This window comes from Micromonospora sp. NPDC049201 (assembly GCF_055586805.1).
On the sequence record NZ_JBVJHM010000012.1, the window covers coordinates 168,026 to 213,864 of the forward strand.

Here is a 45,839-nt window from a genome sequence, read left to right on the forward strand (position 1 = left end):
CGCGGTGCCCGAGTCTACCCCCGATAACATGGTTCGGTGACTCCCGCAGAACTCGCCGAGGTCGTCCTCGCCGCAGCCCACGCCGTCTTCGACGAGCGGGGCCTGGACCCTGCCGCGTTGCCCGCGCAGACCACCGTCGAGCGACCCCGTAACCCCGATCACGGTGACTACGCCTCGACGCTGGCGTTGCAGCTCAGCAAGAAGGTCGGCGTGCCGCCGCGGGAGCTGGCCACCGCGCTGGCCGAGCAGCTCGGGAACGCGCCGGGGGTCAAGTCGGTGGAGATCGCCGGCCCCGGCTTCCTGAACATCCGGCTCGACGCCGCCGCCGCCGGCCAGCTCGCCAAGGTCATTGTCGAGGCCGGCCCGGCGTACGGAAGCAGCGACACCCTGGCCGGGCAGCGGATCAACCTGGAGTTCGTCTCGGCGAACCCGACCGGCCCGGTGCACATCGGCGGGGTCCGCTGGGCGGCGGTCGGCGACGCGCTCAGCCGCCTGCTGCGCGCCACCGGCGCGGACGTGGGCACGGAATATTACTTCAACGACGCCGGCTCGCAGATCGACCGGTTCGCCGGGTCGCTGCTGGCCGCCGCCAAGGGCGAGCCGGCGCCGGAGGACGGCTACGGCGGCGCGTACATCGCCGAGATCGCGGCCGAGGTGATCCGGCGCCGGCCCGAGGTGCTGGACCTCGACGACGACGCCGCCCAGGAGGTGTTCCGGGTCGAGGGCGTCCAGCTCATGTTCGCCGAGATCAGGTCCTCGCTGCGCGACTTCGGGGTGGAGTTCGACACCTACTTCAACGAGAAGGACCTGCACGACCGGGGCGAGCTGGAGGCGGCGCTGACCCGGCTGCGCGAGCAGGGGCACGTCTTCGAGTCCGAGGGCGCGACCTGGCTGCGTACCACCGACTTCGGCGACGACAAGGACCGGGTGCTGCGCAAGTCCAACGGCGAGTGGACCTACTTCGCCGCCGACTGCGCCTACTACCTCGACAAGCGGGAGCGCGGCTTCGAGCGGGTCGTGATCATGCTGGGCGCCGACCACCACGGCTATATCGGCCGGATGAAGGCGATGGCCGCCTGCTTCGGCGACGACCCGGCGCGCAACCTGGAGATCCTCATCGGCCAGCTCGTCAACCTGGTCCGCGACGGCGCCCCGGTGCGGATGAGCAAGCGGGCCGGCACCGTGGTCACCCTGGAGGACCTGGTCGACGCGATCGGCGTGGACGCCTCCCGGTACGCGCTGGCCCGCTACTCGGCCGACTCACCGATCGACATCGACGTGGAGCTGTGGACCCGGGCCAAGAACGACAACCCGGTCTACTACGTCCAGTACGTGGCCGCCCGCACGGCCGGGGTGGCCCGCAACGCCGCCGAGATCGGGCTGACCCGGGGAGAGGCTTCCGCGTTCCGCCCCGAGCTGCTCGGCCACGAGAAGGAGAACGAGCTGCTCAAGGCGCTCGCCGAGTTCCCCGCCGTGGTGGCCACCGCCGCCGAGCTGCGCGAGCCGCACCGGATCGCCCGCTACCTGGAGGAGAGCGTCGCGCAGGCGTACCACCGGTTCTACGACAACTGCCGGATCGCGCCGCAGGGCGACGAGGAGATCACCGACACCCACCGGGCCCGGCTCTGGCTCAACGACGCCACCCGGGTGGTCATCGCCAACGGCCTGCGCCTGCTCGGCGTCTCCGCGCCGGAAAGGATGTGATCCCCGGTGCGCGCGCATGAGGCCGGCGCCCTGCACGGCGACATCGGCAACCGGGGGCCCGCCTGGCTGCGTACCCCGGTCGACGTCAACGCCCTGGTGCCGCAGCTCTGGCCGCGCCACGTGGCGCGCGGCCCGGCCGGCGCGCTGACCGTCGCCGGCCTGGACGTCCGCGACCTGGCCGCCGAGTTCGGCACCGCGGCATACGTGCTGGACGAGGACGACCTGCGCGGACGCTGCCGCGAGTTCCGGGCCGCCTTCCCGGACGCGGACGTCTACTACGCCGGCAAGGCGTTCCTCTGCCGCGCGGTGGTCCGCATGATCGCCGAGGAGGGCCTGTTCCTCGACGTCTGCACCGGCGGTGAGCTGGCCACCGCGCTCTCGGCCGGGATGCCGCCGGAACGGATCGGCTTCCACGGCAACAACAAGTCGGTGGCCGAGCTGACCCGGGCGGTGGACACCGGCGTCGGCCGGATCATCGTCGACTCGTTCACCGAGATCGACCGGCTCACCGCGCTGGCCCGTGAGCGCGGGATCCGCCCCCGGGTGCTGCTGCGGGTCACCGTCGGCGTGGAGGCGCACACCCACGAGTTCATCGCCACCGCGCACGAGGACCAGAAGTTCGGCTTCTCCCTCGCCGGCGGCGCCGCCGCGACGGCCGCGTTCCGGATCCTCGACGAGGACGTGCTGGAGCTGCGTGGGCTGCACTCGCACATCGGCTCGCAGATCTTCGACGCCAGCGGCTTCGAGGTCTCCGCCCGCCGGGTGCTCGCCCTCCAGGCACAGATCCGCGACGCCCGCGGCGTGGAGCTGCCCGAGCTGGACCTGGGCGGCGGCTTCGGCATCGCGTACACCACGCAGGACGACCCGGCGTCCCCGCACGAGCTGGCCAAGCGGCTCCGCAAGATCGTCGACGGGGAGTGCGCGGCGGAGAACCTCGCCGTGCCGCACCTCTCGGTCGAGCCGGGCCGCGCCATCGTCGGCCCGGCCGTGTTCACGCTCTACGAGGTGGGCACGGTGAAGGACGTGGACGGCCTGCGGACGTACGTCAGCGTGGACGGGGGGATGAGCGACAACATCCGCACCGCGCTCTACGACGCGTCGTACTCGGCGACACTGGCGAACCGCGCGTCTTCCACGGTGCCGATGCTCGCCCGCGTGGTGGGAAAGCACTGTGAGTCCGGGGACATCGTGGTGAAGGATGAATTCCTGCCCGCCGACGTGCAGCCCGGAGATCTTGTCGCGGTGCCCGGCACGGGGGCCTACTGCCGGAGCATGGCCAGCAACTACAACCATGTGCCGAGGCCCCCGGTCGTCGCCGTGCGTGACGGTCATGCCCGGGTGATCGTTCGGCGGGAGACCGAAGACGACCTGCTCGCATTGGATGTGGGATGACCTCACCGGTTCGCTTGGCGTTGCTCGGCTGCGGCACGGTCGGCAGTGACGTCGTACGCCTGCTGCACGCGCAGTCGGCCGACCTCGCCGCCCGGATCGGCGCCCCGCTGGAGATCGCCGGCATCGCCGTCCGCCGGCTTGGCCGCGACCGCGGCGACCTGCCGGTCGACCCGGCGTTGTTCACCACCGACGCGCTCGGGTTGATCAAGCGCGACGACGTGGACGTGGTGATCGAGGTCGTCGGCGGCATCGAGCCGGCCCGGGGCTGGCTGGTCGAGGCGCTGCGCGCCGGCAAGAGCGTGGTCACCGCCAACAAGGCGCTGCTCGCCGAGGACGGCGCCACGCTGCACGACGCGGCGGCCGAGGGCGGCGCCGACCTCTACTACGAGGCCAGCGTCGCCGGGGCCATCCCGCTGCTGCGCCCGCTGCGCGAGTCGCTGCACGGCGACCGGATCACCCGGGTCACCGGCATCGTGAACGGCACCACCAACTTCATCCTCTCCGCCATGGACGCCACCGGCGCCGGGTTCGCCGAGGCGCTGGAGGAGGCCACCGAGCTGGGGTACGCGGAGGCCGACCCGACGGCCGACGTGGAGGGCTTCGACGCCGCCGCCAAGGCCGCCATCCTCGCCTCGCTGGCGTTCCACACCCGGGTCACCGCCGCCGACGTGCACCGCGAGGGGATCACCGAGGTGACCGCCGCGGACGTGGCCAGCGCCAAGGTCATGGGCTGCACGATCAAGCTGCTCTGCATCGCGGCCCGGGGCGCCGACGCGGCCGGTCACGAGACCGTCAACGTCCGGGTGCACCCGGCGATGATCCCGCTGAGCCATCCGCTCGCCGGCGTCGGCGACGCGTTCAACGCGGTCTTCGTCGAGGCGGACGCCGCCGGGCAGCTCATGTTCTACGGTCGGGGTGCGGGCGGGGCGCCGACCGCCAGCGCGGTCCTCGGCGACGTGGTGGCGGTGGCCCGCAACCGCCTCGCCGGCGTGCACGCGGCCAGCGAGTCGGCGTACGCGGACCTGCCGGTGCGGCCGATGGGGGAGGCGCTCACCCGCTACCACATCAGCCTCGACGTGGCCGACCGGCCGGGTGTGCTGGCGTCGGTGGCCGGGGTGTTCGCCCGGCACGAGGTCTCCATCGCCACCGTCCGGCAGGGTCCCGCCGGCGGCGACGCCGAGCTGGTCATCGTCACCCACGTCGCACCGGACGCCGCGCTCGCGGCCACCGTGCGCGAGCTGCGCGGGCTGGACACCGTCCGGTCGGTCACCAGCGTGCTGCGGGTCGAGGGCGGCGCGTAACCCCGGCGTCCCGCCTGATGGTTAGGTCGGAGTGTGCCGGTGACCGGTCGGGCAGGCTGGTCCACGCTTGAGACGGGCCCCGGACCGGGGCGGGAGAGGCGAGGAGCGCGACATGTGGCGAGGGCTGATCGAGGCGTACCGGAACCGGCTGCCGATCACCGACGCCACTCCGGTCGTCACGCTGCACGAGGGGAACACGCCGCTGCTGCCGGCCCCGGTGCTCTCCGCCCGGGTCGGCGCGGACGTGTGGCTCAAGGTCGAGGGCGCGAACCCGACCGGCTCGTTCAAGGACCGGGGCATGACGCTCGCCGTCTCCAAGGCGGTCGAGGGCGGCGACAAGGCGATCATCTGCGCCTCCACCGGCAACACCAGCGCGTCGGCCGCCGCGTACGCGGCCCGCGCCGGGATCACCTGCGCGGTGCTGGTGCCGCAGGGCAAGATCGCGTTGGGCAAGCTGGCCCAGGCGCTGGTGCACGGCGCGAAACTGCTCCAGGTGCAGGGCAACTTCGACGACTGCCTGGCGCTGGCCGGCAAGCTCGCCCAGGACTACCCGGTCGCGCTTGTCAACTCCGTGAACGTGTACCGGCTGCACGGCCAGAAGACGGCCGCCTTCGAGATCGTCGAGGCGCTCGGTGACGCGCCGGACATCCACTGCCTGCCGGTCGGCAACGCCGGCAACATCACCGCCTACTGGATGGGCTACTCCGAGGACCTGCACGACGGCAACGCCACGAAGGCCCCCCGGATGTTCGGCTTCCAGGCGGCCGGCGCGGCCCCGATCGTCACCGGCCAGATGGTGCCCGAGCCGTCGACCATCGCCACCGCCATCCGGATCGGCAACCCGGCGAGCTGGACGAAGGCGGTCGACGCGCGGGACGCCTCCGGTGGGCTGATCTCCTCGGTCACCGACCGGGAGATCCTCTCCGCGTACCGCCTGTTGGCCCGCGAGGTGGGCGTCTTCGTCGAGCTGGGCAGCGCGGCCAGCGTGGCCGGCCTGCTCCAGCAGGCCGCCGCCGGTCAGGTGCCGGCCGGGTCGCGGGTGGTGTGCACGGTCACCGGCCACGGCCTGAAGGACCCGGAGTGGGCCATCTCGACCGCCCCGGCGCCGGTGACCATCGCCAACGACGCCCTCGCCGCCGCCCGTTCCCTCGACCTGGCCTGAACCCACCCGCCCCGCAGGCGGGGAGCGGGACCGGGTGCGGCAGACTCAGGGCACCCCGCAGACCCCTTCCCAGGAGTGACCAACGCCCATGTCGTTGCTCGCCAGATTCAGTCTTGCCAACCGGGGCCTGATCGCCCTGATCGCGTTGGTGACCGCCGCGTTCGGCGCGTTCGCCGTGCCGTCGCTGAAGCAGCAGCTGCTGCCCTCGCTGGAATTCCCGGCGGCGTTCATCGTGGCGCCGTACCCGGGCGCCGCCCCCGAGATCGTCGAGTCCCAGGTCGCCGAGCCGATCGAGAACAGCCTCCAGGGCATTCCGGGGCTGGAGAAGGTCACCTCCACCTCGCGCGAGGGCGCGGCCACCGTCCAGGTGCAGTACGAGTTCGGCACCGACCTGGACGACGTGGTCAACAAGATGGAGACCGCGATCAACCGGGCCCAGCTCCCGGAGGGCGTCGACCCGCAGGTGATCGCCGGCAGCACCGACGACCTGCCCGCGGTGGTGGTCGCCGCGACCGGCGACGGCGACGAGCGGGCGCTGGCCGAGAAGCTGCGCGCCACCGTGGTGCCGGAGCTGGAGGGGCTGGACGGCGTCCGTTCGGTGAACGTGACCGGCGCCCGCGACCAGGTGGTGGCGATCACGCCCGACCCGGCGAAGCTGGCCGCCGCCCGGGTGGCCCCGACCGCCATCGCGTCGGCGCTCAAGTCGAACGGCGTGGCGGTGCCGGCCGGCGCGCTGGCCGACGGCGACCGGTCGCTGCCGGTGCAGGTCGGCACGCCGATCCGCACGGTGGACGACCTGCGGGGCATCGTGCTCACCACCGCGCCGGCCGCGCCGGTGCGGCTCGGTGACGTGGCGAGGGTGGAGCAGCAGCTCGCCCCGGCGACGTCGTTCACCCGCACCAACGGCAAGCCGAGCCTGGGCATCGCGGTGACCGCCAGCCCGGACGGCAACGCGGTCGGCATCTCGCACGACATCCGCGACCGGCTGGCCGAGTTGCAGACCGCCTCCGGCGCGGAGCTGACCGTCGTCTTCGACCAGGCCCCGTTCGTCGAGCGGTCCATCGAGAGTCTCACCACCGAGGGCCTGCTCGGCCTGCTGATGGCCGTGGTGGTGATCCTGGTGTTCCTGCTCTCGGTGCGGTCCACCGTGGTCACCGCGGTGTCCATCCCGCTGTCGGTGCTGGTCGCGCTGATCGTGCTCTGGGCCGGCGACTACTCGCTGAACCTGCTCACGCTCGGCGCGTTGACCATCGCGGTCGGCCGGGTGGTGGACGACTCCATCGTGGTGCTGGAGAACATCAAACGGCACCTGGAGTACGGCGAGGAGAAACGCGACGCGATCCTGGCCGCGGTCCGCGAGGTGGCCGGCGCGGTCACCGCCTCCACGCTGACCACGGTCGCCGTCTTCGCGCCGATCGCCCTGGTCGGCGGCTTCGTCGGGCAGCTCTTCGCGCCGTTCGCGATCACCGTGACGGTGGCCCTGCTCGCCTCGCTGCTGGTGTCGCTGACCGTGATCCCGGTGCTGGCGTACTGGTTCCTCCGGCCGCGCCGCGGCGCGGACGACGAGGCCGCCCGTCGCGCGGCCGAGGAGAAGGAGCTGCGCAGCCCGCTCCAGCGGGCGTACCTGCCGGTGATCGGCTTCGCCACCCGGTCGCGGAAGAGCCGGTGGGCCACCGTGGCGCTCGGTCTGCTGGTGCTGCTGGGCACGTTCGGCCTGGCGCAGAAGCTGGAGACCAACTTCCTGGACGACTCCGGCCAGGACACCCTGGCCATCCGGCAGGAGATGCCGGCCGGCACCGGGCTCACCGGCACCGACCGGGCCGCCGCCCGCGTCGAGGAGGTGCTGAAGCGTACGCCGGGCGTGGAGACCTACCAGGTCAGCGCCGGTGGCGGGGACAACCCGTGGGCCGGGGGCGGCGGCAGTGACAGCGCCTCCTGGTCGCTGGCGCTCTCCGGCGACACCGACGCCAAGTCGGTGCGGGAGACGCTGCGCAAGGAGTTCGACGCGCTCGGCCCGGAGGTCGGCGAGCTGACCTTCGGCGGCGGGCAGGACGCCTCGGCCAACCAGGTCGAGGTGGTGGTGCAGGCCGCCGACCAGGAGACGCTGACCCGGGCGGCGGAGGAGGTCCGGGCCGCGATGGCCGGTACCTCCGGCGTCGAGGACGTCACCACCGGCCTGGCCACCCGGATGCCCCGGGTCGAGGTGACCGTGGACCGGGTCGCCGCGGCCCGCGCGGGTCTCACCGAGGCGGCCGTCGGGCAGCTCGTCGCGCAGACGTACCGGGGGGTGCCGCTGGGCCAGGTCACGCTGGACGGCACGGCGCAGGACGTGGTGCTGAGCAACGGGGCGAAGCCGCCGCTGAGCGTGGCGGAGCTGCGGGCGCTGCGGGTGGGGCCGGTGACGTTGGACGCGATCGCCGACGTCAACCAGGTCGACGGGCCGCAGCAGGTGACCCGGATCGACGGCGAGCGCAGCGTCTCGGTGACCGGCACGGCCACCGGCTCGAACCTCGGCGCCACCACGTCTGAGCTCCAGAAGAAGCTGGACGCGCTGGACGTGCCGGGTGCCACGTACGTCATCGGCGGGGTGAGCGCCGACCAGGCGGACGCGTTCGCGGACCTCGGCCTGGCGGTGCTGGCCGCCATCGCGATCGTCTTCCTGATCATGGTGGCCACGTTCCGCAGCCTGACCCAGGCGCTGATCCTGCTGATCTCGGTGCCGTTCGCGGCGACCGGCGCGATCGCGCTGCTGCTGGCCACCGGGACGCCGCTGGGCGTGCCGGCGCTGATCGGCGTGCTCATGCTGGTCGGCATCGTGGTGACCAACGCGATCGTGCTGCTCGACCTGATCAACCAGTACCGGGCACAGGGCATGGGCGTCACCGAGGCGGTGGTCGAGGGCGGCCGGCGCCGGCTGCGACCGATTCTGATGACCGCGGTCGCCACCGTGTTCGCGCTGCTGCCGATGGCGTTCGGGCTGACCGGTGAGGGCGGGTTCATCTCGAAGCCGCTGGCGATCGTGGTGATCGGTGGTCTGCTCAGCTCGACGCTGCTGACGCTGGTGCTGGTGCCGACGCTCTACACCATGGTCGAGCGCACCAAGGGCTCGTTCCGGGACCGTCGGGACCGCCGCCGGGGCGTGCCGGGGCCGACCGGTTCCGGCACGCCGGTCGAGCCGGTCGAGACGCCGGCCCCGGCGCCGGTGACCGTGGGCGGCGGGGACGGCCCGCCCGAGCCGCCGGCCCGTCCGTCCGGGGCGCTGGTCGACGGCACCGACCAGTTCGAGGTGCTCCGGCTGCCGAAGAGCCGCCGTTCCCCTCTTCCCCCCACCGAGTGAAAGGAGGGGGCCCCGCTTAACGCCTTCTGCATAGGCGGGGCCCCCTCTCACACTTCCCGCACGCGGGGGCACGCCGAGACCCACCGGAGCGGTACGCTCGGTGAGCTGGTGCCTACTTTGGGTGCGGGGGCGCGATGGCGGACGGCAGGGGCCGGTGGGGTCGCCGAGTGCTGCTGCGCCGGTCGGCGCTGCTGCTCGGCGGTGCCGCGCTGGGTTCCGCCGCGACCCTGGAGAGCACGTGGGTGGCCGACCGCCGGCTGCCGCTGGCCGGCGGCCCGGCCAGCGCGACGCTCGGCAACCGCCGCCAGGACGTCGGCGGGGGCGGCGTGCAGGTGGTGTGGGGTGTCCGCACCGGTGAGCCGCTGGTGGCGCTGACGTTCGACGACGGGCCACGGCCACAGTGGACGCCGATGGTGCTGGACACCCTGGCCGAGCACCGGGTGCCGGCCACGTTCTTCCTGGTCGGTGAGCGGGCCCGCCGGCACGCCGCGCTGGTGCGCGGCCGGATGGGCGGCCACGAGGTGGGCAACCACAGTTGGGCGCACCACGACCTGGCCCGGATGGACGCCGCGGCGGTCCACGACGACCTGCGCCGCAGCCACGACGCGATCACCGCGGCCACCGGCACGGCGCCCCGGCTGCTCCGCCCGCCCTGGGGGCACCTGGGCGGGGCGGTGTTGTACGCGGCGGCCCAACTGGACTACCGGCTGGTGCTCTGGACACTCCAGATGGTGGAGAGCGAGTTCCCGCACGACCCGGCCGGGCACGCCCGGCGCATGGTGGCCGACGTGCGGCCCGGCACCATCCTGCTCGGCCACGACGTCGGCGACGAGCGGCGGCTGGTCGCGCTCCGCGGCCTGCCCGACATGATCGCCGGGCTGCGGGCCCGGGGCTATGCGTTCGTCACCGTTTCCGACCTGCTGCGTCGCACCACCGCCCCGGGAGCCGCCCGATAGGGTGCCGGCGTGTCACCCACCCTCGCGGTCCTCGTCCGCAACCGCGACTTCCGCAACCTGTTCCTCGCCGAGCTGGTGGTCTTCGGCGCCGACTGGTTCGTCATGGTGCCGCTGCTCGTGCTGCTGCCGGAGCTGACCGGCAGCGGGATCTGGGGCGCGCTGGTGCTGGCCGTGGACACCGGCACCACCGCCCTGCTGCTCCCGTACGCGGGCACCGTCGCCGACCGGTTCGACCGCCGCAAGGTGATGATGGCGGCCAATGTGGCCGCGTTCGCCGGCATCCTGCTGCTGCTCGGTGTGCGCGGCGCCGGGACCGCCTGGCTGGCGCTGCTGGCCATCGCGGTCGTGGCCGTGGCGAAGGCGTTCTACTCGCCGGCCGCCCAGGCCGCGCTGCCCAACGTGGTCGATCCGGTGGACCTCGCGGCGGCCAACGCGGTCGCCGGCTCGGCCTGGGGCACGATGGCGGTGGTCGGCGCCTCGCTCGGCGGCATCCTGAGCGCCGCCGCCGGCCCGTACGCCTGCTTCTGGGTGGCCGCGGCGGGCCTGGCCGGGGCGGCGGCGCTGGCCGCACTGATCCGGCGGCCCCTCCAGGCGCCCCGGGACCCGGCGGCGGGCGTGCCGCGTCCCTCGGCGGCGATCCGCGAGGCGCTCGGCTACATCGCCCGCCGGCCGCGCGTGCTCGCGCTGGTGACGGTGAAGTCGGCGGTCGGCCTGGGCAACGGCGTGCTGACCGTCTTCCCGCTGCTGGCCGGCGTGTACGGGGTCGGGGCGGTCGGCGCCGGTCTGCTGTTCGCCGCCCGCGGCGCCGGCGCGCTGGTCGGCCCGATCCTGATGCGCCGGGTGCTCAGCAACCGGGCCTGGCTGCTCACCGGCCTGGCGCTGTCCATGTCGACGTACGGCCTGGCCTACCTGGGGGCCTCGGCGGTGTCCTGGTTCCCGCTGGTGCTGGTGTTGGTCTTCCTGGCCCACCTGGGGGGCGGCAGCAACTGGGTGTTGTCCAACTACGCGCTCCAGGGCGAGGTGCCGGACCGGCTGCGCGGCCGGGTCTTCGCCACCGACATGATGCTCGCCACGCTGGCCATCGCGCTCAGCCAGCTGGTGGTGGCGCTGGTGGTGGACCGGGTGGACGAGCGCACCGTGCTGGCCGGCTGCGGCCTGGTCACCGTGGTCTACGCGATCGGCTGGCGGTTCGCCACCCGGCGCCTGTCGCTCACCGATCCGGCGCAGCCGCCGGCCGGTTGACCCGGGAGCGGGTGCTGCCGGCCGGCGTGATCCTGTCGTTTACGGCGGCGAGCGGGTGCGGCGGGACGGGCGGCCCGTCCGGCGGTCCCACGCTGCGGGCGGTCCGCCGCGGTGTCGGTGCCAGGCCCTAGCATGAGCCGGTGCCGACGACTTTCGCCTCCGGTCCGGTCCGGGTCCGGGTGCCCGCGACCAGCGCCAATCTCGGCCCCGGGTTCGACGCGCTCGGGCTGGCCCTCGGCCGGCACGACGACGTGACGGCCGAGGTGACCGGCGGCGGCGTCCGGGTGGTGGTCACCGGCGAGGGCGCCGGTGAGCTGCCGGCGGACGACCGGCACCTGGTGGTGACCGCCATGCGGGCCGCGTTCGACGTGCTGGGCGCGCAGCCCGCCGGCCTGGCGCTTGAGTGCGTCAACCGGATCCCGCAGGCCCGTGGTCTCGGGTCGTCCTCGGCGGCCATCGTGGCCGGGGTGCTGGCGGCCCGCGCGCTGGTGGTCGACGGCGGGCAGCGGCTGGACGACGAGGCCGCGCTGCGCCTGGCGGCGGAGCTGGAGGGGCATCCGGACAACGTGGCCCCGTGCCTGCTCGGCGGCTTCACGATCGCCTGGACGGAGCCGTCCGGCGCCCGGGCGGTCTCGCTGCCGGTGGCGTCCGCCGTCCGGCCCACCGTCTTCGTGCCGGCCGAGCGGGGCCTGACCGCGGCGGCCCGGGCCGCCCTGCCGGCCACCGTGCCGCACGCCGACGCCGCGGCCAACGCGGGCCGGGCCGCGCTGCTGGTGCACGCGCTGACCGCCGACCCGGCGCTGCTGCTGCCGGCCACCGTCGACCGCCTGCACCAGGAGCAGCGGGCCCCGGGGATGCCGGCCAGCGCCCGGCTGGTCGCCGCGCTGCGTGCGGCGGGTGTGGCTGCCGTGATCAGTGGGGCGGGCCCGACCGTGCTGGCACTCTCCGACGTGCCGGCGGGCTTCGAGCCGGGAACAGAATGGCGCCGGTGGGAGTTGCCGACAGATGTCAGCGGAGCCCGGGTTTTCCGGGGTACACTTTGACACGCCGAGCGGGACCCTGTTGCCGCAGGTCGGAAGAGTTGATTACCCTCTAGACCGAGCACAGCCGCGAAGCATGCGATCTTCCTGCGGTTCGGCGCACCCCCGAAGCTCTCGGCGGTCAGCCCGTCACCCCTGCCAAGGCCCACGCCGCACCGCAGTTTCCGCAGGTCGCCGCAGACGGCGAGACCTGCTCACCGAGGTTGGTGAGTCGGGAGACCGCCCTGCTGCTGTGTTACAGACTCCCGCGACGCGTCCATGCGAGGCGGGTGCACCGAGGCCGCCCGGCCACCTGGCTCCACGACCCCGGGCAGCCCCGGCCTATCGAGGGAAGGAATCCATTGAGCGACACCACCGACGTGACGTCGGATGTTTCCAACGTCGCTGGCGATGCCACCACCGCCGCCCCCACGCGCCGTCGGCGTAGCGGTACCGGCCTGTCGGCGATGCTGCTGCCGGAGCTCCAGAGCCTGGCCGCGTCGCTCGGCATCTCTGGTACGGCTCGCATGCGCAAGGGCGAGCTGATCAGTGCGATCACCGAGCGGCAGGGCGGCGCCGCCGCCGGTACCCCTCGACCGCGGGCCGAGGTTGCGGCCGCGGCGGCTCCCGCACGCGAGGAGGTGCACGCCGAGGTCCGTGAGGAGCGGGCCGAGGCCGGGCGTCGTCCCGCCGAGCAGGCGCCGGCCGCCGAGGCGACCGAGGGCCGCACCCGTGGCCGTCGTACCCGGGCCGCCACCGCGGCCACCGAGGCGCGTCCGGCCGAGGCACCCGCCGCGGAGGCGCCCGCCGAGATCGGCGAGCGGACCGAGCGGACCGAGCGGACCGAGCGCGGTGCTGAGCGGGCCGAGCGCGGTGCTGAGCGGGCCGAGCGCGGTGCTGAGCGGGCCGAGCGCGGCGGCGAGCGGGCCGAGCGCGGTGCCGAGCGGACCGAGGGCGGCGGCGGCGAGCGGGCCGAGCGCGACGAGCGTGCCGAAGGCCGGGGCCGCGACCGGGGTGAGCGCACCGACCGGGCCGAGCGGGGTGACCGCAACGATCGGGGCGAGCGTGCCGACCGGGGCGATCGCAACGACCGGGGCGACCGCAACGAGCGTGCCGACCGGGGTGACCGCAACGATCGGGGCGACCGCAACGATCGCAGTGACCGGGGCGAGCGTGCCGAGCGGGGCGACCGCAACGACCGGGGCGAGCGTGCCGAGCGGGGCGACCGCAACGACCGGGGCGAGCGTGCCGAGCGGAGCGATCGCAACGATCGGGGCGACCGCAGCGACCGGGGGCAGCGCGTCGAGCGGGACAACCGCGACAACCGCGACAACGACGACGACGACGAGAGCGGCGGCCGGCGGGGCCGGCGCAGCCGGTTCCGGGACCGTCGGCGGGGCCGCGGCGAGCGGGGCGAGAACGGCGACGGCGGTGCCGTCCGCGAGCCGCAGGTCGGCGAGGACGACGTGCTCGTCCCGGTGGCCGGCATCATCGACGTGCTCGACAACTACGCCTTCGTCCGGACCACCGGCTACCTGGCCGGCCCGAACGACGTGTACGTCTCGATGTCCCAGATCAAGAAGTACGGCCTGCGCCGCGGTGACGCCATCACCGGCGCGGTGCGGGCGGCCCGGGACGGCGAGCAGCGGCGCGACAAGTACAACCCGCTGGTCCGGCTGGACACCATCAACGGCATGGAGCCGGACGAGGCGAAGCGCCGGCCGGAGTTCTACAAGCTCACCCCGCTCTACCCGCAGGAGCGGCTGCGGCTGGAGACCGAGCCGCACATCCTGACCACCCGGGTCATCGACCTGGTCATGCCGATCGGCAAGGGTCAGCGGGCGCTCATCCAGTCGCCGCCCAAGGCGGGCAAGACGATGGTGCTGCAGGCGATCGCGAACGCGATCACCCGCAACAACCCGGAGTGCCACCTGATGGTGGTGCTGGTGGACGAACGGCCCGAAGAGGTCACCGACATGCAGCGGTCGATCAAGGGCGAGGTCATCGCGGCCACGTTCGACCGTCCGCCGCAGGACCACACCACGGTGGCCGAGCTGGCGATCGAGCGGGCGAAGCGCCTGGTCGAGCTGGGGCACGACGTGGTCGTGCTGCTCGACTCGGTGACCCGGCTGGGTCGGTCGTACAACCTGGCGGCGCCGGCCAGCGGCCGGATCATGTCGGGTGGTATCGACTCCACCGCGCTCTACCCGCCGAAGCGCTTCCTCGGCGCGGCCCGCAACATCGAGAACGGCGGCTCGCTGACCATCATCGCCACGGCGCTGGTGGAGACCGGGTCCATGGCGGACACGGTCATCTTCGAGGAGTTCAAGGGCACCGGCAACGCCGAGCTGAAGCTGGACCGGAAGATCGCCGACAAGCGCGTCTTCCCGGCGATCGACATCAACCCCACCGGTACGCGCAAGGAGGAGGTCCTGCTCGCGCCGGAGGAGTTGGCGATCATCCACAAGCTCCGCAAGGTGCTGCACTCGCTGGACTCGCAGGCCGCGCTCGACCTGCTGCTGGACCGGCTCAAGCAGTCCCGCACCAACATCGAGTTCCTGATGCAGATCGCGAAGTCCACTCCGGGCGAGTGACCTGACGGACCGACGACGAGGGGCACGGCCACCGGCCGTGCCCCTCGTTCGCGTACCGGGGCGGGCGGGCGACCCGCCGGCCTGCTGAAGTTTTTCTACGGTTCAGTCGCGAGGTATTGAAACTTCTGTTCAGAGTCGGGTTGACTGTCGTCCATGCGACTGCGCAGTCGATCCATCCGTTCCGCCGGCGTCCTGCTGCTGACGCCGCTGCTCACCCTCGCCGCGCCGATGCCGTCGGCCGCGGCGGCCACCCCGTCGACCACGGCGACCCCGACCACCGCGACCCCCACGGGCACGGCGGCCGAGGACGCGCCGGCGGCCTCCTCCCGACCCGAGTCGGCGGTCACGCTGGCCGCGGTGGAACCCGCCGGTGGCCTGGAGACCGCGAAGACGACCCGGCCGGTCGCGCCCGGTCTCGACCTGACCTCCTTCGACAGGTACGACGCCGCCGGCTGGCTGCGGGCCGACGCGCTCACCGCCGACCTGTCCGGCGGGCTGACCGTGGACTACGTCAACTCCGGCGCGGTCACCCGGGACGAGCCGCTGCGGGCGGCGGTGGACCGGTCCCGCGCCGTGGCGGCCGTCAACGGCGACTTCTTCGACATCAACAACTCCGGTGCCGCCCAGGGCGTCGGCATCCGTTCCGGCGAGCTGGTCCAGTCGCCGGTCACCGGGCACCCCAACGCGGTCGGCATCAGCGCCGGCGGCATCGGCCGGGTGGTCGAGGTCGGCTTCGAGGGCACCGCCGCGCTGCCCGCCGGCCCGGTGCCACTGACCCAGTTCAACAACATGGTGCAGCGCGACGGCGTGGGCGTGTTCACGCCGCTCTGGGGCGCGTACCCCCGGCAGCGTGCGGTGGACGGCGCGGCGCGGGTGGTCGAGGTGACGGTGACCGGCGGGCGGGTGGCCACGGTCGCCACCACGGCGGGGGAGGGGCCGATCCCCGCCGGCAGCACGGTGCTGCTCGGCCGGGAGGCCGGGGCGGACGCGCTCGCCGCGTTGCGTCCCGGCGACGCGGTGGACCTGTCCTGGCGTCCGCGCGCCTCCGACGGCGGCGACCTGCGCGCCGCGGTGGGCGGCGGGAACGTGCTGGTCCGGGACGGCGTGGTGCAGAGCATCGCCGACCAGTCGCTGGCCCCGCGTACGTCGGTCGGGTTCTCCGCCGACGGGCGTCGGATGATCATGCTGACGGTGGACGGCCGGCAGGTGGACAGCCGTGGTGTCACCCAGACCGAGATGGGCCGGATGATGGTCGAGCTGGGCGCCGCGAACGCGCTCAACCTCGACGGCGGCGGCTCCTCCACGCTGCTGGCCCGGGAGCCCGGCGCGGCGGCGGTCCAGGTGGAGAACAGCCCTTCCGACGGCAGCGAGCGGCCGGTGCCGAACGGGCTGGCCGTCTACGCGCCGAAGGGCAGCGGCCGGCTCACCGGGTACTGGCTGGAGACCGCGAGCGACCCGACCGCCGCGCCGGGCGTCGCCCCGGTCCGGGGCGGCCGGCCGGACCGGGTCTTCCCGGGCCTCACCCGCCGGCTCACCGCCGCCGGTCACGACGAGACGTACGGGCCGGCGGCCGGCGAGCCGCGCTGGCACGCCACCCACGGCCGGGTCGACGACGACGGGGTGTTCCGGGCCGGCAGCCCCGGCCGGAGCACCGTCACCGCCGCGCGTGGGCGGGCCCGGGGCACGCTCGACCTGACCGTGCTCGGCCCGCTGGCGCGCGTCGACGGCACCGTCGACCGGGTCGGCCTCGACGGGGCCGGCGACACCGGCCTGTTCGGCGTGGTCGGCTACGACGCCGAGGGCAACACCGCGCCGATCGAGCCGGCCGACCTGAAGCTGGAGTACGACCACGACCTGCTCTCCGTCACCCCCACCGCCGACGGCAACCTGTCCGTGACGGCGCTCGGTGGGTCCGGGTCGGCGCTGGTCACCGCCCGCGTCGGCGGGTACCGCACGGTGCTGCCGGTGACGGTCGGACTGACCGACGTGCCGGTGGCCGGCTTCGACGACGCCGCGTCCTGGCGGTTCAGCCAGGCCCGGGCCGCCGGCGCGGTCGCCCCGGCGGACGGGCACACCGGCGCCGGCCTGAAGATGTCGTACGACTTCAGCCAGTCCACCGGCACCCGGGCCGCGTACGCCGACCCGCCGGCCTGGATCGACGTGCCCGGCCAGCCGCAGGCGTTCGGCATGTGGATCAAGGCGAACGGCACCGGCGAGTGGCCGAGCCTGCACCTGCACGACGCGCAGGACACCCAGTTCGTGCTGCGCGGCCCGTACCTGGACTGGACCGGCTGGAAGTACGTCGAGTTCGCGGTGCCCCCCGGCGTGCAGTACCCGGTGCGGGTGCGCCGGTTCTACGTGGCCGAGACCGACCCGGCGAAGCAGTACCGCAGCGAGGTGGTCATCGACGACCTGGTGGCCCGGGTGCCGCCGGACGTGCAGGCGCCCGCGGAGCCGAACCGCACCGACCGGGTGGTGCTGCGCGACGGCACCGTCGACGGCGCGCCCTGGCGCTTCGCGGTGCTCTCCGACGCCCAGTTCGTCGCCGCCGACCCGGACAGCGAACTGGTCGCCCAGGCCCGCCGTACGCTGCGCGAGGTCCGCGCCGCCCGGCCGGACTTCCTGATCATCGACGGCGACTTCGTGGACACCGCGTACCCGGCGGACTTCGCGCTGGCCAAGCGGATCCTGGACGAGGAGCTGGGCGGTGAGGTGCCCTACCACTACGTGCCGGGCAACCACGAGATCATGGGCGCCCCGATCGACAACTTCCGCAGTGTGTTCGGGGACACCACGCGTGTCTTCGACCACCGGGGTACCCGGTTCCTCACCCTGAGCACGGCCAGCGGCTCGCTGCGCGGGGGCGGCTTCGACCAGGTGGAGCTGCTGCGCCGGACGCTTGACGAGGCGGCTGCCGATCGCGCCGTCGGCTCGGTGGCGGTGCTGTTCCACCACCCGCCGCGCGACCCGGGCCCGGTCAAGGCCAGCCAGCTCGGGGACCGGAAGGAGGCCGCGCTCGTCGAGCAGTGGCTGGCCGACTTCCAGCACCGGACCGGCAAGGGCGCGTTGATGGTCAACGGGCACGTCGGCACGTTCCACGCCGACCGGGTGGACGGCGTTCCGTACGTGATCAACGGGAACGCGGGCAAGGACCCGTCCACCCCGGCCGGGCAGGGCGGTTTCACCGGCTGGACCGAGTTCGGGGTGGACCCGGTCACCGCACGGGAGGCGGAGCGGGCCCGCCGCGACCCGCTCGCCGAGGGGCCGGAGTGGGTGGCCGCGGAGACGCACGCCCACGTCGACCGGCTCGCGCTGGACGCGCCGGCCCAGGTGCGCCTCGGCGCCCCCGCGGCCGTCGTCGCCACGCTCACCCAGCCCGGCGGCCGGCAGGTGCCGGTGGGGCCGCCGGTGAGCGCCGACTGGGCGGGCTCGCCCAACCTGCACGTCGGCGACGCGACCGGGGTACGCCCGTGGCACGTGGCCCGGTTCGACCCGTCGACCGGTCAGCTCACCACGCTGCGTGCCGGCGCACGGATCCTGCTCACGGTCACCGTCAACGGCGTCCGCGCCGAGGCCACGGTGACCACCACCGCGGCGGCGCAGGCGCGCCCCGCCGCGTAGGTCCCCCGGCTGGGCTCCTCGTCCTGGGGGAGGAGCCCAGCCGGCGGGGCGCGCGCATGCCCCGGCGGTGGGCGGGAATGCGGGGAGGTGGTCGGGCGTTGTGGCGGGCGGACCTGCTGTGCCGGCCGGCCGACGCCCATGGCACACTGGTCAATCGGCCACCGGTTCCGGTTCACGCCCGAGCCCGTCACCACGACGGGGCACACCGACGGCGACCCGGCGACCACCCACGAAAGGACCGAGGCGACATGAAGCCCAACATCCACCCGGAGTACGCGACCACCGAGGTCCGCTGCTCCTGCGGCAACACGTTCACGACCCGCAGCACCGCCAAGGGCGGCGCCATCAGCGTCGAGACCTGCAGCGCCTGCCACCCGTTCTACACCGGTAAGCAGCGCGTGCTGGACACCGCCGGTCGGGTCGCGAAGTTCCAGCAGAAGTACGCCAAGGTTCAGGCCAAGAAGGCCAAGTAGCTCCGTCGACGACGCCCGTGTCCGGCCCCGTGCCGGACACGGGCGTTCGTCCGTTTTCCGCCGGTGTCGGGTCGTCCCGTCGTCGAGTCGTCCTGTCGTCCGAAGGAGCATCCGCAGCATGAGCAGTGAGCGCCTGGCCGCCCTCCTCGACGAGTACGCCGAACTGGAGAAGCGGCTGGCCGACCCGGCCATCCACGCCGACCAGGGCACCGCCCGGCGGGTCGGCCGGCGGTACGCCGAGCTGGTGCCGCTGCACAAGGCGGCCGGCGAGCTGGAGCAGACCCGGGCCGACCTGGTCGCCGCGCGTGAACTGGCCGCCGAGGACCCGGCGTTCGCCGCCGAGGCGGACACCATCGCGGCCACCCTGCCGGCGCTCGAGGAACGGCTCGCCGAACTGCTCATCCCGCGTGACCCGCACGACGCGAAGGACGTGATCGTCGAGATCAAGGCCGGCGAGGGCGGTGAGGAGTCGGCGTTGTTCGCCGGTGACCTGCTGCGGATGTACACCAGGTACGCCGAGCGCCGGGGCTGGACCACCGAGGTGATCGACGCCCAGGACTCCGACCTCGGCGGTGTGAAGGACGTCTCGCTGGCGATCAAGACCAAGGGCGTGCCCGAGGGTGGCAACGGTGTCTGGTCCCGGCTCAAGTGGGAGGGCGGCGTGCACCGGGTGCAGCGCGTCCCGGTGACCGAGTCGCAGGGCCGGATCCACACTAGCGCGGCCGGCGTACTGGTGCTGCCCGAGGCGGAGGACGTGGACGTCACCATCGACGCGAACGAGCTGCGGATCGACGTGTTCCGCTCGTCCGGGCCCGGCGGCCAGTCGGTCAACACCACCGACTCGGCGGTCCGGATCACCCACGTCCCGACCGGCATCGTGGTGTCCTGCCAGAACGAGAAGTCGCAGCTCCAGAACCGCGAGCAGGCGATGCGGATCCTGCGCGCCCGGCTGCTCGCCGCGGCCCAGGAGCAGGCCGACGCCGCCGCCTCGGACGCCCGCAAGGCGCAGGTGCGCACCGTGGACCGGTCGGAGCGGATCCGCACCTACAACTTCCCGCAGAACCGGATCACCGACCACCGGATCGGCTACACCGCGTACAACCTCGACCTGGCGCTGGCCGGCGAACTGGACGGGGTGCTCGACGCGCTGACCGAGGCGGACCGCGCGGCCCGGCTGGCCGGCGAGACCGAACTGTCCCGCCGCTGAGGGAGCGCTGTTAAAAGGGGGCCCTGCCTATACCGGAGGCGTTAACAGGGGGCCCTTCCTTACCCGCCTCAGCTGGCGCGGAGGCGGTCCTTCGCGCGCAGCATCTCCCGGTCGGCCAGCTCGAACGCGGCGCCCAACGCCTCCCGGACGCTGATCGTGGTGCTGCCGTCGACCTCCGCGAACCCGATGGTGACCCCGACCGGGGTGCCCGGGACCAGGGTGTCCCAGTCCTCGGTGCGTACGGCCGCCTCGATCCGGCGGGCCACCTCGACCGCCTCCGGCATGACGGTGTCGGGGAGCACCACGACGAACTCGTCGCCGCCGTATCGGGCCACGAAGTCGCCCCGCCGCATCACCCGGTTGATCACGCCGGCCACCCGTTGCAGCACCAGGTCGCCGGAGTGGTGGCCGTGCCGCGTGTTGACCGCCTTGAACCCGTCGAGGTCGCAGACGCCGATCACCACCCGCTCGCCCCGGGACACCACCGCGCCGAGGTAACGCTCCAGCCGGCGTCGGTTGGGCAGGCCGGTGAGCGGGTCGGTGAGCGCCTCGCCCTCGTACCGGGCGGCCTCGCGGCGCATCTCCTCGTGGTCGATCCGGGCGGCGATGCCGTCGATGTAGACGTCGCGCAGGCGGTCGCTGCGCCGGGCGGCCAGCCGGAACGCGTGCCGGTCGGCACGGTGCGCGCCGGCGTGGTCGCCGGCCCGGGCCAGCGCGATGCTGCGCAGCCGGGGCGGCTCGGCCGCGCCGAGCGTCTCGTCGGAGGCCCGGACCGTGTCCAGCCGGGTGACCGCCTCGATCGGCCGGCCGGCGGCGACCGCCAGGCAGACCTGACCGAGCTGGCGCAGGTCGCGGGCGCGGGCGCTGTCCCCGCCGTGGCCGAGCAGGCGGTTCGGGTCGGCGTCCCCGGCGGACTCCACCCGGTCGCCGAGCGCGGCGCGACGGGCGGCGGCGTAGCCGTAGGCGGTGAGGCTGCTGGGCCGCAGGTTGGCGGCCTGCCCACCGCGCAGGAACCGGGCCAGGTCACCGGCCACGTCGCGCAGCACCCGCAGGCAGCCGTCGCTGTCGCCGTTGTGGTCCAGGGCCACCGCGTTGCGCAGTCGGATCCCCGGCGCGGCGAACGTCTCCTCCGGAATGCCCGCGCTCAGTCCGACCTCGCGGGCGCGTTCGATCGCGCCGAGCGCGTGGCCGTGGAAGCTGAGGTACGAGTACGCCATCGCCAGGTCGTGCCAGCCCCAGGCGGTGTCCCGGTCCGGCGTGTCGTCGGCGCCGAGCGCGCGGGCGGCCCGGACCAGGTGCATCACGCAGCGGTCGAGCGCGCCCTGGTGGTGGGCGGCGAGCGCGGCCAGCGCGTTGAGGTGCCCGTGCAGGTAGGGCTCGGCCAGGTCACGCACGGCGGCCGAGGCGTCCTCGACGGCTCTGGTGAACTCGGCGGTCCGACCGAGATTGATCAGCGCGGACAGGCGTTGCACGAGCGCGTCGGCGCGGGCGTACGGGTCGTCGGTGGTGCGGATCACGCGTTCGAGCAGCACGCACGCCTCGGCGGAACGGCTCGCCTCCTGCAACGCCCGGGCACGTCGGAGGGCGTCAACCTGGTCCTCGACCTGGTCGAGCCAGCCCACTCGCGACCTCCCTGACGTGTGCGCCCGGACGCACCCGCTCGTGTGGCGACCCGCGACGCTTCATGATTATTGCGTGAGCACACTCCCGCAACACCCGTCCGAAGGGACAGAACGCGAACGGGTCTCGCCGCTGATCGCCCGGGCGGCCCGGACACTGGCCGCCGCCGGCGTGGCGGCGCCGCGGGCGGAGGCCGAGCAGTTGGCCGCGTACGTGCTGGGGGTGCCGCGCGGTCGGCTGGCGCTGGCCGACGGGTTCACCGCGGTCCAACGTGACCGCCTGGCCGCGCTGCTCGACCGGCGGGTGGCCCGGGAGCCGTTGCAGCACCTCACCGGCGCGGCCGGTTTCCGGCACCTGGAGCTGGCGGTCGGACCGGGGGTGTTCGTGCCCCGCCCGGAGACCGAACTGCTCGCCGGCTGGGGGGTCGAGGTGGCCCGGCGGCTCGCCGCGCCGCTCGTGGTCGACCTGTGCAGCGGCTCCGGCGCGATCGCGCTCGCGGTCGCCCAGGAGGTGCCGGCGGCCCGGGTGGTGGCGGTGGAACGCTCCCCGGCCGCGCTGGCCTGGCTGCGGCGCAACGCGGCCGGGCGGGCCGACGCGGGGGACCGGCCGGTCGAGGTGGTGGTCGCCGACGTCACCGACCCGGAGCTGCTGGCGGAGCTGGCCGGCCGCGTCGACGTGCTGCTGTGCAACCCGCCGTACGTGCCGCGCGCGGTGACCGTGCCGCCGGAGGTGGCCGGCCACGACCCGGACGAGGCGGTGTTCGGCGGCGCGGACGGGCTGGACGTGATCCGGCCGGTGGTGGCCCGCGCCGCGACGCTGCTGCGTCCGGGCGGGGTGATCGGCGTCGAGCACGACGACACGCACGCCACGGCGGTGCCGGCCCTGCTCGCCGCCGACGGCCGGTACGAGCACGTGGCGGAGCATCGGGACCTGGCCGGGCGGCCCCGCTGGGCGACCGCGTCCCGGCGGGCGGACGGCCGACACGCCGACCCCGGCGCGGCGTGGCAGACTGACTCCTCGTGATGCTCTACGACTGTCGGTCGCCTGCCGACCGGGACCGCGGCATCGCCGCTGCCATCGAGGCCGTCAAGAACGGGGAACTCGTCGTCCTGCCGACCGACACGGTCTACGGCATCGGGGCGGACGCGTTCACGCCGTACGCGGTGAAGGCTCTGGCGGACACCAAGGGTGGCACCCGGCAGGCGCCGCCGGTGCTGATCGGCTCCCGGCACACCCTCGACGGCCTGGTCTTCTCGCTGCCCCAGGTGGCCCGCGACCTGGTCGAGGCGTTCTGGCCGGGCGCGTTGACGATCGTGGTGGAGCACTCGCCGAGCCTGGCCTGGGACCTCGGCGACACCAGCGGCACGGTGGCGGTGCGGATGCCGCTGCACCCGGTCGCCCTGGAGGTGCTGCGGGAGACCGGTCCGATGGCGGTCGCCTCGGCCAACAAGGTCGGCCAGCCCGCCGCACTGACCGCCGAGGAGGCCCGCGACCAGCTCGGTTACGGCGTCCGGGCGTACCTGGAGGCCGGGCCGGCGGTGGACCCGGTGCCGAGCACCATCGTCGACCTGACCGGCGAGGTGCCGCGGGTGCTGCGCCAGGGCGCGGTGTCGGTGGCGAAGCTGCGCGAGGTGGCGCCGGAGCTCCTCGACGAGCGGGGGTTCTGAGTGCCGCCCTTCACCGTCCTGCACGTCTGCATGGGCAACATCTGCCGGTCGCCGATGGCCGAGCGGCTGCTGCTGCTCGCCGTGCGGGAGCGGCTGGCCCGGCTCGACGTCGATCCGGCCGGCTCGGACGCGCTGGTGCACAGCCACAGCGCCGGCACCGGCGGCTGGCACGCCGGCGAGGAGATGAACCCGCCGGCCGCGCGACAGGTGACCGCCCGCGGTGGTGACGTGGCCGGGTTCGCCGCGCGGCGGTTGCGCTCGGATCTGATCGACGCCGCCGACCTGGTGCTCACCGCCACCGCCGACCAGCAGGAGTACGTGGTGGCGCTGCGGCCGGACGCCGCCGGGCGCACGTTCGTGCTGGGCGAGTTCGGCCGGCTGCTGGGTGGGCTGGACCGGTCCGCTCTGCCGCCCGCCGGGCCGACGCCGGAGGCGGTGCACGCCCGGGGGATGGCGCTGGTGGCCGCCGCCGACGCGGCCCGCCAGGGCGACCCGGCGTTGTCCACCGACGACCTGGACGACCCGTGGGGCCGGGGCGACCAGTGTTTCAGCCGGGTGGCCGACGAGATCGAGGAGACGGTCCAGCCGCTGGCCGCCGCGTTGCTCCCCTGAGGTTCATCCTTTCTCGCGAACTTCCTGCGCATTTCGTCGAAGGTGCCGGCGAAAACGGCAAATCCGGTCATTCTTGACGGGTCCGTACGGCCGGCTCCTGCGGGGAGAGCTGATGAACCGCGCCCATCTCGACAAGCTGTTCACCGTGCTGCTCGCCGGCGTGCTCGCCGGACTGGCCCTGGCCGCCGCCGCGCTGCCGGCCGCGCTGGTCTTCGGGCTGGGCGTGAAGAACCTGATGCCGTACACCGAGCTGCCGGAGGCGCTCCGGGCGCCGCAACCGGCGCAACGCGCCAACCTGTACGCCAACGACGGCCGCACGCTGATCACCTCGTTCTACGTCGAGGACCGGGTGGACGTGCCGGTCGGCGACGTGGCGCCGGTGATGCGGGACGCCATCGTGGCCGCCGAGGACGTGCGCTTCTACGAGCACCACGGCGTCGACGTGCGAGGCGTGCTGCGGGCGTTGACGGCCAACCGCACGGAGGGCACCCGGCAGGGCGCCTCCACGCTGACCATGCAGTACGTGCGCAACGCGCTGGCCGGTGACCCCCGGCTGACCGAGGCGCAGCGAACCGCGGCCACCGAGATCACCGCCGGCCGCAAGATCCGCGAGATGCGGTACGCGCTGACGCTGGAACGCCAGGTCGGCAAGGACGAGATCCTCGGGCGCTACCTGAACATCGCGTACTTCGGCGCCGGGGCGTACGGCATCGCCGCCGCCAGCAAGCGCTACTTCTCCACCACCCCGGACCGGCTCACGCTCGCCCAGGCCGCGCTGCTCGCCGGGCTGGTGCGGGCCCCGGACCACGACGACCCGATCAACGGCGACGCCGGGGCCGCGCTGGACCGCCGGGCGTACGTGCTGGACCGGATGGTGGAGACCGGTCGGATGAACGCGGCGGAGGCGACCGCGGCCAAGGACACCGAACTGGCCCTCAGGCCCAGCGCCACCCCGAACGACTGCGCCGCGGTGCCCGCCGGCCACAACGACTGGGGTTTCTTCTGCGACTGGTTCACCCAGTGGTGGAACGCCCAGCCGGCGTTCGGCAAGACCGTCGACGAACGGCAGCGCACGCTGCGCCGGGGCGGCTGGTCGATCGTCTCCTCGCTCGACCCGGACGTGCAGGCCAAGGCGAGCGAGCAGGTACGGACGATCTATCCGGAGACGATCGCGCGGGCCGCGCCGACCGCGGTGGTGCAGCCCGGCACCGGACGGGTGCTGGCCATGGCGGTCAACCGCGGCTACGGCGTGGGCGACAACCCGGCCGGGCAGCAGAACTACCCGAACACGGTCAACCAGCTCGTGGCCGGGGGCGGCGACATCACCGGCTACCAGGCCGGCTCCACGTTCAAGCTGTTCGCGCTGCTGGCCGCGCTGGAGTCCGGGCTGCCGCTGGACACCGAGTTCGACGCCCCCCGGGTGTACGTCACGAAGTACCCGGTCTCCGGTGGCCCGGCCAGTTGCGGCGGCCGGTGGTGCCCGGCGAACGCCAACACGTACTGGATGGACGGCGACCGTGACATGTGGGACGCGTTCGGCCGCTCGGTGAACACCTACTTCGCCTGGCTGACCGAGCGGGTCGGCGCGGACCGGGTGGTCGAGATGGCCCAGCGGCTGGGCATCGTGTTCCGCGCGCCGCAGGACGCGAAGATGGCCCGGGACGGGGCGGCGAACTGGGGACCGTTCACTCTCGGCGTCTCCGCCACCACGCCGCTCGACCTGGCCAACGCGTACGCCACGGTGGCCGCCGAGGGGACCTGGTGCCGGCCCACCCCGGTCGTCTCCATCACGGACGCGACCGGCCGGCGGGTGGCCGCCGGGGACGCCGACTGCCGGCAGGTGCTGGACACCGAGGTGGCCCGCGCGGCGGCCGACGCCAGCCGCTGCCCGGTGGGCGACCAGTCGATGTACCGCAGGTGTGCCGGCGGCACGGCCGAGGAACTGGCCCCGGGTCTGCGCCGCCCGTTGGCCGGCAAGACCGGCAGTTCGGAGCGGAACGCGACGGAGACCGTGGTCGCGTTCACCCCGCAGCTCGCGGTGGCCACCATCGCCGCGAACCCGGACGACCCGCGCGACGCGGTCGGCGGCGGCGTGCAGAAGCGGCAGATCGCCGCCGTCGGCCGCGTCCTCGCCTGGGCCCTGCGCGACCAGCCCGTCCGCGACTTCGTCCCCCCGGGCGAGGCAGTCGCCTTCCGCCACACCACCCCCCGCACCGGCAACTGACGTGTAAGGCAGGGCCCCTTATTAACGCCTGGCGATAACAAGGGGCCCCGCCTAACCGGTGGGGTGTTCGGCGTTGCGGGCGATGTTGCGGGCCATGCCGCCGAAGACGACGGCGTGGAACGGGGCGACCGAGGCCCAGTAGAGGTGGCCGGGCAGGCCGTGCGGGAGGAAGACGGCGCGCTGGACGTACCGGCTGTGGCCGCCCTCGGCCGGCTCGGCGCGCATCTCCAGCCAGGCCCGGCCGGGCAGCCGCATCTCGGCGCGCAGCCGCAGCAATTCGCCCGGGACGATCTCCTCCACCCGCCAGAAGTCCAGCGCCTCGCCGACCTGGAGCCGGTGCGGGTCGCGCCGGCCACGGCGCAGCCCCACGCCGCCGACCAGCCGGTCCAGCCAGCCGCGCACGGACCAGGCCAGCGGGAACGAGTACCAGCCGTGCTCGCCGCCGACACCCTCGATGACCCGCCACAGCGCCGCCGGTGGGGCGTCCACCGCCTGTTCCCGCAGGTCGGTGTAGGCGGTGCCGCCGGACCAGTCCGGGTCCGAGGGCAGCGGCTCGGCCGGCGCGTCCGGCCCGCTCGCGGTCGACCAGCGCGTCTCCACCGCCGCGTCGCGCACCTTGGCCAGCGCCAGGTCGACCGCCTGGTCGAAGCCGGTCAGCCCGTCGGGCGGGTCGGGCACGTACCGGGCGATGTCGTGCTCGTGCGCCACCGCCTCGTGGATCAGGCTCTCCACCAGCGGCCGGGCGATCGCGTTCGGCACCGGGGTGATCAGACCGACCCAGTGCGAGGAGAGCCCGGGGGTGAGCGGGCGCACCGGCAGGATGATCCGGGGCCGCAGCCCGGCCACCCGGGCGTAGCGCTGCATCATCTGCGCGAACGTCAGCACGTCCGGCCCGGCGATGTCGAAGCCACGGTTCACCTCGGGCGGCAGGTGGGCGCAGCCGGCCAGGTAGCGCAGCACGTCCCGGACCGCGATCGGCTGGATCCGGTTGCGTACCCAGCGCGGGGTGACCATCGCCGGCAGCCGCTCGGTCAGGTAGCGCAGCATCTCGAACGAGGCCGAACCGGAGCCGATGATCACCGCGGCCCGGAGCACCGCGGTCGGCACGCCGCTGTCGAGCAGGATGCGGGCCACCTCCGCCCGGGAGCGCAGGTGCGCCGAGGGCAGGCCGTCCCCTTCCGCCGGCTCCGGCCCTCCGAGGTAGACGATCCGGCGTACGCCCGCGGCGCGTGCCGCCTCCGCGAAGTTCGTCGCCGCCTCCCGGTCGGCCGCCTCGAAGCCACGCTGGCCGAGCGAGTGGACCAGGTAGTACGCGACGTCCACGCCCTCGAACGCGGCCGGCAGCGTCTCCGGCCGGCGCAGGTCGCCCTCGACGATCTCCGCGTCGGCGGCCCAGGGCACGTCGCGCAGCCGCCCGGCCTTGCGGGCCAGGCAGCGCACGGTGTGCCCCTCGGTCAGGAGGCGGGGCGCGAGGCGCCCGCCGATGTAGCCGGTGGCACCGGTGACGAGGCATCTCACGGGCTCCAGTGTGCGGCTCCGTAGACTCCTTCGCTGTGGAGAACGCGAGGGAGCGGCAGATGACCACGGTGTTCCCGGCGTACCCCCGTGGCTGAGTCGGGGACGCGCGCGGCGGAGGCGGTCGCGGACCGTGGGTGGCGACTGCGTCACCTGCCCGTCCTGCTGGCCGCGGTGGCCGTGCTGGCCGCGGTGGCGGCGGTGGCCGGCGGGATGTGGCGCGGCGCGGACGGCGCGCTCGGCGCAGCCGGCGGGGTGGCCGTCACGGCGGCCAGCTACTCGCTCACCACCGTGGTGCTGGCCTGGGCCGACGCCCGCGACCCGCAGCTCGTGCTGCCGTTCGGGCTGGGCCTCTACGTGGCCAAGATGACCGCGCTCGGCGGCGTGCTGGTGCTTGTCGCCTCCACCGGCTGGCCAGGGCTGATCCCGTTCTGCCTGGGCCTCGCGGCGGGCGTGGTGATCTGGACCGGCGTGCACATCTGGTGGCTCGCCACCGTCCACGCGCGACGGGTCGCGCGCTGACCCCGTCCCATCCTTCGGACGACGCGCCACAGCGTCCGCGATCGGTCATTCTCTCAGTGGCGCGGGAGGAGTACGGTGCCTCCAGACGACTTCGCCCGCCCGTGTCCCACACAACCAGGTTGTGCGGGGGGTGAGGCACAACCTCTTCTGCCTTGCTGATATCGTTCGCCCCGTCATGGCCGGTGACCAGAAACCCCCCAACGCTGGCGGCTCGGGCGACGTTCCGTCCGGTGCCGGTCAGGGTTGGACCGCGCTCTCATACCTCATCGGGGGCATGCTCGTCTGGGGTTTCGTCGGCTGGCTGGTCGACCGTTGGCTCGATACCGGCGGCGTCGCCACCGGCATCGGGGTCGTGCTCGGCATGGCCGGGGGCATCATCCTGGTCGTCCGCCGGCTGGGCACGCCTACTTAGGAAGGGACGCGGTGTTCGGACAGGCGAACGTCCTGGCTCAGGGCCAGGCGGAATTCCCACCGAGCGTGGGGGACTTCTACCTGCCCAGCATCCTGCCCTGGGGTGCGGAGAACTCGTACTGGTTCACCAAGATCACGGCGATGGTGTGGGTCGCCGTCGGCATCTTGATCATCTTCTTCCTGGTCAGCTACCGGAAGCCGCAGCTCGTCCCCACCAAGAAGCAGTGGTTCGCCGAGTCGATCTACGGCTTCGTCCGCAACAACATCGCGGTGGACATGATCGGGCATGCGGGGGTGCGGTTCGCGCCGTACTTCACCACGCTCTTCTGCTTCATCCTGCTGACGAACTTCTTCGCGATCGTGCCGTTCTTCCAGATCTCGCCGAACTCGCACATCGCGTTCCCGGCCTTCCTCGCCGTGATCAGCTACCTGATGTTCAACTACGTCGGCATCCGGCACCACGGCTTCGTGAAGTACTTCAAGAACTCCCTGGTCCCGCCGGCGCCCTGGTTCATCCTGCCGCTGCTGATCCCGATCGAGCTCTTCTCGACCTTCATCGTCCGGCCGTTCTCGCTCGCCGTCCGTCTCTTCGCGAACATGTTCGCCGGCCACATGCTCCTACTGGTCTTCACGCTCGGCGGCTTCGCCATGATCAGCGCCAACGCCTGGCTCGCGCCGGTGTCGGTGCTGTCCTGGACGATGACGATCGCGCTGACCTTCCTCGAGTTCCTGGTGATCTGTCTGCAGGCGTACGTCTTCACGGTGCTGACCGCCAGCTACGTGCAGGGCGCGCTCGCCGACGAGCACTGATCCGATCTTTCGCACCAACCGTTGTCGTCCCGCGTGAGAGTCACGCGTGATAACCAGGAGGAACCAACCAATGGACATCTACGCCGCGGTAGAGGGCAGCACCGCCGCCATCGGCTACGGTCTCGCGGCCATCGGCCCGGGCATCGGCGTGGGCCTGGTCTTCTCGGCCTACATCCAGTCGACCGCCCGCCAGCCGGAGTCGTCCCGGATGACCCTTCCGTACGTCTGGATCGGCTTCGCCGTCATCGAGGCCCTGGCGCTGCTGGGCATCGCGTTCGGCTTCATCTGGCAGGGCCAGCTCTAATCCAGCCCCCCTTCGACCGGGAGGTCTTCCATGTTCTTCCTCGCCGCTGAGGGTGGTGAGACGACCCACAACCCGATCATCCCTGTCTGGCAGGAGATCGTGGTCGGGCTGGTCGCCTTCGGTGTCCTCTGCTTCGTGCTGATGAAGTTCGTCTTCCCGCGCATGGAGCAGACGTTCCAGGCCCGGGTGGACGCGATCGAGGGCGGCATCAAGCGCGCCGAGGCCGCCCAGGCCGAGGCGAACCAGCTGCTCGAGCAGTACCGCGCCCAGCTCGCCGAGGCGCGTACCGACGCCGCCCGGATCCGGGACGACGCCCGGGCCGACGCCGAGGGCATCCGTCAGGACATCCTCGCCAAGGCGCGCGAGGAGTCCGACCGGGTCATCGCCGCCGGCAAGGAGCAGCTCCAGGCCGAGCGGGCCACCATCGTGCGCGAGCTGCGCGCCGAGATGGGCACCATCGCGGTGGACCTGGCCAGCAAGATCGTCGGTGAGTCGCTGGCCGACGAGGCGCGTCGCAAGGGCACCGTCGACCGGTTCCTGAGCGGTCTCGAGAGCACGGGGGCCCGCTGATGCAGGCCGCCAGCCGGGAGTCGTACGCCGCCGGGGTCGAACGCCTCGACGCGTACGTCCGCGGCGCGGAGCCGTCGGCGGTGGCCTCCACCGCCGACGACATCCTCTCCGTCGCCGCCCTGCTGCGGCGCGAGCCGCGGCTGCGCCGGGCGCTCTCCGACCCGGCCCGCTCCGGTGCGGACCGCACGGCCCTGCTGACCGGGATCCTCAGCGGCAAGGTCGGCGCGGAGGCGCTCGACCTGCTCGCCGCGCTGGTCGCCGGTCGCTGGTCGACCCCGTCGGAACTGCTCGACGGCGTCGAGCGGTTGGGTGTGGAGGCGCTCCTGGCGAGCGCCGACTCCGCCGGCGAGCTGGGTGAGGTCGAGGACGAGCTGTTCCGCTTCGGTCAGGTCGTCTCCGGCTCCGCCGAGCTGTCCAACGCGCTCTCCGACCCGATGGCCCCGGCCGAGCGGCGGTCCGGCCTCGCCGGCCAACTGCTCGACGGCAAGGCCCGGCCGGTCACCGTCCGTCTCGTCGAGGCCGCGCTCGCGGGCTTCGGGGGTCGCTCCTTCGGTGGCGCGCTCACCCGGCTGGTCGAGCTGGCCGCGGACCGGCGGGACCGTCAGGTCGCGTACGTGACCGTGGCGGCCCCGCTGACCGAGGAGGAGGAGCGACGCCTCGGTGCCCGCCTCTCCGGCATGTACGGTCGGGAGGTGTCCGTCAAGCAGACGGTCGACCCCGACGTGCTCGGCGGGGTGCGGGTACGGGTCGGCTCCGACCTGTACGACGGCACCGTCCTGCGCCGCCTCAACGAGACCCGCAACGCGCTCGCGAAGCGCTGACCAGCGTCTTGCAGCCCTGATTTCGACGCCATCGGACCGGTCGGTACCTGGTATCCCGGGCCCCTGAACTTTAAGGAAGCAGAGGATGGCCGAGCTGACCATCTCGACGGAGGAGATCCGCGGCGCCCTGGAGCGCTACGTCTCCTCCTACACGGCCGACGTCTCCCGTGAGGAGGTCGGCACCGTCGCCGACGCCGGCGACGGCATCGCCCACGTCGAGGGTCTGCCCTCGACCATGACCAACGAGCTCCTGGAGTTCGAGGACGGCACGCTCGGCGTGGCGCTGAACCTCGACGTGCGCGAGATCGGTGTCGTCGTCCTCGGCGACTTCGGCGGGATCGAAGAGGGTCAGCGCGTCAAGCGCACCGGCCGGGTGCTCTCCGTGCCGGTCGGTGACGCGTTCCTCGGCCGCGTGGTCAACGCGCTCGGCGAGCCGATCGACGCCATCGGCGACATCGCCAACGAGGGCTTCCGCGAGCTGGAGCTCCAGGCCCCGAACGTGATGGCCCGGCAGTCCGTCTTCGAGCCGCTGCAGACCGGCATCAAGGCCATCGACGCGATGACCCCGGTCGGCCGCGGCCAGCGTCAGCTGATCATCGGCGACCGGAAGACCGGCAAGACCACCGTCGCGCTGGACGCCATCCTGAACCAGCGGGACAACTGGCGCTCCGGCGACCCGACGAAGCAGGTCCGCTGCATCTACGTCGCGATCGGCCAGAAGGCCTCCACCATCGCCTCCATCAAGGGGACGTTGGAGGCGGCGGGCGCGATGGAGTACACCACCATCGTCGCCTCCCCGGCCTCCGACCCGGCCGGCTTCAAGTACCTCGCGCCCTACACCGGCTCGTCCATCGGACAGCACTGGATGTACGGCGGCAAGCACGTCCTGATCGTCTTCGACGACCTGAGCAAGCAGGCCGAGGCGTACCGGGCCGTGTCGCTGCTGCTGCGCCGCCCGCCGGGCCGTGAGGCGTACCCGGGTGACGTCTTCTACCTGCACTCCCGCCTGCTGGAGCGCTGCGCGAAGCTCTCCGACGAACTGGGCGGCGGCTCGATGACCGGCCTGCCGATCATCGAGACCAAGGCGAACGACATCTCGGCGTTCATCCCGACCAACGTCATCTCGATCACCGACGGTCAGATCTTCCTCGAGACCGACCTGTTCAACCAGGGCGTCCGGCCGGCCATCAACGTCGGCACCTCGGTCTCCCGGGTCGGCGGCGCCGCGCAGGTGAAGCCGATGAAGAAGGTCGCCGGCTCGCTGCGGCTCAACCTGGCCCAGTTCCGTGAGCTGGAGGCGTTCGCCGCCTTCGCCTCCGACCTGGACCGCGCCTCGCAGAACCAGCTCGCCCGTGGTTCCCGCCTGGTCGAGCTGCTCAAGCAGCCGAACTACTCGCCGTACCCGGTCAACGAGCAGGTCGTCTCCGTCTGGGCCGGCACCGAGGGCAAGCTGGACGACGTCCCGGTCGGCGAGGTCCGCCGCTTCGAGTCGGAGTTCCTCCAGTACCTCCGGCACAAGCACGAGGGCGTGCTGGCCTCGATCGCGGACAACAAGTGGGGCGACGACATCATCGCCTCGCTGGACTCGGCCATCGCCGAGTTCAAGCAGGTCTTCCTGGGCAAGGAGGACGAGGTCCGCGTCAACGACGCCCCGGCCGAGCCGCTGGAGGGTGAGCAGACCCGCGAGACGGTGACCCGCTTCCGCGACGGCACCACCGACCGCCCCGCCGAGAGCTGATCCGATGGCCGCCCAGGTACGCGTTCTCCGACAGCGGATCCGTTCCGCCAAGGGGATGAAGAAGATCACCAAGGCGATGGAGCTCGTCGCGACGAGCCGCATCGCCAAGGCCCAGGCCAAGGTGGCGGCCTCGCTGCCGTACGCCGAGGCGATCACCGGCGTGCTGACGGCGCTGGCCTCCAACGCGCGGATCGACCACCCGCTGCTCACCCCGCGTGAGCGGGTGCGGCGGGCGGGCGTCCTGCTGGTCACCGCCGACCGAGGTCTGGCCGGCGGGTACAGCTCGAACGCGATCCGGACCGCCGAGTCGCTGATCGCCCGGCTGCGCGCCGACGGCAAGGAGCCGGTGCTCTACGTCATCGGCCGCAAGGGCGTGGCGTTCTACCGGTTCCGCAACCGGGAGATCGCCGGGAGCTGGACGGGCTTCTCCGAGCAGCCGTCGTTCGACGACGCCCGCGAGGTCGGTGACACGCTGATCAAGGCGTTCACCGCCGGCGCGGACGACGCGGACGGCCACGCCGGGGCGGACGGGATCCTCGGCGTGGACGAGCTGCACATCGTCTACACCGAGTTCAAGTCCCTGATGACGCAGAACCCGGTGACCCGGATCGTCGGCCCGATGCAGGTCGAGGACCGGCCGCGGTCCGAGGGCCTGCTGCCGGCGTACGAGTTCGAGCCGGAGCCGGAGTCGCTGCTCGACGCGCTGCTGCCGAAGTACATCAACACGCGGATCTACGCGGCGTTGCTGGAGTCGGCGGCGAGCGAGTCGGCCGCCCGTCGGCGGGCGATGAAGAGCGCCACCGACAACGCCGAAGAGATGATCGAGAAGTACACGCGTGAGATGAACTCGGCCCGTCAGGCCGGGATCACCCAGGAGATCAGTGAGATCGTCGGCGGCGCGAACGCGCTGGCCGCGTCGGGAAGTGAAGTGTGATGACTGTATCCGCAGTGGAGACCAAGACGGCCACGGGTCGCGTGGTCCGGGTCATCGGCCCGGTCGTCGACGCCGAGTTCCCCCGCGACGCCATGCCGGGTCTGTTCAACGCCCTGCACGTCGACGTGACGCTCTCCGGCGGTGAGAAGACGCTGACCCTGGAGGTTGCCCAGCACCTGGGTGACAACCTGGTCCGCGCCATCTCCATGCAGCCGACCGACGGCCTGGTCCGTGGCGCCGACGTCCGGGACACCGGCGCGCCGATCAGCGTGCCGGTGGGCGACGCGGTCAAGGGCCACGTGTTCAACGCGATCGGCGAGTGCCTCAACCTCACCGAGGGCGAGACCATCCAGGCCGACGACCACTGGGGCATTCACCGCAAGGCTCCGGCCTTCGCGGACCTGGAGCCGAAGACCGAGATGCTGGAGACCGGCATCAAGGTCATCGACCTGCTCGCCCCGTACGTCAAGGGCGGCAAGATCGGCCTGTTCGGTGGTGCCGGCGTGGGCAAGACGGTGCTCATCCAGGAGATGATCACCCGGGTGGCCCGGAACTTCGGTGGTACCTCGGTCTTCGCCGGCGTGGGTGAGCGCACCCGCGAGGGCAACGACCTCATCGCCGAGATGACCGAGTCCGGCGTCATCGACAAGACCGCGCTGGTCTACGGCCAGATGGACGAGCCGCCGGGCACCCGGCTGCGGGTCGCGCTCTCCGCGCTCACCATGGCGGAGTACTTCCGCGACGTGAAGAAGCAGGAGGTGCTGCTCTTCATCGACAACATCTTCCGCTTCACCCAGGCCGGTTCCGAGGTCTCCACGCTGCTCGGCCGGATGCCGAGCGCGGTGGGTTACCAGCCGACCCTGGCCGACGAGATGGGCGAGCTCCAGGAGCGGATCACCTCCGTCCGGGGCCAGGCCATCACCTCGATGCAGGCGATCTACGTGCCCGCCGACGACTACACCGACCCGGCGCCGGCCACCACGTTCGCCCACCTCGACGCGACCACCAACCTGGAGCGGTCGATCTCCGACAAGGGCATCTACCCGGCCGTGGACCCGCTGGCGTCCTCGTCCCGGATCCTCGCCCCGGAGTTCGTCGGCGAGGACCACTTCGCCGTCGCCACCGAGGTGAAGCGGATCCTGCAGCGCTACAAGGACCTGCAGGACATCATCGCCATCCTGGGCATCGAGGAGCTCTCCGAGGAGGACAAGCTCACCGTCGGCCGCGCCCGCCGGATCGAGCGGTTCCTCTCGCAGAACACCTACGCCGCCGAGCAGTTCACCGGCGTGCCGGGCTCGACGGTCCCGATCGCGGAGACCATCGACGCCTTCCGCCGGATCAGCGAGGGGGAGTTCGACCACTTCCCGGAGCAGGCGTTCTTCATGTGCGGTGGCCTGGAGGACCTCAAGGCCAAGGCCGAGGAGCTGATGGGTGAGGAGGGCTGAGAGCCCGCTCACACCACGAAGGCCGTCCCGACACCTCGTCGGGGCGGCCTTCGCCTGTTCACGACCGGTCCCGTACCAGACGCCCGGTTGGCCGGCAAGCGGTTCGCCGAAGCGCGCGGTACCGTTCGTGACACGAATTCGCGTCACCGTCGTTGATCTCTGCAACGAAACGGACCCCTGCGCCCGTCTCCTCTTCGTGGGCGCGACGATAGGAGATGCTCGTGGGTAAGGGCGGCACGGACCGGGGCAAGCGGTCCATGTGGCGTGGCGTGCCGCGGTGGGCCCGGGTCAGCACCATCCTCGGCATCGTCATGATGGTGCTCAGTGGTTCGGTGCTGGTGGGCTACCACACTCTCGTCGCGCGCTACGAGGGCGCGGTCGGCAAGGGCGACCTCTTCGGCGACCAGGCGGCCGGCGCCACCGAGAAGAAGAGCGACATCAAGGGCCCGCTCAACATCCTGCTCGTCGGCATCGACCCCCGGACCTCGACGGCCCGCCCGCTCTCCGACTCGATCATGATCCTGCACGTGCCGGCCGGCATGGACCGCGGCTATCTCTTCTCGCTCCCGCGCGACCTGCGGGTGGACATCCCGGCCTTCCCGAAGGCCGACTACTCCGGCGGCACCGACCGGATCAACGCCGCCATGTCGCACGGCAGCAACGTGCCGGGCAAGAACCCGAGCGCCGCGCAGGGCTTCGAACTGCTCGCCAAGACCGTCCAGGGGGTCACCGGCATCAAGCGCTTCGACGCCGGCGCGATCATCAACTTCAGCGGGTTCAAGAAGATCGTGGACGCCATGGGCGGCGTCGACATGTACATCGAGCGCGACGTGAAGTCCGAGCACCTCCAGCCGGACGGCACGCCGCGCCAGCTCAAGCCGGGCGGGGGTGGCTACCTCGGCCCGCAGGCCCGGTACAAGAAGGGCAACGCCCACCTCACGGGCTGGCAGGCGCTGGACTACGTCCGGCAGCGCTACCCCAAGAACGGCGTGCCGGACGCGGACTACGGCCGGCAGCGGCACCAGCAGCAGTTCGTCAAGGCGATGGTGAGCCAGGCGTTCAGCGCCGACGTGGTGGCCAACCCGGTCAAGCTGGACCGGGTGCTGCGGGCCGCCGGGCAGTCGCTGGTCTTCAACGGCCGGGGCAACAGCGTCGTCGACTTCGGCCTCGCGCTCAAGGACATCCGTCCCGACGCCATCGAGACGATCAAGCTGCCCGGCGGGCCGATCGGGAGCGGCAGCGCCTACCGGGGCGAACAGCTCCTCGCCCCGGCCGACGACTTCTTCGCCGCCCTGCGTGCCGAGCAGTTGGACGCGTTCCTGCTGGAGCACCCCGACTTCAAGCAGAAGAGCCAGTAGCCTGAGCGGGTGCGGAGTGCCGTGGCCCGGCTCTCACCACCCGCGTTGGGTGGCGCCCGGGGGCGCGACTAGACTTTCGGCAATCCGCCGCCGCAGCAAGGAGACAGCGTGGCACAGCAGCTTCACGTCGAGCTCGTAGCCGTCGAGGAGAAGGTCTGGACCGGTGAGGCCGAGATGGTCGTCGCCCGGACGACCGAGGGTGAGCTCGGTGTGCTGCCGGGGCACGCGCCGCTGCTCGGCCAGCTCGCGGAGCCCAGCCAGGTGCGCATCAAGCAGGCCGGTGGCCAGCAGGTCGCGTACGACGTCGCCGGCGGCTTCCTGTCGGTCACCGGTGAGGGCGTGACCGTCCTCGCCGAGAGCGCCACCCCGGCCACTCCGGCCCGCTGAGCCGACCCGCCGATGGAGATCGTGGAAGGGATCGGAATCGGCGTCGCGGTCGTCGTCGTCGCGCTTCTGATCCTCTTCATCCGGCGGGCCCTGTTCACCCGTAGCGGGGGAATCATCCGGCTGAGCGTCCGGGTCACCACGATGCTCGACGGCCGTGGTTGGTCACCCGGCTTCGGCCGGTTCGCCGGCGATCAGCTCCGTTGGTACCGCATGTTCAGCTTCGCGCTCCGCCCGAAGCGGGTGCTCTCCCGCAAGGGGCTGGCGGTGGAGCGCCGCCGCCTGCCTGAGGGGCAGGAGCGCCTCTCCATGCCGGCCGACTGGGTGATCCTGCGCTGCACCAGCGACCATGCTCCGGTCGAGATCGCCATGGCGCGATCCACGGTGACCGGCTTCCTCTCCTGGCTCGAGGCCGCCCCTCCGGGGGCGGCCTCGCCACGTCTGGCCTCCCAGGACTGGCCCGCCGCCTGACGGCCCCCCGTCCCCGCCCCGCCCCCCGCACTGCTGCGCCGATCATGCAGTTGCTGCCCGCCCATAAGGCACAAAAGCGGCGTTACGCGGGCAGCAAGTGCAAGATCGGCGAGCCGGGGTGTCGAGGAGTCGCGCTCGGGTGTCCCCGACTGGGGCGGGATGGGTGGGGTGTCCGGTTTCGGGGTGGTGGGCGGCACGCTGGCGGTGGAATGGGTCGGGGGGTCGCGGCGTTGTATCCCGGTGCACGGCCGAGGAAGGCAAGCGCCCCCGCGCCGCCCCCGCCCGGGAATGACGGTGGACCCCCGGTCGTTACACACAGTTCCGGCGCCGCGTCGAGGCCCCCGCCCCGCGAGCAGCCAAGGCTTTTCTTGTGCGCCTGACGGTGCCCGCACCCCCCGGTGCGTTGACCCCTGAATGGAGCCCTCGCCATGAACACGATGCTGCGTAAGAGTGTGCTGGGTATTGCTGGTCTGGCTTTCACCGGTGGTGTGTTTGCCGGTCCGATCGCCGGTCACGTCGAGTCCGCGCACGCCGCCACCGCCAGCAAGCCGGTCACGGCCGTGGCGGGTGTGCAGGGTGAGCAGTCGACGATCAGCCTGAACGGCGAGCAGACGGCCAACGTGAAGGCGATCATCGCGGCGACGAAGAAGGCCGGGCTGCCGGAGCGGGCGGCGGTGGTCTCGATCGCGACGGCGTTGCAGGAGTCGAAGCTGGAGAACCTGGGCCACCTCGGCGACCGTAACGACCACGACTCGCTGGGTCTGTTCCAGCAGCGTCCGTCCTCGGGTTGGGGCACGCCGGAGCAGATCACCGACCCGGAGTACTCGACGCTTGCGTTCCTGAAGGGGTTGAAGCAGGTCGACGGCTGGCAGGACATGCCGGTGACCCAGGCCGCGCAGACGGTGCAGGTGTCGGCCTACCCGGACGCGTACGCCCAGTGGGAGAAGCAGGCCACCGACCTGGTCAACAAGCACTGGAACAGCTAAGACGCCACGAAGGCCGGCACCCCGGACAGGGGTGCCGGCCTTCAGCGGCTCACCGGTCGACGGCAGTGGTAGACCAGGGCCGGTGGCAGGTTCGCCCAGACCGTCCGCCCGATCGTCACCTCATCGAACGCGCCGGTCAGCAGGCGTCGGAAGCGGCGGGCGGGCCGGGTCGCGAGCGCGTGCCGGTACGCGAACGTGGTGAACACGCCACTCGGCCGCAGCGCCGCCCGCACCGCGTCGAGCACGGCGAGCTGCCGCCCGGCGCCGAAGGCCGCCCAGGGCAGTCCGCTCACCACCACGTCGGCGGCGGGAAGGTGCCGCTCGGTCAACACCCGGTCGAGGGTGGCCGCGTCGGCGCGTACCACCTCGACGGCGGCGTGACGACGGGCCAGCGCGGCGGCGAAGCTCGGGTTGAGTTCGACCGCCAGGTGCTGGCCGCGCCCGGCCAGCCGCTGCTGGATGGCCCGGGTGAAGGCGCCGGTGCCGGGGCCCAGCTCCACCACCAGCGGATGCCCGTTGCGGGGCACGGCGGCGGTGATGTCCCGGGCGAGGACCGACCCGCTCGGCAGCACCGCGCCGGTGGCGAACGGGTGCCGGGCGAACTGGCCGAGGAAGGTGGGGGCGTCGCTGATCATGCCGACCGACGGTAGGCGCGCGGACGCCGCCCGGGTCTCGTGCGGCGGGCCGGTACACCGGCCAGTCGGAGGAGGGGCGCCGGCCGGTGGAAGGGCTGGCCGCCGCGTCCGGCTCCGTATGGTGGCCGCATGGGGGGCAGGCGGTGGATCCGGTGGCCCGAGCTGCTGCTCGGGCTCGGCACGGCCACGCTGGGGCTGATCAGCACCCGGATCGTCATCCCCGGCATTCCGCGCGAGGCGTGGGCGGGGGTCTTCGCGGTGCTCACCGGCCTGGTCCTGGTGGGCGTCCGGCGCTGGCCGTGGCCGGTGCTGCTCGCCACGTCGGCGCTGCTGTTGGTGGCCGACGCGGTGACGGTGACCGGCGCGGACACCGCCCAGTTCGCCGCCGCGGTCGCGTTGGGCTACGTCGCGTACCGGTCGAGCTGGCCGGCCACGGCCGCCGGGTACGCGCTCCTGCTGACCGTGACGCTGATCAACGTGATCGACCCGGGCAACGCGGAGGTCCTCCGCGGCGGTGTCGGCGTGTTGCGGCTGGTGATGCTGGCCGGGATCGCCGCCGCGCCGGTGGCGTTCGGCCGCTACCTCAGCGGGGTGCGCCAGGCCGCCCGCGCGGCCGAGGAGCGGGCCCGGGAGGCGGAGGAGCGGCGGGCGGCGGAGACCCGGATGGTCCGGCTGACCGAGCGCACCGCGATCGCCCGGGATCTGCACGACATCGTCGCGCACCACGTCGCGGCGATCGCGCTGCGGGCCGGTGCCGCCCGGTACGCGGTGCAGCACACCGGCCGCCCCGACGAGGCGGTGTTGGCGCTCGACGAGCTGCGGGACACCGCCGGCCAGGTGCTGGACGAGCTGCGGGAACTGTTGGAGGTGCTCCGTGACCCGGACGCGGTGGTGCCGGCCGAGACGTCCGTCGATCCGGCGCAGGTGATCCGGGACGCGGCCCGGCGGGTGCGGGAGGCCGGCCTGGCGGTGCAGGTGCGGATGCCCGAGGTGCTGCACATGCCGCTGGTGGGAGGCACGACCGCGGCCCGGGTGGTGCAGGAGGCGCTGACCAACAGCCTGAAGCACGCCGGGCCGGGCGCGGTCGTCTCGGTCGACGTCCAGGTGACCGCCGGCGCGTTGCTGATCGAGGTGTGGGACAGCGGCCCGGCGCGTCCGGGCCCCCGGTTGCCGGCCTCGGGGCACGGGCTGCGGGGCATGCGGGAGCGGGTGGGCCTGCTCGGTGGGACGCTCGTCGCGGGTGGCACGGAGGGTGGCGGCTGGCGGGTCCGGGTACGGCTGCCGATCAGGGAGAACGAATGATCAGAGTGTTGGTGGTGGACGACCAGACGCTGGTCCGGGCCGGGGTGGGCCTGGTGCTGCGGACGGCCGGGGGCTTCGAGGTGGTGGGCGAGGCCGGCGACGGCCACGAGGCGGTCCGGCTCGCCGAGCGGCTACGGCCGGACGTCATCCTGATGGACCTGCGGATGCCCCGGCTGGACGGCATCGAGGCGACCCGGCGGATCCTGCGGCAGCAGCCGGCGGCCCGGGTGCTGGTGCTGACCACGTTCGCGGACGACGCGAACGTCTACGGGGCGCTCGGCGCGGGCGCGCAGGGCTACCTGGTGAAGGACGGCGCCCCGGAGGAGCTGGTCGACGCGGTGCGGCGGGCCGCCCAGGGTGAGCCGCTGCTCGCCCCGCCGGTGCTGGCCCGGGTGCTGCGCCGCGCGCTCGCCGCGCACGACCGCGACCGTACCCCCGATCCGGCCGTCGCGGGGCTCGGTCTGCTCAGCCCGCGGGAGCGGGAGGTGCTGGCGCTGGTCGGGGCGGGACTGTCGAACGCGGAGATCGCCGCCCGGCTGCACCTCGGCGTGACCACGGTGAAGACGCACGTCTCGGCCGCGATGGAGAAGCTGGAACTGCGGAACCGGGTGCAGGCCGCGGTGGTGGCGCACCGGCTCGGTCTGGTCGACGACGGGTTCAACCCGGTGCCGGATCCGGGTGGACCCTAGGGCCACGACCGGCCACCCGGAGGACCCGCCCCGGCCGCGGGCAGGACGTCACCGGCCGACGCCGCGACGACGCTGGTAGGCATGACCTTCCTGGATTCCCTGGTGGACCGGCTCGACACCCTGCCGCCGGGCCTCCTGCTGCTGGTCGCGGCGGCGGTGCTCGCCGGTGAGGTGGGGCTGCTGGCCGGGCTGGTGCTGCCGGCCGCGACCACCATGCTGACGGTCGGCCTGCTGGCCCGTGCCGGCCGTGTCGACCTGGGCGCCGCGCTGGCGGTGACCACCACCGCCGCGTTCGTCGGGGACCAGCTCGGCTATCTGGAGGGGCGGCTGCTCGGCCCCCGCCTGCGTGGTGGGCCGGTCGGCCGGTGGGTGGGGGAAGCTCGCTGGCGGCGGGCCGAGGCGCTGGTCGCCGCCCGGGGCGGGACCGCGGTGCTGCTGGGTCGCTGGACCGCGTTCGTCCGCACGCTGGTGCCCCGGGTGGCCGGGGCGGCCGGGCTGCCGTACCGCCGGTTCGTGCTCTTCGACGGCCTGGCGGTCGTCGTCTGGGTGCCCGGCACGGTGCTGGTGGGCTGGGCGGCCGGCGGACTGCCGGCCGGTCTCCCGGCCGCCGCCGGGGTGGCGGTGGTGGTGGCGGTCGCGCTCGCGGTGGCGTTCCGGCGTCTGCGGGTACGCCGACGGCGCGCGGCCCGCCGCGCCTGTTCCGGGCCGGTGCCGGCGCGGGCGGGCGGCACCCGCCGCCGGCCGGGTTCCCGCCGTCCGGGGGCGGGCCGGACCGCGCCCGTCCGGCGGGGCGCGGTCGACCGCTGCTGACCCGGCCGGCCGCGCCCCGCCGGAATCCGGTCACCGGGTACGACTGGCTGCCGTCAGGTCGGGTATGCGGGCCTGCGCGTGGTGCGGCCCGCTGACGGTCAGCGCTTCCCGCCCGGCACCCATAGCACATCGCCGCCCGGATTGGCCGTTCTTGACAGGATAAAGAGCAGATCGGAGAGCCGGTTGAGATACTTTGCCGGGAGCGTGCTGGTCCGATCGGGGTCGTGCGCGACCAACGCCCATGCCGCACGCTCGGCGCGCCGGGCGGTCGTCCGTGCCACGTGCAGCAGCGCCGCGCCCGCGGTGCCGCCGGGGAGGATGAAGGAGTCGAGCTTGCCCAGGCGTGCGTTGAACTCGTCGCACCAGCCCTCGAGGCGCTCGACGTACTCCTCGGTGACCCGCAGCGGCGGGTACTCCGGGTCCGGCTCGACCGGTGTCGCCAGGTCCGCGCCGACGTCGAACATGTCGTTCTGCACGGACTCCAGCACCCCCCGCAGCTCGTCCGGGAGCTGCCCCAGGGCGAGCGCGACGCCGATCGAGGCGTTGCACTCGTCGACGTCCGCGTACGCGGCGATCCGCGGATCGGTCTTCGGCACCTGCTCGTTGTTGCTCAGCCTGGTCATGCCGGCGTCGCCGGCCTTGGTGTAGATGCGCGTGAGGTGGACGGCCATGACGCACAGCCTACGGATACCGGACCTGACCATCCCGGTACGGCCCGACCGGCCGACCGCGGTGGGGCCGGGTGACGCCGGCGACCCGGCGGTCAGCGACGTCGACGTCATCCGGGTACGCGGGGACGCCCGGCTGGCCGGCACCGTGCACGTGGTGGGTGCGAAGAACTCGGCGTTGAAGCTGATGGCCGCCGCGCTGCTCGCGCCCGGCCGCAGCGTGATCACCAACGTGCCCCGGATCACCGACATCGCGATCATGGGTGAGGTGCTGCGCCGGCTCGGCTGCGGCGTACGCTTCGGCCCCGACGACCCGGTCGACCCGATGGTCGCCGGCGGCGGCCGGGAGCGGTCCCGCTCGGTCGTCATCGACGTGCCCGAGCGGCCGGGCGCGGAGGCCGACTACGACCTGGTCCGCCGGCTGCGCGCGTCGATCTGCGTGCTCGGCCCGCTGCTGGCGCGGCGCGGGCACGTCCGGGTGGCCCACCCCGGCGGCGACGCGATCGGCTCGCGCGGCCTGGACATGCACATCGCCGGGCTGGCCCGGATGGGCGCGGACATCTCCGGTGAGCACGGCTTCGTCATCGCCGAGGCGCCCGACGGGCTGCACGGCGCGGACATCGTGCTGGACTTCCCGAGCGTGGGCGCCACCGAGAACCTGGTGATGGCGGCGGTGCTGGCCCGGGGCACCACGACGATCGACAACGCGGCCCGGGAGCCGGAGATCGTCGACATCTGCACCATGCTGAACCGGATGGGCGCCCGGATCTCCGGCGCCGGTTCCTCGACGGTGCAGATCGTCGGCGTGCCCGACCTGCGCCCGGTGCGGCACGCCACGGTGGGGGACCGGATCGTGGCCGGCACCTGGGCGTTCGCCGCCGCGATGACCCGCGGCGACGTCACCGTGACCGGCCTCGACCCGGCCTACCTGGAGGTCGCGCTGGACAAGCTGGTCTCGGCCGGCGGCCTGGTGGAGACGCGCGGCGACGCGTTCCGGGTCCGGATGGACGACCGGCCGGCGGCGGTGGACGTGGTCACGCTGCCCTATCCGGGCTTCGCCACCGACCTGCTGCCGATGGCGATCGGGCTGGCCGCGGTGAGCCACGGCGGCTCCCTGATCACGGAGAACATCTTCGACGGCCGGTTCATGTTCGCCAACGAGATGATGCGGCTCGGCGCGGAGATCCGCACCGACGGCCATCACGCCCTGGTCTGCGGCCGGGAGCGGCTCTCCGGCGCCCCGGTCCGGGCCACCGACATCCGGGCCGGCGCCGGCCTGATCATCGCCGGGCTGTGCGCGGACGGGCTCACCGAGGTCTCGCACGTGCACCACGTCGACCGGGGCTACCCGGACTTCGTGGCGGACCTGCGGGCGCTCGGCGTCGAGGTGGAGCGGGGCACCGCGCCGGAGGAACCGGACCTGGCCATCTGACGGTCCTTATCCCTCGTTAAGTAGGGTTCTCCCAGACGTTGTAGGAAACGGGCGAGGGAGAAGCAGATGGCGGGTCGACTCGCGGTCGTCGGTGCCGGGCTGATGGGCTCGGGCATCGCCCAGGTGGCGGCGCAGGCGGGCTGGCAGGTGACGCTGCGCGACGTCGACGACGCGGCCACGAAGCGGGGCGTCGACGGCATCCGGAAGTCGCTGGCGAAGTTCGCCGAGAAGGGCAAGATCGAGGCGTCCGACGTCGAGGCGACGCTGGCCCGGATCACCCCGACCACCGAGCTGGAGGCGGCGGCCGACGCGGACATCGTGGTCGAGGCGGTCTTCGAGAAGATCGAGATCAAGCACGAGGTGTTCCGCGCGCTGGACAAGATCTGCAAGGCGGACGCGGTGCTGGCCACCAACACCTCGGCCATCCCGGTCACCCAGATCGCCACCGCCACGCAGCGTCCGGAGTCGGTGGTCGGTACCCACTTCTTCTCGCCGGTGCCGATGATGAAGCTCTGCGAGCTGGTCCGGGGCTACAAGACCGCCGACGCGACCATGGACGCCGCCCGGTCGTTCGCCGAGGAGATCGGCAAGACCGTCGTGGTGGTCAACCGGGACATCGCCGGTTTCGTCACCACCCGGCTGATCTGCGCGCTGGCGATGGAGGCGGTCAAGCTGGTGGAGGCCGGCGTGATCTCCGCCGAGGATCTGGACACCGCCTGCAAGCTGGGCTTCGGGCACGCCATGGGCCCGCTGGCCACGGTCGACCTGACCGGCGTGGACGTGCTGCTCAACGCCACCCGCAACATCTACACCGACACGGCGGACGAGAAGTTCTTCCCGCCGGAGCTGCTCCAGCGCATGGCCACCGCCGGTGACCTGGGCCGCAAGTCCGGCCAGGGCTTCTACCCGTACTGAGTCGTGCGGACCGCCCCCGGCCCGTGCCGGCCGGGGGCGGCTCACGGCCGGGGCGGGGTGAGGGCGCCGCCGATCAGCGCGAACGCGTCCGGGATGACGGTGCCCCAGTAGCCGAAGTTGTGCCGCCCGTCGGCCCAGGCCGCGCGTACCGGGCGTTCGGGCAGCACCCGGGCCAACGCGCGGACGTCCTTCAGGAAGTTGTCCTGCCGGCCGCACCAGAGCCCGACCGGTGTGCCGCGCAGCCTGTCGACGCCGGTGAAGACCGCGTCGCCGCGGCTGACCGCCGGTGAGAAGGCCGCGACCATCCGCGCCCAGTCCGGGTACGTCTCGGCGAGCAGCAGCGCCCCGAAGCCCCCCATCGACCAGCCCCAGACGGCCAGCCGGCTGCTGTCGAAGCCGCGCCGGGCGCACCAGGCGGGCACCTCCTCGCGCACCATCCGCTGCGGGTCGTCGTTGCCCGACGGGCGCCAGGAGAGTCGGCCGCCGGTGGCGCCGGCGAGCGCGAACGGCGGTGCGCCGCGGCGTACCGCCTCGGTGAGGAAACGGGCCAGCCCGAACCGGCCGTAGTCGCGCGGGGTGGCGGAGGCGCCGTGCAGGACCAGGCAGACGGGCAGGCCGCGACCGTCGCCGTACCCCTCGGGCACGGCGGTCCAGAAGTCCACCTCCCGGCCCCGGGCCGCGGAGGCGATCCGGATCAGCCGTTCGTCGCCGGCCGGCGCGTCCGGCAGGGCGGGTCCGGGCCCGGGGCGGGGCTCGGCGAGCTGCCGGGCGGCCAGGCCGCCGACCAGGCCGGCGCCGGCGATCCCACCGGCGGCGGTCAGCACCGTCCGCCGGCTCAGCGTGCGTCCCATGCCGGCGAGTGTGCCACCCCCGGTGTAAGGAGGGGCCCCCGCTTAACGCCTCGGCGGGCGCGCGAGCCGAAGCCCGACGCCCCCCCGGTCGGGCCCGCGGCCGCGGCCCAGCAGCCGGCCACCCCCGCCAAACCCCA

Annotated in this window: 39 protein-coding genes; 34 read left to right on the plus strand and 5 right to left on the minus strand. The window is 73.1% G+C overall.

Features of this window, described 5'->3' with window-relative positions; translation table 11 throughout:
- Positions 1 to 36 precede the first annotated feature (36 nt).
- The 12 genes from argS (at position 37) to prfA (ending at position 20,008) form a co-directional block, all read left to right on the plus strand.
- The gene (gene argS, locus ACZ6O5_RS25385; protein WP_465980244.1) at positions 37 to 1,704 is read left to right on the plus strand and encodes an arginine--tRNA ligase; all 1,668 of its coding nucleotides are present in this window, start codon (positions 37 to 39) and stop codon (positions 1,702 to 1,704) included.
- A gap of 6 nt (positions 1,705 to 1,710) precedes the next feature.
- On the plus strand, positions 1,711 to 3,096 hold the full coding sequence (gene lysA, locus ACZ6O5_RS25390; RefSeq protein WP_465980245.1) for a diaminopimelate decarboxylase: 1,386 nt from the start codon (positions 1,711 to 1,713) through the stop codon (positions 3,094 to 3,096).
- Entirely contained in the window at positions 3,093 to 4,397 is a 1,305-nt protein-coding gene (locus ACZ6O5_RS25395) for a homoserine dehydrogenase (protein ID WP_465980246.1), read from the plus strand. Before lysA ends, ACZ6O5_RS25395 begins: the two co-directional genes overlap by 4 nt.
- Before the next feature lie 112 nt (positions 4,398 to 4,509).
- Positions 4,510 to 5,559 (plus strand): threonine synthase, encoded by a 1,050-nt coding sequence (gene thrC / locus ACZ6O5_RS25400; RefSeq protein WP_425786172.1) that lies wholly within the window; start codon positions 4,510 to 4,512, stop codon positions 5,557 to 5,559.
- Between the two features lie 88 nt (positions 5,560 to 5,647).
- Positions 5,648 to 8,896 carry an efflux RND transporter permease subunit gene (locus ACZ6O5_RS25405; RefSeq protein WP_465980247.1) on the plus strand — a complete coding sequence of 1,083 codons (3,249 nt, stop codon included), beginning with the start codon at positions 5,648 to 5,650 and terminating at the stop codon, positions 8,894 to 8,896.
- 134 nt (positions 8,897 to 9,030) lie between these two features.
- A complete protein-coding gene (locus tag ACZ6O5_RS25410; protein ID WP_465980248.1) occupies positions 9,031 to 9,852 on the plus strand; it encodes a polysaccharide deacetylase family protein in 822 nt (273 codons plus the stop codon).
- Positions 9,853 to 9,861: 9 nt separating this feature from the next.
- Positions 9,862 to 11,094 carry an MFS transporter gene (locus ACZ6O5_RS25415; RefSeq protein ID WP_465980249.1) on the plus strand — a complete coding sequence of 411 codons (1,233 nt, stop codon included), beginning with the start codon at positions 9,862 to 9,864 and terminating at the stop codon, positions 11,092 to 11,094.
- A 140-nt stretch (positions 11,095 to 11,234) separates the two neighbouring features.
- The gene (gene thrB / locus ACZ6O5_RS25420) at positions 11,235 to 12,137 is read left to right on the plus strand and encodes a homoserine kinase (protein WP_465980250.1); all 903 of its coding nucleotides are present in this window, start codon (positions 11,235 to 11,237) and stop codon (positions 12,135 to 12,137) included.
- A gap of 338 nt (positions 12,138 to 12,475) precedes the next feature.
- Entirely contained in the window at positions 12,476 to 14,707 is a 2,232-nt protein-coding gene (rho, locus tag ACZ6O5_RS25425) for a transcription termination factor Rho (RefSeq protein ID WP_465980251.1), read from the plus strand.
- A 153-nt stretch (positions 14,708 to 14,860) separates the two neighbouring features.
- Positions 14,861 to 18,328: a phosphodiester glycosidase family protein gene (locus ACZ6O5_RS25430; protein ID WP_465980252.1), complete on the plus strand. Its 3,468-nt coding sequence runs from the start codon at positions 14,861 to 14,863 to the stop codon at positions 18,326 to 18,328.
- A gap of 248 nt (positions 18,329 to 18,576) precedes the next feature.
- On the plus strand, positions 18,577 to 18,801 hold the full coding sequence (gene rpmE, locus ACZ6O5_RS25435; RefSeq protein ID WP_073828674.1) for a 50S ribosomal protein L31: 225 nt from the start codon (positions 18,577 to 18,579) through the stop codon (positions 18,799 to 18,801).
- A gap of 118 nt (positions 18,802 to 18,919) precedes the next feature.
- Entirely contained in the window at positions 18,920 to 20,008 is a 1,089-nt protein-coding gene (prfA, locus tag ACZ6O5_RS25440) for a peptide chain release factor 1 (RefSeq protein ID WP_465980253.1), read from the plus strand.
- 68 nt (positions 20,009 to 20,076) lie between these two features.
- Here the strand turns inward: prfA and ACZ6O5_RS25445 are convergent, their stop codons facing one another.
- The gene (locus ACZ6O5_RS25445; protein WP_465980254.1) at positions 20,077 to 21,630 is read right to left on the minus strand and encodes a GGDEF domain-containing protein; all 1,554 of its coding nucleotides are present in this window, start codon (positions 21,628 to 21,630) and stop codon (positions 20,077 to 20,079) included.
- 73 nt (positions 21,631 to 21,703) lie between these two features.
- Here ACZ6O5_RS25445 and prmC point away from each other — a divergent pair, with 73 nt between their 5' ends.
- From prmC to ACZ6O5_RS25465, 4 genes are all read left to right on the plus strand, one after another.
- Entirely contained in the window at positions 21,704 to 22,651 is a 948-nt protein-coding gene (gene prmC, locus ACZ6O5_RS25450; RefSeq protein ID WP_465980255.1) for a peptide chain release factor N(5)-glutamine methyltransferase, read from the plus strand.
- The gene (locus ACZ6O5_RS25455; RefSeq protein WP_465980256.1) at positions 22,651 to 23,295 is read left to right on the plus strand and encodes an L-threonylcarbamoyladenylate synthase; all 645 of its coding nucleotides are present in this window, start codon (positions 22,651 to 22,653) and stop codon (positions 23,293 to 23,295) included. Before prmC ends, ACZ6O5_RS25455 begins: the two co-directional genes overlap by 1 nt.
- Positions 23,296 to 23,907, plus strand: a complete 612-nt coding sequence (locus tag ACZ6O5_RS25460; protein WP_431932709.1) for an arsenate reductase/protein-tyrosine-phosphatase family protein — start codon at positions 23,296 to 23,298, stop codon at positions 23,905 to 23,907. It abuts the gene before it with no gap.
- Between the two features lie 112 nt (positions 23,908 to 24,019).
- Entirely contained in the window at positions 24,020 to 26,131 is a 2,112-nt protein-coding gene (locus ACZ6O5_RS25465) for a transglycosylase domain-containing protein (RefSeq protein ID WP_465980257.1), read from the plus strand.
- 51 nt (positions 26,132 to 26,182) lie between these two features.
- Here the strand turns inward: ACZ6O5_RS25465 and ACZ6O5_RS25470 are convergent, their stop codons facing one another.
- Positions 26,183 to 27,649, minus strand: coding sequence for an SDR family oxidoreductase (locus ACZ6O5_RS25470; RefSeq protein ID WP_465980258.1), 1,467 nt, complete (start codon positions 27,647 to 27,649; stop codon positions 26,183 to 26,185).
- Positions 27,650 to 27,736: 87 nt separating this feature from the next.
- On the opposite strand from ACZ6O5_RS25470, the gene ACZ6O5_RS25475 reads away from it, so the two are divergent.
- The 13 genes from ACZ6O5_RS25475 (at position 27,737) to ACZ6O5_RS25535 (ending at position 38,400) form a co-directional block, all read left to right on the plus strand.
- Complete coding sequence (locus tag ACZ6O5_RS25475) at positions 27,737 to 28,168, plus strand: hypothetical protein (RefSeq protein ID WP_465980259.1); 432 nt, start codon at positions 27,737 to 27,739, stop codon at positions 28,166 to 28,168.
- A gap of 175 nt (positions 28,169 to 28,343) precedes the next feature.
- Positions 28,344 to 28,580, plus strand: a complete 237-nt coding sequence (locus ACZ6O5_RS25480; RefSeq protein WP_107157102.1) for an AtpZ/AtpI family protein — start codon at positions 28,344 to 28,346, stop codon at positions 28,578 to 28,580.
- An 11-nt stretch (positions 28,581 to 28,591) separates the two neighbouring features.
- Positions 28,592 to 29,389: a F0F1 ATP synthase subunit A gene (gene atpB / locus ACZ6O5_RS25485; RefSeq protein ID WP_465980260.1), complete on the plus strand. Its 798-nt coding sequence runs from the start codon at positions 28,592 to 28,594 to the stop codon at positions 29,387 to 29,389.
- A gap of 70 nt (positions 29,390 to 29,459) precedes the next feature.
- Positions 29,460 to 29,693: an ATP synthase F0 subunit C gene (locus ACZ6O5_RS25490; RefSeq protein WP_091571232.1), complete on the plus strand. Its 234-nt coding sequence runs from the start codon at positions 29,460 to 29,462 to the stop codon at positions 29,691 to 29,693.
- 30 nt (positions 29,694 to 29,723) lie between these two features.
- Positions 29,724 to 30,263: a F0F1 ATP synthase subunit B gene (locus ACZ6O5_RS25495; protein WP_465980261.1), complete on the plus strand. Its 540-nt coding sequence runs from the start codon at positions 29,724 to 29,726 to the stop codon at positions 30,261 to 30,263.
- Positions 30,263 to 31,084 (plus strand): F0F1 ATP synthase subunit delta, encoded by an 822-nt coding sequence (locus ACZ6O5_RS25500; protein WP_465980262.1) that lies wholly within the window; start codon positions 30,263 to 30,265, stop codon positions 31,082 to 31,084. The genes ACZ6O5_RS25495 and ACZ6O5_RS25500 overlap by 1 nt, the downstream gene beginning before the upstream one ends.
- 85 nt (positions 31,085 to 31,169) lie before the next feature.
- The gene (gene atpA / locus ACZ6O5_RS25505) at positions 31,170 to 32,822 is read left to right on the plus strand and encodes a F0F1 ATP synthase subunit alpha (RefSeq protein ID WP_465980263.1); all 1,653 of its coding nucleotides are present in this window, start codon (positions 31,170 to 31,172) and stop codon (positions 32,820 to 32,822) included.
- A gap of 4 nt (positions 32,823 to 32,826) precedes the next feature.
- Positions 32,827 to 33,756, plus strand: a complete 930-nt coding sequence (locus tag ACZ6O5_RS25510) for a F0F1 ATP synthase subunit gamma (RefSeq protein ID WP_107156996.1) — start codon at positions 32,827 to 32,829, stop codon at positions 33,754 to 33,756.
- The gene (atpD, locus tag ACZ6O5_RS25515; protein ID WP_107156997.1) at positions 33,756 to 35,201 is read left to right on the plus strand and encodes a F0F1 ATP synthase subunit beta; all 1,446 of its coding nucleotides are present in this window, start codon (positions 33,756 to 33,758) and stop codon (positions 35,199 to 35,201) included. Before ACZ6O5_RS25510 ends, atpD begins: the two co-directional genes overlap by 1 nt.
- Before the next feature lie 215 nt (positions 35,202 to 35,416).
- Positions 35,417 to 36,559, plus strand: a complete 1,143-nt coding sequence (locus ACZ6O5_RS25520; RefSeq protein ID WP_405090986.1) for an LCP family protein — start codon at positions 35,417 to 35,419, stop codon at positions 36,557 to 36,559.
- 108 nt (positions 36,560 to 36,667) lie between these two features.
- Positions 36,668 to 36,946 (plus strand): F0F1 ATP synthase subunit epsilon, encoded by a 279-nt coding sequence (locus ACZ6O5_RS25525; protein ID WP_047893558.1) that lies wholly within the window; start codon positions 36,668 to 36,670, stop codon positions 36,944 to 36,946.
- 12 nt (positions 36,947 to 36,958) lie between these two features.
- On the plus strand, positions 36,959 to 37,414 hold the full coding sequence (locus ACZ6O5_RS25530; RefSeq protein WP_425786159.1) for a DUF2550 domain-containing protein: 456 nt from the start codon (positions 36,959 to 36,961) through the stop codon (positions 37,412 to 37,414).
- Positions 37,415 to 37,842: 428 nt separating this feature from the next.
- The gene (locus ACZ6O5_RS25535; RefSeq protein WP_465977190.1) at positions 37,843 to 38,400 is read left to right on the plus strand and encodes a hypothetical protein; all 558 of its coding nucleotides are present in this window, start codon (positions 37,843 to 37,845) and stop codon (positions 38,398 to 38,400) included.
- A gap of 41 nt (positions 38,401 to 38,441) precedes the next feature.
- On the opposite strand, the gene ACZ6O5_RS25540 is transcribed toward ACZ6O5_RS25535, so the two are convergent.
- Positions 38,442 to 39,035, minus strand: coding sequence for a class I SAM-dependent methyltransferase (locus tag ACZ6O5_RS25540; protein ID WP_465980264.1), 594 nt, complete (start codon positions 39,033 to 39,035; stop codon positions 38,442 to 38,444).
- A gap of 129 nt (positions 39,036 to 39,164) precedes the next feature.
- Between ACZ6O5_RS25540 and ACZ6O5_RS25545 the strand changes: the two genes are divergently transcribed.
- The 3 genes from ACZ6O5_RS25545 (at position 39,165) to ACZ6O5_RS25555 (ending at position 41,836) form a co-directional block, all read left to right on the plus strand.
- Positions 39,165 to 40,337, plus strand: a complete 1,173-nt coding sequence (locus tag ACZ6O5_RS25545) for a sensor histidine kinase (RefSeq protein WP_465980265.1) — start codon at positions 39,165 to 39,167, stop codon at positions 40,335 to 40,337.
- The gene (locus ACZ6O5_RS25550; RefSeq protein ID WP_281937587.1) at positions 40,334 to 41,026 is read left to right on the plus strand and encodes a response regulator; all 693 of its coding nucleotides are present in this window, start codon (positions 40,334 to 40,336) and stop codon (positions 41,024 to 41,026) included. Before ACZ6O5_RS25545 ends, ACZ6O5_RS25550 begins: the two co-directional genes overlap by 4 nt.
- Positions 41,027 to 41,107: 81 nt before the next feature.
- The gene (locus ACZ6O5_RS25555; RefSeq protein WP_465980266.1) at positions 41,108 to 41,836 is read left to right on the plus strand and encodes a DedA family protein; all 729 of its coding nucleotides are present in this window, start codon (positions 41,108 to 41,110) and stop codon (positions 41,834 to 41,836) included.
- Positions 41,837 to 41,934: 98 nt separating this feature from the next.
- Here the strand turns inward: ACZ6O5_RS25555 and ACZ6O5_RS25560 are convergent, their stop codons facing one another.
- Positions 41,935 to 42,507: a cob(I)yrinic acid a,c-diamide adenosyltransferase gene (locus ACZ6O5_RS25560; protein WP_107157005.1), complete on the minus strand. Its 573-nt coding sequence runs from the start codon at positions 42,505 to 42,507 to the stop codon at positions 41,935 to 41,937.
- Between ACZ6O5_RS25560 and murA the strand changes: the two genes are divergently transcribed.
- A complete protein-coding gene (gene murA / locus ACZ6O5_RS25565) occupies positions 42,506 to 43,936 on the plus strand; it encodes a UDP-N-acetylglucosamine 1-carboxyvinyltransferase (RefSeq protein WP_431932680.1) in 1,431 nt (476 codons plus the stop codon). The genes ACZ6O5_RS25560 and murA overlap by 2 nt on opposite strands.
- A 66-nt stretch (positions 43,937 to 44,002) precedes the next feature.
- Positions 44,003 to 44,851: a 3-hydroxyacyl-CoA dehydrogenase family protein gene (locus ACZ6O5_RS25570; protein ID WP_465980267.1), complete on the plus strand. Its 849-nt coding sequence runs from the start codon at positions 44,003 to 44,005 to the stop codon at positions 44,849 to 44,851.
- A 41-nt stretch (positions 44,852 to 44,892) separates the two neighbouring features.
- Here the strand turns inward: ACZ6O5_RS25570 and ACZ6O5_RS25575 are convergent, their stop codons facing one another.
- Positions 44,893 to 45,702, minus strand: coding sequence for an alpha/beta hydrolase (locus ACZ6O5_RS25575; RefSeq protein WP_465980268.1), 810 nt, complete (start codon positions 45,700 to 45,702; stop codon positions 44,893 to 44,895).
- Positions 45,703 to 45,839 lie beyond the last annotated feature (137 nt).

Excerpts from the sequence above, each read along its gene's own strand:
- thrC (WP_425786172.1), top strand. The coding sequence starts at position 4,510 with ATGTGGCGAGGGCTGATCGAGGCGTACCGGAACCGGCTGCCGATCACC.
- ACZ6O5_RS25520 (WP_405090986.1), top strand. The coding sequence starts at position 35,417 with ATGCTCGTGGGTAAGGGCGGCACGGACCGGGGCAAGCGGTCCATGTGG.
- ACZ6O5_RS25455 (WP_465980256.1), top strand. The coding sequence starts at position 22,651 with ATGCTCTACGACTGTCGGTCGCCTGCCGACCGGGACCGCGGCATCGCC.
- ACZ6O5_RS25540 (WP_465980264.1), bottom strand. The coding sequence starts at position 39,035 with ATGATCAGCGACGCCCCCACCTTCCTCGGCCAGTTCGCCCGGCACCCG.
- ACZ6O5_RS25480 (WP_107157102.1), top strand. The coding sequence starts at position 28,344 with ATGGCCGGTGACCAGAAACCCCCCAACGCTGGCGGCTCGGGCGACGTT.
- ACZ6O5_RS25500 (WP_465980262.1), top strand. The coding sequence starts at position 30,263 with ATGCAGGCCGCCAGCCGGGAGTCGTACGCCGCCGGGGTCGAACGCCTC.
- ACZ6O5_RS25405 (WP_465980247.1), top strand. The coding sequence starts at position 5,648 with ATGTCGTTGCTCGCCAGATTCAGTCTTGCCAACCGGGGCCTGATCGCC.
- ACZ6O5_RS25495 (WP_465980261.1), top strand. The coding sequence starts at position 29,724 with ATGTTCTTCCTCGCCGCTGAGGGTGGTGAGACGACCCACAACCCGATC.
- ACZ6O5_RS25560 (WP_107157005.1), bottom strand. The coding sequence starts at position 42,507 with ATGGCCGTCCACCTCACGCGCATCTACACCAAGGCCGGCGACGCCGGC.
- ACZ6O5_RS25430 (WP_465980252.1), top strand. The coding sequence starts at position 14,861 with ATGCGACTGCGCAGTCGATCCATCCGTTCCGCCGGCGTCCTGCTGCTG.
- ACZ6O5_RS25465 (WP_465980257.1), top strand. The coding sequence starts at position 24,020 with ATGAACCGCGCCCATCTCGACAAGCTGTTCACCGTGCTGCTCGCCGGC.
- ACZ6O5_RS25530 (WP_425786159.1), top strand. The coding sequence starts at position 36,959 with ATGGAGATCGTGGAAGGGATCGGAATCGGCGTCGCGGTCGTCGTCGTC.
- prfA (WP_465980253.1), top strand. The coding sequence starts at position 18,920 with ATGAGCAGTGAGCGCCTGGCCGCCCTCCTCGACGAGTACGCCGAACTG.
- murA (WP_431932680.1), top strand. The coding sequence starts at position 42,506 with ATGACGCACAGCCTACGGATACCGGACCTGACCATCCCGGTACGGCCC.
- atpD (WP_107156997.1), top strand. The coding sequence starts at position 33,756 with ATGACTGTATCCGCAGTGGAGACCAAGACGGCCACGGGTCGCGTGGTC.
- ACZ6O5_RS25575 (WP_465980268.1), bottom strand. The coding sequence starts at position 45,702 with ATGGGACGCACGCTGAGCCGGCGGACGGTGCTGACCGCCGCCGGTGGG.
- ACZ6O5_RS25510 (WP_107156996.1), top strand. The coding sequence starts at position 32,827 with ATGGCCGCCCAGGTACGCGTTCTCCGACAGCGGATCCGTTCCGCCAAG.
- ACZ6O5_RS25490 (WP_091571232.1), top strand. The coding sequence starts at position 29,460 with ATGGACATCTACGCCGCGGTAGAGGGCAGCACCGCCGCCATCGGCTAC.
- ACZ6O5_RS25570 (WP_465980267.1), top strand. The coding sequence starts at position 44,003 with ATGGCGGGTCGACTCGCGGTCGTCGGTGCCGGGCTGATGGGCTCGGGC.
- ACZ6O5_RS25410 (WP_465980248.1), top strand. The coding sequence starts at position 9,031 with ATGGCGGACGGCAGGGGCCGGTGGGGTCGCCGAGTGCTGCTGCGCCGG.
- ACZ6O5_RS25545 (WP_465980265.1), top strand. The coding sequence starts at position 39,165 with ATGGGGGGCAGGCGGTGGATCCGGTGGCCCGAGCTGCTGCTCGGGCTC.
- rpmE (WP_073828674.1), top strand. The coding sequence starts at position 18,577 with ATGAAGCCCAACATCCACCCGGAGTACGCGACCACCGAGGTCCGCTGC.
- ACZ6O5_RS25555 (WP_465980266.1), top strand. The coding sequence starts at position 41,108 with ATGACCTTCCTGGATTCCCTGGTGGACCGGCTCGACACCCTGCCGCCG.
- ACZ6O5_RS25395 (WP_465980246.1), top strand. The coding sequence starts at position 3,093 with ATGACCTCACCGGTTCGCTTGGCGTTGCTCGGCTGCGGCACGGTCGGC.
- ACZ6O5_RS25535 (WP_465977190.1), top strand. The coding sequence starts at position 37,843 with ATGAACACGATGCTGCGTAAGAGTGTGCTGGGTATTGCTGGTCTGGCT.
- ACZ6O5_RS25550 (WP_281937587.1), top strand. The coding sequence starts at position 40,334 with ATGATCAGAGTGTTGGTGGTGGACGACCAGACGCTGGTCCGGGCCGGG.
- atpA (WP_465980263.1), top strand. The coding sequence starts at position 31,170 with ATGGCCGAGCTGACCATCTCGACGGAGGAGATCCGCGGCGCCCTGGAG.